Source organism: Shewanella sp. MF08487, from assembly GCF_050848685.1.
Lineage (GTDB): Bacteria > Pseudomonadota > Gammaproteobacteria > Enterobacterales > Shewanellaceae > Shewanella > Shewanella glacialipiscicola.
Window position 1 is genome coordinate 115343 of the sequence record NZ_JBOZPB010000005.1, and the last position, 57671, is coordinate 173013.

Annotated in this window: 51 protein-coding genes and 4 tRNA genes (1 of these 55 cut by a window edge); 22 read left to right on the forward strand and 33 right to left on the reverse strand. The window is 44.2% G+C overall.

From position 1 onward, the window contains the following. Nucleotides 1-19 precede the first annotated feature (19 nt). From ACRN9H_RS05390 to orn, 6 genes are all read right to left on the reverse strand, one after another. On the reverse strand, nucleotides 20-475 hold the full coding sequence (locus ACRN9H_RS05390) for a hypothetical protein (protein ID WP_220774420.1): 456 nt from the start codon (nucleotides 473-475) through the stop codon (nucleotides 20-22). Nucleotides 476-1077: 602 nt separating this feature from the next. After that, nucleotides 1078-1153: transfer RNA gene (locus ACRN9H_RS05395), tRNA-Gly, on the reverse strand. 34 nt (nucleotides 1154-1187) lie between these two features. Continuing rightward, nucleotides 1188-1263: transfer RNA gene (locus tag ACRN9H_RS05400), tRNA-Gly, on the reverse strand. A gap of 42 nt (nucleotides 1264-1305) precedes the next feature. Beyond that, nucleotides 1306-1381 (reverse strand) — tRNA-Gly (locus tag ACRN9H_RS05405). A 42-nt stretch (nucleotides 1382-1423) separates the two neighbouring features. Then, nucleotides 1424-1499: transfer RNA gene (locus tag ACRN9H_RS05410), tRNA-Gly, on the reverse strand. Nucleotides 1500-1703: 204 nt separating this feature from the next. Then, nucleotides 1704-2249, reverse strand: coding sequence for an oligoribonuclease (gene orn, locus ACRN9H_RS05415; protein WP_076498504.1), 546 nt, complete (start codon nucleotides 2247-2249; stop codon nucleotides 1704-1706). 112 nt (nucleotides 2250-2361) lie between these two features. Between orn and rsgA the strand changes: the two genes are divergently transcribed. From rsgA to ACRN9H_RS05435, 4 genes are all read left to right on the forward strand, one after another. Next, nucleotides 2362-3426 carry a small ribosomal subunit biogenesis GTPase RsgA gene (gene rsgA / locus ACRN9H_RS05420; RefSeq protein WP_432312781.1) on the forward strand — a complete coding sequence of 355 codons (1065 nt, stop codon included), beginning with the start codon at nucleotides 2362-2364 and terminating at the stop codon, nucleotides 3424-3426. 62 nt (nucleotides 3427-3488) lie between these two features. Further along, nucleotides 3489-4361, forward strand: a complete 873-nt coding sequence (gene asd, locus ACRN9H_RS05425) for an archaetidylserine decarboxylase (protein ID WP_220774731.1) — start codon at nucleotides 3489-3491, stop codon at nucleotides 4359-4361. A 257-nt stretch (nucleotides 4362-4618) separates the two neighbouring features. Beyond that, the gene (locus ACRN9H_RS05430; protein WP_432312782.1) at nucleotides 4619-7822 is read left to right on the forward strand and encodes a mechanosensitive ion channel domain-containing protein; all 3204 of its coding nucleotides are present in this window, start codon (nucleotides 4619-4621) and stop codon (nucleotides 7820-7822) included. Between the two features lie 14 nt (nucleotides 7823-7836). After that, on the forward strand, nucleotides 7837-8559 hold the full coding sequence (locus ACRN9H_RS05435) for a glycerophosphodiester phosphodiesterase (RefSeq protein ID WP_432312783.1): 723 nt from the start codon (nucleotides 7837-7839) through the stop codon (nucleotides 8557-8559). 11 nt (nucleotides 8560-8570) lie between these two features. Here ACRN9H_RS05435 and ACRN9H_RS05440 read toward each other — a convergent pair whose 3' ends face one another. Continuing rightward, the gene (locus tag ACRN9H_RS05440; RefSeq protein ID WP_432312785.1) at nucleotides 8571-8906 is read right to left on the reverse strand and encodes a DUF3392 domain-containing protein; all 336 of its coding nucleotides are present in this window, start codon (nucleotides 8904-8906) and stop codon (nucleotides 8571-8573) included. Between the two features lie 92 nt (nucleotides 8907-8998). Between ACRN9H_RS05440 and ACRN9H_RS05445 the strand changes: the two genes are divergently transcribed. Further along, a complete protein-coding gene (locus ACRN9H_RS05445) occupies nucleotides 8999-9934 on the forward strand; it encodes a D-2-hydroxyacid dehydrogenase (protein ID WP_432312786.1) in 936 nt (311 codons plus the stop codon). A gap of 105 nt (nucleotides 9935-10039) precedes the next feature. On the opposite strand, the gene ACRN9H_RS05450 is transcribed toward ACRN9H_RS05445, so the two are convergent. Continuing rightward, nucleotides 10040-11614, reverse strand: a complete 1575-nt coding sequence (locus tag ACRN9H_RS05450; protein WP_432312788.1) for a methyl-accepting chemotaxis protein — start codon at nucleotides 11612-11614, stop codon at nucleotides 10040-10042. Between the two features lie 262 nt (nucleotides 11615-11876). On the opposite strand from ACRN9H_RS05450, the gene ACRN9H_RS05455 reads away from it, so the two are divergent. After that, entirely contained in the window at nucleotides 11877-12068 is a 192-nt protein-coding gene (locus tag ACRN9H_RS05455; RefSeq protein WP_076498521.1) for a bacterioferritin-associated ferredoxin, read from the forward strand. Nucleotides 12069-12405: 337 nt separating this feature from the next. On the opposite strand, the gene ACRN9H_RS05460 is transcribed toward ACRN9H_RS05455, so the two are convergent. Both ACRN9H_RS05460 and ACRN9H_RS05465 read right to left on the reverse strand, forming a co-directional pair. Beyond that, on the reverse strand, nucleotides 12406-13062 hold the full coding sequence (locus ACRN9H_RS05460; protein ID WP_432312790.1) for a thiopurine S-methyltransferase: 657 nt from the start codon (nucleotides 13060-13062) through the stop codon (nucleotides 12406-12408). A gap of 101 nt (nucleotides 13063-13163) precedes the next feature. Then, nucleotides 13164-13505 carry a hypothetical protein gene (locus ACRN9H_RS05465; protein ID WP_432312791.1) on the reverse strand — a complete coding sequence of 114 codons (342 nt, stop codon included), beginning with the start codon at nucleotides 13503-13505 and terminating at the stop codon, nucleotides 13164-13166. Between the two features lie 249 nt (nucleotides 13506-13754). Between ACRN9H_RS05465 and ACRN9H_RS05470 the strand changes: the two genes are divergently transcribed. Continuing rightward, entirely contained in the window at nucleotides 13755-15563 is a 1809-nt protein-coding gene (locus ACRN9H_RS05470; RefSeq protein WP_432312793.1) for a protein kinase domain-containing protein, read from the forward strand. Between the two features lie 61 nt (nucleotides 15564-15624). Here the strand turns inward: ACRN9H_RS05470 and ACRN9H_RS05475 are convergent, their stop codons facing one another. The 3 genes from ACRN9H_RS05475 to ACRN9H_RS05485 all read right to left on the reverse strand — a co-directional run bounded on the left by ACRN9H_RS05475 (nucleotide 15625) and on the right by ACRN9H_RS05485 (nucleotide 23436). Beyond that, entirely contained in the window at nucleotides 15625-18027 is a 2403-nt protein-coding gene (locus ACRN9H_RS05475) for a zinc-dependent metalloprotease (protein ID WP_432312794.1), read from the reverse strand. An 84-nt stretch (nucleotides 18028-18111) separates the two neighbouring features. Further along, nucleotides 18112-21828: a response regulator gene (locus ACRN9H_RS05480; RefSeq protein WP_432312795.1), complete on the reverse strand. Its 3717-nt coding sequence runs from the start codon at nucleotides 21826-21828 to the stop codon at nucleotides 18112-18114. A gap of 213 nt (nucleotides 21829-22041) precedes the next feature. After that, complete coding sequence (locus ACRN9H_RS05485; RefSeq protein ID WP_432312797.1) at nucleotides 22042-23436, reverse strand: PhoH family protein; 1395 nt, start codon at nucleotides 23434-23436, stop codon at nucleotides 22042-22044. Between the two features lie 404 nt (nucleotides 23437-23840). On the opposite strand from ACRN9H_RS05485, the gene rapA reads away from it, so the two are divergent. Next, nucleotides 23841-26747 (forward strand): RNA polymerase-associated protein RapA, encoded by a 2907-nt coding sequence (rapA, locus tag ACRN9H_RS05490; protein ID WP_432312799.1) that lies wholly within the window; start codon nucleotides 23841-23843, stop codon nucleotides 26745-26747. Between the two features lie 158 nt (nucleotides 26748-26905). Then, nucleotides 26906-27826: a DUF3530 family protein gene (locus ACRN9H_RS05495; RefSeq protein WP_432312864.1), complete on the forward strand. Its 921-nt coding sequence runs from the start codon at nucleotides 26906-26908 to the stop codon at nucleotides 27824-27826. Between the two features lie 26 nt (nucleotides 27827-27852). Here the strand turns inward: ACRN9H_RS05495 and ACRN9H_RS05500 are convergent, their stop codons facing one another. Further along, on the reverse strand, nucleotides 27853-28659 hold the full coding sequence (locus ACRN9H_RS05500) for a crotonase/enoyl-CoA hydratase family protein (protein ID WP_432312800.1): 807 nt from the start codon (nucleotides 28657-28659) through the stop codon (nucleotides 27853-27855). A 402-nt stretch (nucleotides 28660-29061) separates the two neighbouring features. Here ACRN9H_RS05500 and ACRN9H_RS05505 point away from each other — a divergent pair, with 402 nt between their 5' ends. Together ACRN9H_RS05505 and ACRN9H_RS05510 are read left to right on the forward strand one after the other, a co-directional pair. After that, complete coding sequence (locus ACRN9H_RS05505) at nucleotides 29062-30057, forward strand: response regulator (protein ID WP_220773060.1); 996 nt, start codon at nucleotides 29062-29064, stop codon at nucleotides 30055-30057. A gap of 18 nt (nucleotides 30058-30075) precedes the next feature. Then, a complete protein-coding gene (locus tag ACRN9H_RS05510; protein ID WP_432312801.1) occupies nucleotides 30076-31041 on the forward strand; it encodes a diguanylate cyclase in 966 nt (321 codons plus the stop codon). Between the two features lie 80 nt (nucleotides 31042-31121). Here the strand turns inward: ACRN9H_RS05510 and rraB are convergent, their stop codons facing one another. The 6 genes from rraB to ACRN9H_RS05540 all read right to left on the reverse strand — a co-directional run bounded on the left by rraB (nucleotide 31122) and on the right by ACRN9H_RS05540 (nucleotide 35737). Beyond that, nucleotides 31122-31538 (reverse strand): ribonuclease E inhibitor RraB, encoded by a 417-nt coding sequence (rraB, locus tag ACRN9H_RS05515; protein WP_432312802.1) that lies wholly within the window; start codon nucleotides 31536-31538, stop codon nucleotides 31122-31124. 42 nt (nucleotides 31539-31580) lie between these two features. Next, on the reverse strand, nucleotides 31581-32324 hold the full coding sequence (locus ACRN9H_RS05520) for a 1-acylglycerol-3-phosphate O-acyltransferase (RefSeq protein WP_432312803.1): 744 nt from the start codon (nucleotides 32322-32324) through the stop codon (nucleotides 31581-31583). Between the two features lie 161 nt (nucleotides 32325-32485). Further along, nucleotides 32486-33286: a metal ABC transporter permease gene (locus ACRN9H_RS05525; protein ID WP_432312804.1), complete on the reverse strand. Its 801-nt coding sequence runs from the start codon at nucleotides 33284-33286 to the stop codon at nucleotides 32486-32488. Between the two features lie 4 nt (nucleotides 33287-33290). Then, a complete protein-coding gene (locus ACRN9H_RS05530) occupies nucleotides 33291-34199 on the reverse strand; it encodes a metal ABC transporter solute-binding protein, Zn/Mn family (protein ID WP_432312805.1) in 909 nt (302 codons plus the stop codon). Continuing rightward, the gene (locus tag ACRN9H_RS05535) at nucleotides 34183-35364 is read right to left on the reverse strand and encodes a hypothetical protein (RefSeq protein WP_432312806.1); all 1182 of its coding nucleotides are present in this window, start codon (nucleotides 35362-35364) and stop codon (nucleotides 34183-34185) included. Before ACRN9H_RS05535 ends, ACRN9H_RS05530 begins: the two co-directional genes overlap by 17 nt. Nucleotides 35365-35446: 82 nt before the next feature. Continuing rightward, entirely contained in the window at nucleotides 35447-35737 is a 291-nt protein-coding gene (locus ACRN9H_RS05540) for an ABC-type zinc uptake system zinc chaperone (protein ID WP_432312807.1), read from the reverse strand. A 277-nt stretch (nucleotides 35738-36014) separates the two neighbouring features. On the opposite strand from ACRN9H_RS05540, the gene ACRN9H_RS05545 reads away from it, so the two are divergent. Then, nucleotides 36015-36140: a hypothetical protein gene (locus ACRN9H_RS05545; protein ID WP_263187660.1), complete on the forward strand. Its 126-nt coding sequence runs from the start codon at nucleotides 36015-36017 to the stop codon at nucleotides 36138-36140. A gap of 110 nt (nucleotides 36141-36250) precedes the next feature. Here ACRN9H_RS05545 and ACRN9H_RS05550 read toward each other — a convergent pair whose 3' ends face one another. After that, nucleotides 36251-36580 carry a hypothetical protein gene (locus ACRN9H_RS05550; protein WP_432312808.1) on the reverse strand — a complete coding sequence of 110 codons (330 nt, stop codon included), beginning with the start codon at nucleotides 36578-36580 and terminating at the stop codon, nucleotides 36251-36253. Between the two features lie 181 nt (nucleotides 36581-36761). Next, complete coding sequence (locus ACRN9H_RS05555; protein WP_432312866.1) at nucleotides 36762-37592, reverse strand: MaoC/PaaZ C-terminal domain-containing protein; 831 nt, start codon at nucleotides 37590-37592, stop codon at nucleotides 36762-36764. A gap of 414 nt (nucleotides 37593-38006) precedes the next feature. Between ACRN9H_RS05555 and ACRN9H_RS05560 the strand changes: the two genes are divergently transcribed. After that, complete coding sequence (locus tag ACRN9H_RS05560) at nucleotides 38007-38780, forward strand: methyltransferase domain-containing protein (protein ID WP_220773069.1); 774 nt, start codon at nucleotides 38007-38009, stop codon at nucleotides 38778-38780. Nucleotides 38781-38797: 17 nt separating this feature from the next. Here the strand turns inward: ACRN9H_RS05560 and ACRN9H_RS05565 are convergent, their stop codons facing one another. Then, nucleotides 38798-39700, reverse strand: a complete 903-nt coding sequence (locus ACRN9H_RS05565) for a TraB/GumN family protein (RefSeq protein WP_432312809.1) — start codon at nucleotides 39698-39700, stop codon at nucleotides 38798-38800. Nucleotides 39701-39748: 48 nt separating this feature from the next. On the opposite strand from ACRN9H_RS05565, the gene ACRN9H_RS05570 reads away from it, so the two are divergent. Continuing rightward, nucleotides 39749-40057: a prephenate dehydrogenase gene (locus tag ACRN9H_RS05570; RefSeq protein WP_220773071.1), complete on the forward strand. Its 309-nt coding sequence runs from the start codon at nucleotides 39749-39751 to the stop codon at nucleotides 40055-40057. A 268-nt stretch (nucleotides 40058-40325) separates the two neighbouring features. On the opposite strand, the gene ACRN9H_RS05575 is transcribed toward ACRN9H_RS05570, so the two are convergent. Then, on the reverse strand, nucleotides 40326-40850 hold the full coding sequence (locus ACRN9H_RS05575) for a DUF3016 domain-containing protein (protein ID WP_263187663.1): 525 nt from the start codon (nucleotides 40848-40850) through the stop codon (nucleotides 40326-40328). 275 nt (nucleotides 40851-41125) lie between these two features. Between ACRN9H_RS05575 and ACRN9H_RS05580 the strand changes: the two genes are divergently transcribed. Next, the gene (locus ACRN9H_RS05580) at nucleotides 41126-41434 is read left to right on the forward strand and encodes a hypothetical protein (protein WP_263187664.1); all 309 of its coding nucleotides are present in this window, start codon (nucleotides 41126-41128) and stop codon (nucleotides 41432-41434) included. A gap of 140 nt (nucleotides 41435-41574) precedes the next feature. Then, nucleotides 41575-41904, forward strand: a complete 330-nt coding sequence (locus tag ACRN9H_RS05585) for a hypothetical protein (RefSeq protein WP_432312810.1) — start codon at nucleotides 41575-41577, stop codon at nucleotides 41902-41904. A gap of 13 nt (nucleotides 41905-41917) precedes the next feature. Here the strand turns inward: ACRN9H_RS05585 and ACRN9H_RS05590 are convergent, their stop codons facing one another. After that, nucleotides 41918-42427: a DUF4240 domain-containing protein gene (locus ACRN9H_RS05590; RefSeq protein WP_432312811.1), complete on the reverse strand. Its 510-nt coding sequence runs from the start codon at nucleotides 42425-42427 to the stop codon at nucleotides 41918-41920. A 128-nt stretch (nucleotides 42428-42555) separates the two neighbouring features. On the opposite strand from ACRN9H_RS05590, the gene ACRN9H_RS05595 reads away from it, so the two are divergent. The 4 genes from ACRN9H_RS05595 to ACRN9H_RS05610 all read left to right on the forward strand — a co-directional run bounded on the left by ACRN9H_RS05595 (nucleotide 42556) and on the right by ACRN9H_RS05610 (nucleotide 45221). Continuing rightward, complete coding sequence (locus ACRN9H_RS05595) at nucleotides 42556-42936, forward strand: hypothetical protein (protein WP_432312812.1); 381 nt, start codon at nucleotides 42556-42558, stop codon at nucleotides 42934-42936. Between the two features lie 85 nt (nucleotides 42937-43021). Further along, nucleotides 43022-43819, forward strand: a complete 798-nt coding sequence (locus ACRN9H_RS05600) for a response regulator (RefSeq protein WP_432312813.1) — start codon at nucleotides 43022-43024, stop codon at nucleotides 43817-43819. Nucleotides 43820-43966: 147 nt separating this feature from the next. Next, entirely contained in the window at nucleotides 43967-44239 is a 273-nt protein-coding gene (locus ACRN9H_RS05605; RefSeq protein WP_220773078.1) for an HU family DNA-binding protein, read from the forward strand. A 289-nt stretch (nucleotides 44240-44528) separates the two neighbouring features. Beyond that, a complete protein-coding gene (locus ACRN9H_RS05610) occupies nucleotides 44529-45221 on the forward strand; it encodes a TorF family putative porin (RefSeq protein ID WP_432312814.1) in 693 nt (230 codons plus the stop codon). A gap of 87 nt (nucleotides 45222-45308) precedes the next feature. Here the strand turns inward: ACRN9H_RS05610 and rimK are convergent, their stop codons facing one another. From rimK to ACRN9H_RS05630, 4 genes are all read right to left on the reverse strand, one after another. Continuing rightward, nucleotides 45309-46214 carry a 30S ribosomal protein S6--L-glutamate ligase gene (gene rimK / locus ACRN9H_RS05615; protein ID WP_432312815.1) on the reverse strand — a complete coding sequence of 302 codons (906 nt, stop codon included), beginning with the start codon at nucleotides 46212-46214 and terminating at the stop codon, nucleotides 45309-45311. 160 nt (nucleotides 46215-46374) lie between these two features. Next, the gene (locus ACRN9H_RS05620) at nucleotides 46375-48108 is read right to left on the reverse strand and encodes a putative bifunctional diguanylate cyclase/phosphodiesterase (protein WP_432312816.1); all 1734 of its coding nucleotides are present in this window, start codon (nucleotides 48106-48108) and stop codon (nucleotides 46375-46377) included. Between the two features lie 9 nt (nucleotides 48109-48117). Next, complete coding sequence (locus ACRN9H_RS05625; protein ID WP_432312817.1) at nucleotides 48118-48552, reverse strand: response regulator; 435 nt, start codon at nucleotides 48550-48552, stop codon at nucleotides 48118-48120. After that, nucleotides 48549-50702 carry a CHASE domain-containing sensor histidine kinase gene (locus ACRN9H_RS05630; RefSeq protein ID WP_432312818.1) on the reverse strand — a complete coding sequence of 718 codons (2154 nt, stop codon included), beginning with the start codon at nucleotides 50700-50702 and terminating at the stop codon, nucleotides 48549-48551. The genes ACRN9H_RS05625 and ACRN9H_RS05630 overlap by 4 nt, the downstream gene beginning before the upstream one ends. Nucleotides 50703-51026: 324 nt before the next feature. On the opposite strand from ACRN9H_RS05630, the gene ACRN9H_RS05635 reads away from it, so the two are divergent. Continuing rightward, on the forward strand, nucleotides 51027-51203 hold the full coding sequence (locus ACRN9H_RS05635) for a PA3496 family putative envelope integrity protein (RefSeq protein ID WP_220773085.1): 177 nt from the start codon (nucleotides 51027-51029) through the stop codon (nucleotides 51201-51203). 150 nt (nucleotides 51204-51353) lie between these two features. Here the strand turns inward: ACRN9H_RS05635 and ACRN9H_RS05640 are convergent, their stop codons facing one another. Then, entirely contained in the window at nucleotides 51354-52322 is a 969-nt protein-coding gene (locus tag ACRN9H_RS05640; protein WP_432312819.1) for a PDC sensor domain-containing protein, read from the reverse strand. Nucleotides 52323-52600: 278 nt separating this feature from the next. Between ACRN9H_RS05640 and ACRN9H_RS05645 the strand changes: the two genes are divergently transcribed. Beyond that, entirely contained in the window at nucleotides 52601-53956 is a 1356-nt protein-coding gene (locus ACRN9H_RS05645) for a flavohemoglobin expression-modulating QEGLA motif protein (protein WP_432312820.1), read from the forward strand. An 87-nt stretch (nucleotides 53957-54043) separates the two neighbouring features. On the opposite strand, the gene ACRN9H_RS05650 is transcribed toward ACRN9H_RS05645, so the two are convergent. The 3 genes from ACRN9H_RS05650 to ACRN9H_RS05660 form a co-directional block, all read right to left on the reverse strand. Next, a complete protein-coding gene (locus ACRN9H_RS05650; protein ID WP_220773087.1) occupies nucleotides 54044-55420 on the reverse strand; it encodes an alanine/glycine:cation symporter family protein in 1377 nt (458 codons plus the stop codon). 268 nt (nucleotides 55421-55688) lie between these two features. Then, complete coding sequence (locus ACRN9H_RS05655; protein ID WP_432312821.1) at nucleotides 55689-57131, reverse strand: MBL fold metallo-hydrolase RNA specificity domain-containing protein; 1443 nt, start codon at nucleotides 57129-57131, stop codon at nucleotides 55689-55691. 117 nt (nucleotides 57132-57248) lie between these two features. After that, on the reverse strand, nucleotides 57249-57671 hold the 3' portion of the coding sequence (locus tag ACRN9H_RS05660) for a DUF2927 domain-containing protein (RefSeq protein WP_432312867.1). The gene runs 396 nt beyond the window's last position; the window shows 423 of its 819 coding nt (coding positions 397-819); its start codon lies off the right edge, out of view; it ends in the stop codon at nucleotides 57249-57251.

A 57671-nucleotide genomic window follows, 5' to 3' on the forward strand; every position in this document is an offset into this window, starting at 1 on the left:
TTGGGAAAAGGTGGCAATTTTAGATATCGTCCATCCGAATCGTGCTGTGGACTAAACGCTGTTGCTGAGTTTTTTCCACTCGGATTAAGTTTGCTAACGCATTACGCGCATCTTCGGCTGTAGTTGAATTAACTGTTTTCTCTAACAAACCAATCAAACGATTTTCTAAGTCTAAGTGTAAGTTAAGCACATCGTCTTCATTCATGTTTGCAGGCAACATAGTGTCCTGGCAACGCTTGGTAAAGTCTTCAAAAGTGAAGTCTTTATACCAAGTATCAAGAATACGTGGTGGGGCTTCATCGATATAATCACCTAATTTTTCAGCCATCGTTTTTTGATGAGACTCAAAATAGTCCAACATCATCTTCACTCGAGCCGAATCAGCTTGATTATTAAGTCGGCCATAGAGTTGCGCCATATCTAAGCGGCACTTTGCCACATATTCGAGTAAATCACGTAATTGTTGAATACGCATATAATGCACTCCATTGTCAGGCCAACTACTTGGCGCTATATATTTTATGTCTAAGTTCATTATGTAAGTAAAAGCGTTACGAATATTTGAACAAGGTCATAATTTAGCTTTCGCAAGGCCATCTAATTTAGAAAAAGTTAAATAAACATACAGTAGATCACGCAGCTAAATTATATCAACCTATTTTTAAGAAGAGAGAAAAGCCAAAAGAGATCTCAAGGCACTTAAAAGATTAGCATAAGTCACCATGCTCTACATGGAGGATCTGAGATAGAGGATTTGCAACAGATGACCACTAATCAAGACAGGTATAGATAAGTTAGTTGAGGCAATAACGTGAGAAGTACAGCTAAATGACGTTAATCAACTACGATTGGAATCTATTTTCAGGTTAGCTACTTAAGCATGAGAAAAATATCTCGATATTAAGAGCAGAACTAATGAAGAGTTAACGCATTGAGGAAATAGAACAAAATTGGAGCGACATGATTTTGATCAAGAGCGGTTCGAACCGATGACCTATACCTTGGAAAACAAAGGTATCGCCATATCAAAATTACAACTGAGCTAATGTTAATTGAATAATGGAAGATTTAGGAAATTGGAGCGACATATCGGGTTCGAACCGATGACCTATACCTTGGCAAGGTATCGCTCTACCAACTGAGCTAATGTCGCATTTCACATTTTAAGACTGTGACAGTCTAGAATTTGGAGCGACATATCGGGTTCGAACCGATGACCTATACCTTGGCAAGGTATCGCTCTACCAACTGAGCTAATGTCGCATAATCTGTATTAATGATTTGGTAAATCATTAAATTTTAATTTGGAGCGACATATCGGGTTCGAACCGATGACCTATACCTTGGCAAGGTATCGCTCTACCAACTGAGCTAATGTCGCATAATCTGTATTAATGATTTGGTAAATCACTAAATTTTAATTTGGAGCGACATATCGGGTTCGAACCGATGACCTATACCTTGGCAAGGTATCGCTCTACCAACTGAGCTAATGTCGCATTTCTTTTTCATTAAGAGCTATCGCTCTAGCAACTTCCTTCAACATTCACAAAGGTATTGTCTTACAACTTTTGTGAACTGAGCTAATGTCGCATTCAATCTAAATGAGCAGAACATCTCGTTCGCACCAAAAAGTTGAGGCCGCATTATATGAAAAATTCATGCGGCTGCAACCCCTTCTTGCATATTTATCTACTGATCGGTCAAATTTTAAATACTTTACTGCGATAATACTGCAATTCGGCAATCGACTCTTGGATATCCTGCAGTGCTTGATGAGTGTTTTGCTTCTTAAGGCCCGCCATCGTTTCTGGGCTCCAACGCTTCACAAGCTCTTTAATCGTGCTGACATCTACATTGCGATAGTGGAAATAATCCTCTAGCTCGCGCATGTAACGATTTAAAAAGCGTCTATCTTGGCCAATACTGTTACCACACATTGGAGATGCACCCTTAGGCACATACTGCTCTAAAAAGGCAATAGTCTTTGCGACGGCTTGTGCTTCGGTTTCTTGGCTGGCACGAACGCGATCAATGAGTCCAGATTCACCATGGTGCTTCTGGTTCCAATCATCCATAGCAGCAAGCGCCTCATCCGATTGATGAATGGCAATAACGGGACCTTGGCCAATAATATTGAGTTCTTGATCTGTCACTAAAGTGGCAATTTCAATGATCCTGTCGACGTCGGGCTCTAACCCTGTCATTTCTAAATCAATCCAAATGAGATTATTTACATTTGCCGTCATAAATCAGCCTTATCATGTCAGTTAGCCTAAATTCAGGCTTTTTTATTCAAGAGTGTGTATCATACTGCTTTTTTGCAACACAAAAAATCACCTAATTGACGAAGACGAATCAGTGACTAAAAAGAAACCCCTAAGCCAAGGTCAATTACGCCGTATGCGTGCTAATCACGAGAAGCGACTCACTCGTGATACGGGCGAAAAAAATACGCCGGAGCTACAAGATAGTTCACTGGGACAAGAACAGCCCGGTACGGTAATTTCGCGTTTTGGCCAACATGCCGACATCGAAACCGAAAGCGGTCAAATAGTGCGCTGTAATATTCGCCGTGCCGTTACCAGCTTAGTCACTGGCGATAAAGTGATTGTACGCTTAGCCATTGAAAGCCAAGCCAATAGCGGTATCGCAGGTATTGTTGAAGCGGTTCACCCACGTCGCTCATCACTTACACGACCCGATTTATACGATGGCGTAAAAATCATCGCCTCGAATATTGACCAGATTTTGATTGTGTCGTCAGTGTTACCGAGTTTTACTACCCAGATCATCGATCGTTATCTCGTTGCCGCCGAAGATACCGATATTCCGCCTATCATCATTTTAAATAAAATTGACTTGCTCAATCCCGATGAGGCGCAGGCCATAGATGAAGCACTGCAACGCTATAAAGATATTGGCTATCCGGTATATAAGGTCAGCAGTAAGCTAGGTGATGGTATTGATACCATTAAAGGCATACTTAAAGATAAAGTGAGTGTATTTGCCGGCCAATCGGGTGTAGGTAAGTCATCGATCATCAATGCCTTATTACCCGATGCTGAGCTAGTTATTGGTGATGTATCTGACAATTCAGGTTTAGGTCAACACACCACAACCACAGCCAAACTATTGCATTTACCCAGCGGTGGCGACTTGATTGACTCCCCTGGCGTGCGCGAGTTCGCCCTCTGGCATCTTCCAGCGCAACGTGTCGGTTGGTGTTTTATCGAATTTCGTGAATATCTTGGCGCGTGTAAATTCCGCGATTGCAAACACGGTGACGATCCCGGCTGTGCACTGCAAGCTGCACTGAAGGAAGGTAAAATCAGCGCTGATCGCTTTAATAATTACCACAAAATAATCGCCAGCTTAGATGAACAACGTCATGCTCGCCATTTCCGTACGGCAGCGGATGAATAATAACTGATTGATAAATAACAATGCTCTCAGTAAAGATTGAGCAGTAAGAAAAGGAATTAACATTGGATAACCTCAAAATAGCCTTGCAGTACATGCTGCCAAAACACTTATTATCTCGTTTAGTGGGCAAATTCGCCGCCGCCGAAGCGGGCGCTTTGACCACTGCTGCCATCAAGTGGTTTATCAAACAATATAAAATTGATATGAGCGAAGCGGCGCAAAGTGAACCCGAAGCCTATAAAAGCTTTAATGCCTTTTTTACCCGCGCACTCAAACCAGGGATTCGTCCGTTAGATCTAGACGCCGATATTATGGTGCACCCCGTCGATGGTGCAGTTAGTCAATTAGGCCCAATCAAAGACGGCCGTATTTTTCAAGCAAAAGGCCATCATTATTCATCGTTAACACTGCTTGGCGATCAAGCCGATGATGCAAAGCGCTTTGAAGGCGGTGATTTTGCGACTATTTACCTCGCACCGAAAGATTATCACCGTATTCACATGCCGATTAAAGGCACCTTATCCAAAATGACTTATGTTCCTGGGGAGTTGTTTTCAGTTAATCCGCTTACCGCTAAACACGTTCCTGGCTTATTTGCCCGCAATGAACGGGTGGTAGCGATTTTTGAAACCGAATTAGGACCACTGGCTATGGTATTGGTTGGCGCAACGATTGTCGCCAGTATCGAGACCGTATGGGCAGGAACCATAACACCACCTACAGGTAAACAAGTATTTACCTGGAAATACCCAACTCAAGGCCCTGATGCCATCACCTTAGATAAAGGCGAAGAGATGGGCCGTTTCAAATTAGGCAGCACTGTGGTGATGTTGTTTGCTAAAGACACTATCCAAACTTTTGCAGAAGGTGTTGAAGCCGAAGCGGTAACTCGTATGGGTCAAGCGTTCGCCAATCTTCGAGATACTAAAAAGTAAATTAAGCATGCTTACATTTACGCCAACATTGACGATGAGTTGACTAACATCTAGCCGTACTGCTATTTAGCAGTACGGCTTATTGAGCGGCATTATCAGGCATAGTTGCGACTATACATAGACGTATCCAGAGCTGCGACCACCATATTCAAAACCCACCCATTACACCGACAAAAAAAGAACGCCTGAAACATACCAATCTCAACGCAACTTGGCTAATATGGTACGTCTTTTGCCTCTCAATATTTTTAGCCTATATGCCACGTATTTTATTGTTCGTTATTGTTTTTTTCTCATTTTCGGCTCTCGCCAACTCCCCATTGCAGTTGGACAAACGTCTTGGCATAAACAAGCAAGATCAACAACAAAATCTCACCATTGATGAACAAATAAATGACCTAAAAATTAACATTGAGAAGCTCGCTGCCAGCGCAACCAGCTTCCAACAGGCACAAATCGATTTTGAAAAACATAAAAAAAACACTGATAAAGCGCTAAAAGAAGCTTACAAACCGCTGTCCTTGGAAAAAGGCACCGATCTCAGCCAGCAGGCTTCTATGGCCTATCTTCGCCTCTCTGAGCTTAAAGAAAGCGAATCGAGCTTAGTTCGACAAGTTAACGATTTACTACAACGCCAGAATGAGCTGCCAGCCGTCATCACCAGTGCAAGACAAAATGTGGCTCAGAATAAAAAAGCTGAACTCGCGCCATTAGACACCCCAACCGGTGAATTACAACAAACACAGCGGCTGTTCTTTGAACAAAGCCTAACCACCAATGAAGCTGAGCTAGCCAGTAGCCAGAAGCGCATTGAGCTGACGCAATTACAACTACAACTAGTGCGTCAACAACTGATACAACAAGAAGCTTTCATTGAAACCATCAATAAAGCGATCAATAAACAACGCCAGCAAAACACCGATGCAACCTTGGCCAAAAACATAGTCAATACTGATAAAGTTATCGATCCTATTACCCGCAACATTGCCGATACCAATCAAATTTATGGCCAGAAGCTGCAAACATTAACCTTGCAGATTAATAATGTCGTCGAACAGCAAGAACAAGCTGAAACCCAATATCAATCTCAAGCAAAACAGCTCGCCAATATCCAAGAACAAATTACATGGGTCAAAATGAACTCAGCCTTTGGTGAGCGTTTTTTGCAGATATTACAATCACTGCCTAAACCCCCAAATCATGAAAAGCTTCAGACGCTCATCGCTGATGCCCGTTTAGATAGATACCATTTAGAGCAACAGCAAGCACTCAATGAGCAAGAACTAGAACATCCCGGTTTATACAATGAACAACAAATTAAACTACTACATTCGCAGCAAAGTTTAATTACCCAGTTGATGCAAAGCTATGACCAATACCTGAGTGAATTAGGCAAGTTAAGAGTTAACTATCAGCAATTAAGTCAACAGCACCTCACCCTAAAAAATACCCTTAATGAACATTTATTCTGGGTCCCTAATGCCGCTAGCATTAGTAAGTTATGGCTTACGGATCTCGAGCGCAGCACAGTATGGCTGGTGAGACAGGCACAGTGGGATGAATTGGGTAAAGCGTGGGACGAACAAAATGATTATTGGTATTGGTGGGTTATATTGCTGGTATTATGTTTAGTCGTACAAGATCTTATTACGCCTAAATTCAATAGCTTATTAAATCACTATACCACCTATGTAGGTAACGTAACCCAAGATAAGTTCATTTACACGCTTAAAGCCCTTGCTTGCAGCTTAGGTTACGCATTAATCAAACCTACCCCTGTGATTTTGGCGGGTTTAATTTTTTACCACTCTGATCGCAATTTTGTGCAGGCCGTGGGCATGGGCATACTGGCCATTGGCTTAGTTTACCTTTTATATCGTTTTATCTTTATTCTCACACTCGACAAAGGTGTGCTGGTCGGCCATTTCAAACGTCCATCAAAACTTATCCAAGCGGGGCAGTTTAGATTCAGGCACTTTGTGTTGGTAGCCAGCCCATTGTTAGGCTTGATGGGTTTTACCGAAATACTGGATGCATCATTGATACGTAATAGTATTGGTCGCGGCGCATTTATTATGTTTTGTATTGTTTTATTCTTATTTTACAAAGACACTTTAATTCTCAGTCGTAAAAATACAGCCCCACAAAAAGACGATAAAAATAAAAAGCTTATCCAAAAAATGCTCTGGTTTTTGTTAATCTCAGTTCCCTTACTCAGTGCAGTTCTCGCGTTTAAAGGGTATTACTTTACCGCCTTCCAAATGCTGCTCCAGCTGCAATTATCTATCGTGCTGGGTCTAGGCTTCTTATTGCTATATCAGCTCATTAAACGCTGGATGTTAATTGAACGCCGCCGTATTGCTTTCGATCGCGCCAAAGCGAAACGGGCTGAACGCTTAGCACAAAGGGAAAAAGGCGAAACACACCATCTATCAACCGATGGACTCGATACCTATGAAGAGCCGGTAGTAGATCTCGAAACCATTTCGAGCCAGTCACTTGGACTAGTGCGTTCGCTATTATTATTGGCATTTTTAGCCAGCTTAATTGGCCTATGGACGCAAACCCATACGGCGTTATTTACCTTTCTCGACGGTATTACGTTGTGGACAACTAATACCAGTGTGAATGGCTTAGAACAACAATTACCGATCACCATGAAATCCTTGATGTTTGGGCTTATTGTGGTCGGTTTTTCAATGATGATTGCTACCAATTTACCCGGTTTACTTGAGCTGATGATCCTGCAAAGATTGGACCTATCACCCGGTACGGGGTTTGCGATTACCACAGTAAGCCGTTATCTAGTGGTCTTTTTAGGGCTATTAATCGGCTTCTCTAATCTCGGGATGGAATGGTCTAAACTGCAATGGCTAATTGCCGCACTCTCGCTCGGTTTAGGTTTTGGTTTACAAGAGATTTTTGCCAACTTTATCTCGGGCTTAATCATTTTATTTGAAAAACCAGTACGTATTGGCGATACCGTGACAATTCGTGATTTAACCGGGACTGTGAGTAAAATTCAAATACGGGCAACAACCATCATTGATTGGGATAGAAAAGAAATTATCATCCCAAACAAGGCCTTTATTACGGAACAATTAATTAACTGGTCATTGTCCGATCCGATTACGCGCGTCATTGTTTACGTATCCGTTGCGCGCGACTCTGATCCTGCCAAAGTCGAGGCAACGCTGTATCAAGCAGTGCAAGAATGTGAAGATGCACTGGCAACCCCAGAGCCTGAAGTGTGGTTTGCAGGTTTTGGTAAACATACTCAAGATTATGAAGTCCGTGCTTACGCAAAAGATATGTCATCACGCTGGCCACTTCGCCATGATTTACATAAACGAGTGACTAAAAAACTCAAAGAAAACAATCTTGAGCTCGCCTATCCACAGATGGAAATCTATATTAAAAATAGTCAAAATAGCGAGCCGAAAAGTATTATCAGAAGCTAATAGGATTACACAACATGCTCATTTTTGCTCACCGTGGCGCCAGCGGTTATCAGGCCGAAAATACGTTAGCTGCTATGGAAAAAGCGTTGCAATTAGGCGCGCCAGCGGTTGAGCTCGATGTGCATAATGTCGAAGGTGAGCTGGTGGTGTTTCACGACCGGCGACTCGATAACAAAAGCTCAGGCTCGGGGATTATCCATTTAGTGAGTAAGGATTATCTGGCAGGCATTAATGTAAAAGGTGAACCAATACCCACCCTATGGCAGGTGCTAGAATTAATTGCAGGACGCTGCATAGTCAATATTGAATTAAAAGGCATAAATACCGTCATGCCGTTAATCAATTTATATCCGAAAGCTTTAAAACAACTGGGTTTTACCGAAGAACAGTTACTGATCTCTTCTTTTAATCACCCTTACCTACGCGAGTTTAAACAAGCACTGCCAGAGGCTTTAGTCGCGCCGCTGCTCGCCAGTATTCCACTAGAAGGAGCGGCTGTTGTCAGTCAACTTGATGCCTATTCGTTACATTTAGACGTGAGTTTCATCAACCAAGCGTTAGTTGATGATGCACACCATCGCGGCGCCAAGGTTTATGTTTATACGGTCGATCATGCCGATGATATTCACGCCCTTAAAAAAATGGGCGTCGATGGCGTGTTCAGTAATTATCCCGACCGCGCCATGCGGGTTTTAACTCAAGCGACAACAGTCGATTATCTTGGTTACTTTGAATAAAGTGTGGTTAATTAAGACTGATTATTTCGCTGAGCCCAATAGCCGATAAAAATAAACATCGTCATAATCAACAGAAACATCCAATGGGATGGCATAGCCACTATGTGTCTTGCCACCCAAGGTGTGGCTTTCACGATCAATAGGCCATAGCCAAAGGCATTCACAATAATAAAAACAAATGTTCGCAGCACAAAAGAATGCCCCAACAAATGACGCCTTAAGATACGATTTACATCCGCTGAAAAAACCAAAATAAGACACACCACCATAGCGGTAGCAATATCAAAAGCCCAAGGGCGAAGCATATTACCTAACTGGGCAATAATGGCGACTAATTGATTAAACATAGACTTAACCTAAAAAGATGCAGCGCAATCCATCTGAGTGGCCGCGACAGCGTATTGAAAAATAACAATAACCAAGCATAAAGGGAGACGCCATGGGGCACAAGTTACTCTTGCTAACAAAGGCAAATCAACAGTACCGCGACTTGATTGAGACGCAGAGTCTCCCTGATTTAACGTTACTCGACGATAATCCTGCGAGCATAATTGATGCAGATATTTGGTTAGCCGAACCTAAACTTGCCGCGCCCCTATTGCCCCATGCTAAAAATCTGCAATGGCTACAATCAAGCTTTGCTGGCATAGATGCCCTGATAAGCCCAAGGGGCAGAAAAGACTATCAACTCACCAATATTAAAGGCATTTTCGGCCCGCTGATGAGCGAGTATCTATTCGGCTATTTACTCGCGCATATCCGCGGCCATCGTTTTTATCGCCAGCAACAAGGACAAAAACAGTGGCTGATTCAACCCCAGCAACGCCACTCAAGTTTACAGGGCATGCGATTGCTCTTGCTTGGCACAGGGTCAATAGCCCAGCATTTAGCGAAGACGGCAAAACACTTTGGCATGCATGTTACTGGTATCAATAGCAACGGTAATACCGTAGAAGGTTTTGACATCATAGAAGCTATGTCCAATTTAGGCCAAGTGTTGACACAGGCCGATGTGGTTGCAAATCTACTGCCAAGCACTCCTGCAACGCATAATCTTCTCAATGCTGACATGTTAGCTATGTTAAAAACTGATGCAGTACTGTTTAACGTGGGCCGCGGTGATGCACTCGATCTTGATGTGCTAAACACCCAGCTTATCGCTAATCCTGCCCAACAAGCGATTCTCGATGTATTTGCTCAGGAACCTTTACCCAATAGCCATCCTATTTGGGAACGGGAAAATGCCGTGATCACGCCGCATATTTCGGCGCCAAGCCATCCTGCACAAATCGTCGATATCTTTAGCCAAAACTATCGCCGCTACATCATGGGTGAACCACTGCAGAATCGAGTCGACTTTAGTAAAGGCTATTGAGTTAACGATCAGGAATTGATTCAGAAAGCAGAAATTGAGTTAGAAATCAGTAAAAGAAAAGGCAATAGTCAGACTATTGCCTTTTTTATATTAAATTTTAGGCAGTTAAACCCTAAAGCTACGCTTTAAGAATTGATCGACCAATACCGAGTGAGAATCCATCTCGCGAGTCACTTCGTCATTCAAGCCGACCATTTCACTGCCGAGTTGATGACTAGAATGGGTAAATTGCGACACATTAACCACGCTGCGATTCATCTCATTTGCCACACTCGATTGCTCTTCAACCGCACTGGCAATATGGTGCGTCATATCGGTAATGGTCCAAATGGCCTCACGAATCGTACGTAATGCTGTACCCGCTAAATCCGCCGTTGAAATACATTCGGAAGCGGCAACCACGCCTTGCTGCATGCTGATAACAGCTTTATTCGTCCCCTGCTGCAACAGATTAATCATACTGTGGATTTCTTTGGTGGCATCGTGAGTACGTTGTGCCAGCGCCCGTACTTCGTCGGCAACGACAGCGAAGCCACGACCTTGCTCACCCGCTCGAGCCGCTTCAATTGCCGCATTCAATGCCAGTAAATTCGTCTGACCCGCAATACTCTGAATCACATCGAGCACAGTGCCGATATCTTTACTGTGGGCCTCTAACTCAGTAATGACCTTTGACGTTTGTTGCAGTTGCTCCGCCATCGCTTGAATCGAGCGAATAGTACTCGACACCGTTTTATCACCATTGATAGTTTCAGCGGATGCCATTTGCGTGGTACTCGCCGCATCGGCACAATTGGAGGACATATCGCCTAATGTGGCGGTCATTTCCTGCATCGCTGTAGCAACTTGTTCTATTTCAGATAATTGAGCCTGACTGGTACTCTGGATTTGTTTACCCTTGGCGGCAGATATTTTGGCCTGTTCAGACACGTTATAACAGGAATCCGATGCACGCCCAAGAATCGACTTAAGCTCAGAGGTCTGCATTTGGAGCGCCAAATCAATCGCGCCAAGATCATCAGAGCTTCCACTGTAAATATGCGCCATCAAGGGGTTATCGTAGATATGCTTTGCCTTAGCCACTATCGCGTAATAACGACTCAGCACCAGATTACCGCCCACCAGCAATACTAGGACACTTATCGCTAGGGCAATAAAGCCCATTAAGCCAATTTGCAGAGCAAGGTAAAACATAGGTAGCATGGCAACCAATGCGAGTAACTGCAATTTGACAGGCATGCTCATGGTACGTTTTAACGCACTAACACTGCCCTTTTTGTTCAGCTCTGCATAAGCTGTTTCTGCACGCTTAACCTGCTCGCGGGTGGGTTTAGTGCGCACAGATTGAAACTCGACGACTTTGCCATTAACTGAAATAGGGGAGACATAGGCATCAACCCAATAGTGATCGCCATTGGCACAACGATTTTTCACTATCCCTTTCCAAGGCTCACCTTTTTTGATGCAGCGCCACATATCTTCAAACGCATGGGGAGGCATATCTGGATGACGCACCATGTTGTGAGGCTTGCCTAACATGGCATCGAGTTCAAAACCGGCAACGGTACAAAAGAATTGGTTGACGTAGGTAATATGACTTTGAGTATCCGTGGTCGACAATAAAATCCAATCCGCTGGATAATCATATTCTCGCTGTGTAACTGGTAAATTTGTTCTCATGAAACCTTATGGATCTTTGATTAATTCTTCGTTATTCATCCATGAGTTATCCATCCGTGAGGCATCATCACCCTGACTCTGTATTCCTGAACCTACTTCTAAAACTGCCTAGCAGTGTAATGCTAAAACACATCTAGGATAGACGATAAAAACGTGCGCCCTTTAACAAAAACGTTAATGTATGAAAATCACTCAAAAATCATGATTGCATTTGATAAGCGTTTTCATTTAGAATTAGATCAATTCTTTTGGAGACTACTATATGTACGTTTGTCTTTGCCATGCGATCACAGATACACAAATTAAAAATGCCGTAAGCCAAGGCGATAGCTCGCTTGCTGACGTCAAAAAGCGCTTAGGTGTGGCCGACCAATGTGGTAAGTGTGCCAGAATGGCGGTGCAGATTATCCAGAATCAATTGGAACTTGAGCCTAATTACTACGAAGTCGCCTAAAAATTGTAAATAAAATTGATAGTTAAGGCACTAGCTACCTATGGCCAAAACATACATTAGCGAAAAACAAACGCTTGCACAGACGACATAAGTTACGTTAAAGCTAATCGTAAAGTTATCATCTGCTCCCTCACCCTGATATTCTTATTCGCCTCCCGTATTTTCGCTTCCCAATAGTTCTATATTGCATTCAATCCTAAAGATAAAATGGGACACTGATAGCCGACAAAGACCATAAAACTTAACCTGCTGATACAAAATAATAATCCCCACCAACCTAGATTATCTAGCATAAATTCAATGGGGATATTTCACTGCAGCTATAGGATAAAAGTCATTATTTACGCTTCAACAAATAAGCGGCCTCATTTAGCCAAGGTACTGCTTTTTTCGTAAATCGAGGATTTTCCGCTAACACATCTTGTGATGCTAACACCTCGATATCAAAGTCATCACTCAGATGCTGTTCAACCCAAGTCGGCGATACTGCAAACGGCGGACCATTTAAGGCTGCTTGTGGATAATCTAAGGTTACTAATAAACCTATGCTGCCGCATGGTAATAAATTTGCCAACTGCTTAGCATAATGCACGCGCATGTTTTCTGGCCAAGCAATGAGAGCAGCACGATCATAAAAAGCCGTCACCTCTTGTGTGATAGTTTTAGGCAAAGTGAAAATGTCACCTTGATACACGCTGATCTGCTCAGTTTGATAATGTTGGTGTTCACCAACTGCCGTTTGCGTAAGCTCAAGCTGGTTATCAGTAAAAAACTGCTGCACAGCCAGTTCATTTAGCTCACAGCCAATCACTTGATGCCCTTGCTCGGCTAAAAAGCACATGTCTAGCGACTTGCCACATAAGGGCACAAACACTTGAGCATCCGCCGGCAGCGAGAGTTCCTGCCAATACTGGACAAGGAAAGGATTGATGTCTTGCTGATGAAAACCTATATGTTGCAGATTCCATTTTTCATGCCAAAAACTGGGTTCCATGGTCTATCTCTATTCGCTAAAGTGACCCTTACTTTAATGGCATTTTTAAGTCGATGCAAAGCTCTTTGCGATTCGACCGATGCAACAATGTAAAGACTAAGTTACTGATCTAACGTAGCTTGCACTTTACGCAGCCAAACGCAGTTATCACATTGACATTGACGACGTGATAGATGATGCGGACTTAAAGATGAATCAATAAAATCCACCGCTATTAATAGCTGCTGTTTTAGCTCTGCGACTGATTTTTCATTCACGTCCACTAGCTCATCATTCTGGTTCATCCAGATACATTCCATCCCCTGATGGCAGGTTAAACATTGTTCGTCGCTATCATTAAAAAATACCGCATGCGGACAATGGGTGACTTCCATTGACTGTAAAATTCGCTTACGCGGATAGTCTAATAACTCAATCAACAAGGCTTTATATTGGGTGGGCATACGCCCTCCTTAGCTACACTTTTTCTGTCGGTTAATTAACAAATACTTATCCTGTTCGATATCCAAAGACTACCTATAGTCGTGAAGATTTAACTTGATGTAAGTCAAAGTCAGTGACGAAATGATCGTATAGGTAAGACACGATGAAACCTAAGTCTTAAAGCGATTAAAAATTCTTAACTAAAACTCACCCTTGATTTGATTATCTCCCCCTCTTACTGGTTAAATGAACAAAACAAGGAGCACTATTTGCAAACACCTCAGCTGCAGCATTTTTATATTTCCGAAGAGCAATCCATTTACCTGCTCAAGGCCAATGATGCCCGTAAGCACAAGGCGTGGATCCGTCTGTGTAAACAGCAACTGAGTAAACTCGGTTATGTCGAGATTGAATTAATCGGCAAAGGTGCCTACGGTTTTGTGTTTGCGGGCATCAATCAAGCGGGCGATGCCCATGTTTTTAAGTTTTCACGGATAACGCTACCGCAACATGTTCAAGACCGGCTCGAAGAAGAAGCCTTTATGTTGTCATTGCTAAAGCACCCTAATGTGCCTGGCGCGATTAAATTTGAACGTGTTGGCAAACAGGGCATATTAGTGATGGAGCGTGCTAAGGGGGAGGATCTCGACCAACTATGCCGCAAAATGGGCGCACTACCTACTGCAATGATCATGAATATTGCCCGCCAGCTTGCCGATATTTTGTATTACCTGCGTACGGGTAAACCTTTAGTGCACGGCGATATAAAACCCTCGAATCTGGTTTTCGATATTGAACAGCAGCATTTATCGTTAATCGATTGGGGCTCTGCTGTCTTTGCGCAGCGGGATGAGCATAACAACCCCGTTGAAGACAATGTAATGGCATTAATGTCGAGCGATCAACAGCATACTAATGCGCGCATGGGTGATGTGTACTTTATTGGCGAAGAGCAACTTAACGGTGCACTCTCCAGTCCACGTTTTGACGAGCAAGGTGTTGCCGCGACTCTGTATTCCCTTGCCTCAGGACAAGCCAGCCGTTTTGGCGCGCAGGTGATCTCGCCCACTAGTATTGGTTTACCCATAGAATTAGCCCGCACCTTAGAAGGCATGCTCAGTACAGATCCTGAGCAACGTAATATTGCCGGTGATTACTTTTTAAAAAGCATGCGCCACAGCCACAGATTACATTTACCCACGCTGCCCAAAGCTGATTTACAGGGTGAAATTCCTGTTTGGGTACAATCCCGCGATAAAGATGTTGAAACTGTCAGCTACAGTTCGCGTAAATCCTTTTTAAAGGAACACAACGCCCAAGATCCCATCGCTAAGATGGATGATATTCAGCTCGAGAAATACTACCGTAACTTCCTCGCGGGCATGGGCGATACCGAAAAAGGCTTTATCGCAGCGGTGGGCAGGTTAGCGCAGTATCCCATCGTGGGTGGGCTTGCAATTCATTGGCAAACAACTGGGGTATTTATCGACTCCAATCTTGCGATTTACGATGCGAATCAAAAAGGTGCGTTAATCATCGCGGTCAACAATATGGTGGATCTCGCGCGGGGAATTAAACGTATCGGGGTGTTTAAGGCCTGTTTTTTTAACGCCAAAGACACGTTACACATCGAGCGTACCGATACCAGTGAGCCCTTTAGCGCCAGCGCCGCGCTGCAATTACCCTTTGAAGTGGGCGACGTACCCACTTTAGAAGACAAATCGCGCTTACACTCATACTTCGAAGACGGTAAAGATCCCGATGAAAACCTCGAATTACCCCATGAAATCATGGAAGAATTAGCCCGCATCAACCAAATTCACCACACAGGCTGCATCATTTTTGAGGCACTGCCGAATCACTTAAAAATTCACAGTTACTTGAAGCTGCTCAATCCGCGTAAGCAGGCGGCGTTTCGCGCCAGTCTCGATCGCATCTTGCATCATGTCGGAAAAATCCAAGGTCACGGCGTATCGGGCTTTATGAAACTGCCCTACAAAAACACCCGCCGCTTTACTCATCTAGAGCGTAAAGCCGATCACTTTTATCCGAAAAATCCAAAAGAAATAGGCGCCTAGGGCGCCAATGTCTAAACCATCTTAAGATGCCCCATTCAGCAAATAGCTCAATATTGTCAGCTTAAATCGGCGATCCTGGCGGTAAGATTAATGGATTAGGAATAAGCTTAAACTGAGCATCGGTTAATCCCGCCGCTAACCCCAGTTGCAGCCCATTATAATGCGCCGCAAGACTGACATTGGCACGGTTTGCTCTCGCCTTTAGTTGCTTAATCACAAATTGAATACGGTCGTAAATAACCGCCCTGACCTCAGGTGACGTATTCTTATCGTGTAGCGCAGCAAGGACTTCATCAACCACTACGGCATTGACTCGCATCCACACACCCTCAACCAGACCAAGCTTACCCTCTTGATATAAGGTCGCTGCAAATAACTTATCGAGTAAGGTCGTCACAGATAACTGCTCGTTATCCGCCATGGCTGCTTGGCCAACACGGTTCAAACGCTTAGGCGTCAATAGTAGACTAACGGTATAACGACTAAACACTTCTGCCATGCCTAAAGGATCGGTAACCGTTCCTAAACCAGAATCAAAGGATTCACGCGTAGCATGATAATTTCCCGCCTTTGGCACTAAATTATCTAGCAAAGTTTGCGGTACCGTTAAATTCGCCGCATCTAAGGTTTTAAGCAAAGCATCTAATCCCGCTAGCTGCAACGGCGGTGCAATATAACTCCAGCGGCTCCCCTCACCAATAGATTGGTAGTTATAGTCAGTCCCGCCAATAAACTTAGCAACCGCATCGATTTGATAGCGCGTGAGTAAATAAATCGGTGCAAAGGCATCGGCTAACTCCCCAAGTGGCTCATGGGGCAATAATGCGGCACTAGAGAACCCTGCAATCGCCTTAGTACGAATATTATCGAGTTTAGTCAGTTGGGTTATCGCATCATCACCACTGTCCCACAAACTGGCATAAGCTTGACTGGCATCCTTTTGCCGGGAGTCAGCCTCGCCGATATAACGTAAGCCCCGTTTCGCCACATCGGCTAACAACTCAGTTTGTAGTGTTTGTTGAGCGCGTGCATCACCCGCATCGCTATAACCATAAGCGATAGCAAAATCATCCCAAAGGCCGACGCCAGTGGAGTAAGGTGCTGAAATATCAATATCGTCACCCTTAAGCTGGATTTTAGGATGGGGATAATCCATCACAGAAGCATCTTGATTACTCGAAGCCGCAAAATTATGGTCAAGCCCCAAAGTATGACCAACCTCATGGGCCGCGAGTTGGCGAATGCGCGCGAGAGAAAGTGCTGTTGCCGCTTTATCGGCTGCGATTCTATCCTGCCAGCCAGCTGTTAACCCTTTGGCAATTAAGTAATCCTGACGTACACGCAAGCTGCCGAGCGTCACTTGGCCTTTGATGATTTCACCGGTGCGCGGATCAGTTAACGCCGCGCCATAGGACCAGCCCCGCGTTGCCCTATGCACCCATTGGATCATGTTGTAACGAATATCCTGTGGGTCGGCATCTTTAGGTAATAATTCCACTTTGAAGCCGTTGATAAATCCTGCACGAGTAAAAGCACTCTCCCACCAGCGCGCACCATCGAGCAATGCCGAACGAATAGGTTCAGGCACACCAGGATCGAGATAATAGGTAATAGGTTTAACCACCTCGCTTGGCGCTGGGCCAGGATGCACTTTCTGTAAACGGTGGCGCAGGATAAAACGCTGCACTAAAGGTTGATCAAAATGCGTGGCGTAATCGCGATACTCATCGGATAGATAGCCGCTCATAGGATGATATGCCCGAGCCTGATAACCCGCATCGGGAAGCTCAATAAAAGAATAGCGCATCCGCACGGACATCAACCTGCCATCGGGTGTTACCTGCGCCACTTGCTCCCCAGCAACATCGGCTTTAAAGGTGAGCTGAACATCTACGTCGGCATTTTTTGCAAAGGATTTAATCCCTGTTGGTAAGATGACCGAACGGCCCAAATCAAACTGATAATCCCCCTGCCCAGTTTGTTGTAATACGGAGGATACACCGTGTAAATCGCTGAGCACCAGATCGTTAATCGCAACCAGTACAGACTTCCCCTCAACGACCTTGCCTTGCCATAAAACAGAATCAGCAAAGGCTTCTGCAACGGCTCTTTGCTCGGCAGCATCAAGAGTATTAGCGCGATATTGGCTATTCAGTTGCTTGAGAACAATATAGGGGCCTTGGCGCTCAAACTGCACCATACGAGTTTGCCCAAGTTGACCACGATCAAGGCCAATGTCGTTTGAACCCACACCTTGTGGCAGGCTAGTGACGAGTAAAAAGGGTTGATTTAAGCGATTAACCTCAAGGTATAACTCTCCTTGAGACGGCTCGTAATAGAGATTAACAAACCCTTTAACTTCTTGGCTCTGCTGAATGATTTTAGTGCTAGGCGCAATAGCGGCCAAAGTAACGGCGGGAAATCCTAACAACGCGATGGCTAAGGCTACACTTTGAGGTTTCATCTTTTCTCCTAATACGGCTAGCTGCGTTATTCATGAATATCAATTGGAATAACGCGGGGCCATCACTGGCCCCGAGCAAAAAATTTAACGATTCTGATGCTGATTTTTATGTGTAATCCAGTGATTTAATGTTTCAAATAATTCGTTGAGCACTATCGGCTTGGTTATATGAGCGTTCATCCCCGCAGCTAAACTCTTTTCCCTGTCGCCCGACATGGCATGGGCGGTCATGGCAATAATAGGCAGCTCATCGGTACTAAAACGCTCGCGCAGAGCTCTGGCCGCAGTAAGCCCATCCATCACTGGCATTTGGATATCCATCAATACTGCATCAAACGGACGTGAATCGACAATATCCAATGCAACTTGGCCATTACCAGCCAACACCACTTCATAACCGGCACTTTTGAGAAGCTCTGTCGCAACTTGCTGGTTAATAAAGTTATCCTCCACCAACAGCACTAATCCTGCGTACTCACCTTCTTCTGTCACGGTGACATCTGCGGGCGGCGGCAGATTCAATTTCGGCTCGTCAGTAAAAGCGGCGATGATTTCATCGAACAAGCTTGAGGCTTTAAAAGGTTTTTGCAGTACCGTAAACACCTTGGCATTATCCACTTGATCCTGCAAAGGTTCTGCCGCATAGGCCGTCATCATGATAATGACTGGCCGTTTCGCTAAAAGGCCTTCTGCCAACATAGTATCGATGGCGCTAACCACATCACAGCCATCCATTTCCGGCATCATCCAATCGAGTAAGATTAAATCGATAGGCGCATGCGACAGTTTATCCAAGGCTTCAGCGCCGCTAGTGGCGGTATCGACATCAAAATGTAAATCCCGCATCAAGGTTGAATAAATCTGTAACGCGGTCGGATTATCATCAACCACTAACGTACGTAAATTGTTCAGTTTTTCGGGTACGACGAAAGGCTCGATTGTCGCTTCTTCAGCAATTTCAAAGCTAATGGTAAAGCTGAAGGTACTACCTACCCCAAGCTCACTCTGCACTTGCATTTTGCCGCCCATCATAGAAACCAGATGCTTACTGATAGACAAGCCTAAGCCTGTGCCACCGTATTTACGCGTCGTCGAACCATCGGCTTGGGCAAAAGCATCAAATAACTTTTCTTGCTGATCTTTATCAATCCCAATCCCCGTATCACGTACCCAGAACTTGAGCGTAATACGATGGTCACGCTCGCCCACATCTTCACACCCCAGCTCAACCTCACCCGATTGCGTAAACTTTACCGCATTCGATAAGAGATTAATCAGGATTTGCCCTAAACGCAGAGGGTCACCTTTGAGGATTAACCCCGAGGTGACAGGCGCATAGAGCAGTAACTCAACACCTTGCTCCTGCGCTTTGAGCGCATTAAGATCCAGTGCATGATCGAGCACTTTGTCTAACGGGAATGGCACTAATTCAAGCTCTAATTTACCCGCTTCGATTTTAGAAAAATCGAGAATATCATTGATGATCCGCAGTAACGATTGGGCCGAGAAACCGGCTTTTTCAAGGTAATCCTTCTGCTGTGCTGTTAACGCGGTACGTTGCGCCAACTGCAACATACCGATAATAGCGTTCATAGGCGTGCGGATTTCATGGCTCATATTCGCCAAGAACTCACTCTTATATAGGTTAGCTAATTCAGCGTCTTGCTTGGCTTCCAATAGTGCCACTTCGTTGCTCTTATGGCGGGTAATATCCTTGTGAGTACCCAGCATACGCTTGGGCTGACCATCGCTGGTAAACTCCACCACTCGGCCACGACAAAGTACCCAATGGTAGCTACCGGTTTTTGCTAATAACCGAAACTCGATCTCGTAGGCATCAATAGGATTTTGCAAATACTCGCGCCGATATTCCTCCACTCGAATACGATCGTCAGGATGAGTTAACTGATCAATTGCCGATAATAAGGCCGGAAACTCATTGGTTTGATAACCCAACATAGAATAGTAAGCAGGATTACAAATAATTTGTTCTGAGTCTAAATACCAATCCCACAGGCCATCTTCTACCGCATCCATGGCTAAGTGGTAACGCTCTTCCGATAATCGTAACTGCTCGGCCGCTTCATATTCACGGGTGACATCACGCCATACCGCAATCAACCCCAACAGCTCGCCACGGCGGTTATAGAAAGGTAGCTTTAGTGTGTCCAGTAACAACGGTTTACCAGCGAGTTCTATTTTTTCTTGGTAGCGCAACGGCACACGATCTTTTAATACTTGTTTATCTTCGGCGCGGATACGTATACCCATTTCCGGTGAGGTTAAATCGTCTGACGACAAACCAATCATCTCGCTCTCGGTATAACCTAACATCCGCTCAGCGGCTTTGTTACAACCTAAATAGTTGCCTTCTTTATCTTTAAAGACAATGGCTTCAGGGATCGCATCGAGTAAGGATCTCAACAGTGCATATTCGCGTTCACGCCGTTCAGTGGTGTCTTTTAAGCGTTCAGTTCGCCGTGCCACTAACTTATCAAGCCGCTTATTTTGCTCGGCTAAATGGTGGGTATATTGCTTGTTTTCCTCAAAAATCCGACTCACTAACAAGAACCAAGGCTCCCAGCCGCGAGTGATTTTTTCGGGAGGTTTGCGTGGCTCTTGCGAACAACCTTCAAGGTGCGATAACAAGCGTGATGCTGGACTCACAAAGGAGCGACGAGTCTGCCAATGCACTATGGTGACTAACACAGATAGCGCTATCACCACCAAGATAAACGTCAACTGTAATTTCTCCCAAGAATCTTGGAATAAATCATCTTCATCCTGTAAATACAGTAAACGCCAAGGTGCGTTATGCAGGGCAACCGAGTGGATGTAATAGCCATTACGAATAATGCCGTCGTGGGCATCGAACAATTCAGATTCTGGCAACGAATGCAGTTCAGACGGGATGCGCTGACTAATGTGATAAACCCGATTAATGTCGGAAATATCAAAATCGCTGTGGGATAAAATATTATTCTGTTGGTCGAGTAAAATCACTGTACCCGGCATCTTAAAGTAAACTCGAATTTGCCGCGCTAAGGAGGCCAACGTCATGTCTAAATTGATTGAACCAATAAAGTCATCTTCTAAATAAATGGGCACACCTAGCGTGGTCAGCAACCCTTTGCCGGTGGAGTCAACATAGGCTTCGCTCCAAAAAACGCTGCGCTGCGGGTTCATTGCTGGGGTGGCGTATTGGAACTGCTTCTTGTTGAGGTATTCATCCCTGAAACGTATATCTTCATCAGACCAGGGGAAATAGGACATGATCCTACGTTTAGACAGATAATAAATTGCCGAGGCTTTTGGGGCGGCTTCCTTCGCGACAGGGAACGACAGGGACAACTCAAATAACATCTCGAGTTCTTGATAAAACCCATCACTGCGGCCATCAAGGGAACCGGCACCGGTGATCCGTCCCATGTTAGTAAAAGGTTTACCGCTCTGGGCATAGCGAGGTTCTAAGGTAAAATATTGGCCACTTTCATTGAATTTACCGTATTGGGGTAAGCGTTCTTTACGCACGAGCTCACCTAAACGCAGATGATCTACCGCAACATCACGTAAGCTTTTTACTGCCCGAATACTTGATTCAAGTAACAAATCGATTTGCAGTACATGTCGCTGTACTTGTTCTTCACGCTGCTCCATTTGCTGGGCTTTCTGGCGGTCAAAAAACATCCACGCGGTCAACAAAGACATGACGATAACGCCAATGTACGTATAAAAAACAGCACGGTTGTAATTTTTCTGGATCGGCGATTTTAGTTGGAGATCCGGCTCACTCGATTTCATCCACTACCCTTGATTGCAGCGCTTAATTTAAGCCATCGACGGCAAAAACTATCAGCACCTATAGTAGCAGGAAGGAACGGTCAATCACATAAAATAATTGCCCGATAAAGGCTACTCATACCACTGATAAGTCAATTAAAAATCTGCTCATAATAAACATCAGGCCTCAATATCTGAGGCCTGATTGTTTACTCAAAACAAAACTCACCCGCGCTAGAGATGCTCTTCAGCATATTCGGCTAAGCGTGAACGTACCACACCGTTCAAATACACGTTGGCACTGCCTTCAAAGTCTTTAAAACGCTCAACAATATAAGTTAATCCTGAGGTGACAGCAGTTAAATAGTTAGAGTCAATTTGCGCTAAGTTACCGCAACAAATCAGTTTTGTGCCCTCGCCCATACGGGTGATCATAGTTTTAAGCTGCGAAGCGGTGAGGTTTTGACATTCATCCAGTAACACTATCGAGTTTTGGATTGAGCGCCCACGCATAAAGTTAATCGACTTAAACTGGACGTTGGCTTTTTCCATAATATAATTCATGCTGCCCGTGGGATTGACATCATTCTTGTGCAGCACTTCAAGCGTATCAGTAATAGCGGCCAGCCAAGGCATCATTTTCTCCTCTTCGGTGCCGGGTAAAAAACCGATAGATTCGGCAATTTCAGGTGTGTTACGGGTCACGATCACTTTATCGTAGCGATTACGCTCAACCACCAACTCAAGCGCCGCCGCCATGGCGAGCAAGGTTTTACCGCAACCGGCAGGGCCGGTTAAGATCACCAGATCGATATCGGGATCGAGCAGCGCTTGCAATGCCATACCTTGATAGACGTTTTTAGGCTTAATCCCCCATGCCTCAAGATTGTTTATCCGATCGCGGCCTAGATCTAAAATATGCAGGTGGGTGTCAGTGCGTTCAATCACTCGACCGCAAAAATCTGACTCGGTATCGATAAGGTATTGGTTAATATAAAACTGATCATTTTCAAGATCGGTAAGCGGCACTTCATGCACTGTGTGCCGCCCCTGACGCTCGGTAGAAACCTTATTCAAGTGCTCCCAAAAATTGCCCTCAAACTGGTAAAAACCTTTACTGAGGAAACGAATATCATCAATCAGTTGATCGGTTCGATAATCTTCAACCAATTGAACACCGGCACCTTTGGCTTTAAGGCGCATATTGATATCTTTAGTGACTAAAACAACAATGCGAGGATGATGTAGGTTTTGCAGGTGTAAAACAGTATTGATAATGCGGTTATCGTTACCGTCACCTGGCAAGGCGCCGAGGGTGAAGCTAACAAGGTGGTCGGGGAAGATAGACAGCGAACCGATAGCATCGGCATGGCTTTCACGACTCGGTAAGGGAACCCCATTGATAATCTGCTCTGGGGTGGTTTCACCGCCAAGGGTATCCTCCAATGCCCTGATAGCCACTCGAGCGTCGCGGCTCACATCACTTTTTCTGTCTTTAATCTGGTCTAATTCTTCTAGCACTGTCATCGGAATGACGACATCGTGCTCTTTAAATGAATAGATCGCCAAAGGTTCATGTAGTAACACATTGGTATCCAGTACAAACAACTTTCTGTCGTTTTGTTCCATGGCGCCTCCTGAGTGCTTCAGTAAAGTTTAAACAAACTTTTGAATCTCAATAAAAGTCACACGGCCGCAATAACTGGCTAAACATAAGGTAAAAATAACAATAAGGTTCAATTTGATAGCGGTTATTTAGCGCCCAAAACCTTATATTGATATTGGCACCAAAGTGACTCAATAACAATATAACCACCTTTATTTGCCTGCAGCTCAAGGCAGTGTATCGCCGCAAATATGACGCTAGCATGACAATATCCTCAACTTGCACCACAACTTTGTCGCTTGTACAATTTGTAATCTATCACAGTGGGAATTAGGTTCTAACAAGTGATTGGGCGATTTAAATATCACGAGTATTGGTATAACATACGCGCCCTTTGTTAGAGTCCGCCTAGAAATGAGAATTTAAGATGCCGTTCGCCTTAGGTCAACGTTGGATAAGTGATACCGAGTCAGAGCTTGGTTTAGGAACTGTGGTTCAGGTAGAAGGCCGTATGGTCACAGTATTATTCCCTGCCACGGGTGAGAACCGCATGTTCTCCCGCGCAGAAGCCCCTCTGACACGCGTTATATACAATCCCGGCGATTCGGTTGAAAGCCATGAAGGCTGGAGTCTTGTCGTCAGTGAATTGACTGAAAAAGACGGGATAGTGCTCTATCACGGTATTCACAGTGAAACTGGCGAGCAAGTTACTCTGCGTGAAACTCTGCTGAACCACAATATTCGTTTCAATAAACCTCAAGATCGTTTATTTGCTGGCCAAATTGATCGCCTCGACCGTTTTGGTGTGCGTTATCAGTGCCAAATGTTGCGCCACAAATTGGCCTCATCGGATTTACTTGGCCTGCAAGGTCCACGCGTTGGACTTATTCCGCATCAAATGTGGATTGCCCATGAAGTCGGTCGTCGCTATGCGCCGCGGGTACTGTTAGCCGATGAAGTGGGTTTAGGTAAAACCATTGAAGCGGGTCTGATTATTCACCAACAACTGCTGACAGGTCGCGCCGAACGCATCCTGATTATCGTGCCCGATACTCTGCGCCATCAGTGGTTAGTGGAAATGCTACGCCGCTTTAATCTGCGCTTTTCGGTATTCGATGAAGACCGTTGTGTGGAAGCCTATGCCGATCATGACAATCCTTTCTACACCGAACAGCTCATCATTTGTTCGCTGGAATTACTGCGTAAGAAAAAACGCCTCGACCAAGCCCTCGATGCCGATTGGGATCTTTTAGTCGTTGATGAAGCGCATCACTTAGAGTGGACCGAAGAAGCACCAAGCCGCGCTTATCAAGTGGTTGAAGCACTAAGCGAAGTGATCCCAGGCGTTTTACTGTTAACCGCGACGCCGGATCAACTTGGCCATGAGAGCCACTTTGCTCGTTTACGTCTGCTCGATCCAGATCGTTTCTACGATTACGATGCCTTCTTAACCGAAGAAGATAGCTATAAAGACGTGGCAATTGCCGCCGAAGCATTGGCTGGCAACGCTAAATTATCCGACGCCGCCATCAATAGCTTGACCGAATTACTCGCCGAAAAAGACATCAATCCAAGTATTCGCTTGATCCAAGCAGACGGTATTGATGCCGAATTACAACAGGCTGCCCGCAGCGAATTACTGCAACAATTACTCGACCGTCACGGTACTGGCCGCGTGTTATACCGCAACAGCCGCGCCTCGGTAAAAGGTTTCCCACAGCGTTTATTTAACGCTTATCCCCATGCCATGCCAGATCAATATCAAACTGCCGCACGCGTCAGTGGCATGATGGGCGGACATAAATCTTTAGAGGCCAAAGCGGCGCAAGCCCTAAGCCCTGAAAAACTGTACCAAGAATTCGAAGATAATAGCGCCAGTTGGTGGAAGTTCGATCCACGTGTGGATTGGTTAATCGAGTTCTTAAAATCCCACCGCAGCAAAAAAGTGCTGATCATCGCTAGCCAAGCAGAAACGGCGCTGAGCTTAGAAGAAGCATTGCGTACCCGCGAAGGGATTCAAGCAACGGTATTCCACGAAGGCATGTCGATTATTGAGCGCGATAAAGCCGGTGCTTACTTTGCCCAAGAGGAAGGCGGCGCACAGGCGCTGATTTGCTCTGAAATTGGCTCAGAAGGACGTAACTTCCAGTTTGCCAGCCACTTAGTGCTGTTCGACCTGCCGCTAAACCCTGATCTATTAGAACAACGTATCGGTCGTTTAGATCGTATCGGCCAGAAAAATGATATCCAAATTCATTTGCCTTACCTTGAAGATACAGCCCAAGAACGTTTGATGCAGTGGTATCACCAAGGGCTTAATGCCTTCGAACGCACCTGTCCGAGTGGCCATGTGCTTTACCGTGAATTTGCTGAAGAGCTATTAAATGTTCTGATAGGCAATGACAGTGACGAGCTAACAAACCTGCTCAATCATACTCAGAGCCGTTATAAAGAACTTAAACACGCAATGGAGCAAGGCCGCGACAAGCTGCTTGAAATCAACTCACACGGCGGCGATAAGGCACAGGCTATCGTCAACCGTCTTGCCCAAAACGATGGTGACACCCATTTAATCGGTTCCGTTATCCGTCTGTGGGATATTATCGGTGTCGATCAAGAAGATAATGGTGAAAACTCGATCATTTTGCGCCCGAGTGAGCACATGATGTTCCCGACATATCCCGGCCTACCTGAAGATGGTATGACAGTAACATTTGATCGCGACACCGCTTTGTCCCGCGATGATATCGCGTTGATAACCCAAGAGCATCCATTGGTGCAAACTGGGCTCGACTTGATCACGGGTTCAGAAACGGGTACCACCAGCGTAGCCATTTTGAAGAATAAAGCCCTGCCAGCAGGCACCTTGTTCTTAGAACTCATCTACATGGCCGATGCTTCTGCACCTAAATCGAGCCAGTTGTACCGTTATTTGCCACCGACCCCAATCCGCGTGTTGATGGATAAAAATGGTAACGACCTGTCAGCTAAAGTGGATTACGCCAGTTTTGATAAACAACTGAGCGCGGTCAATCGTCATATCGGCGGCAAGTTAGTCACCGCCTCTCAGCCTATTTTGCACCCACTGTTTGCTAAGGGTGAGGAATATGCTCAAGTAGTTGTGAATGAAATGGTTGTTCAAGCGAGAGAAAAAATGACTCAGCAACTGAGCGCAGAGCTCGACCGTTTAGAGTCACTCAAAGCCGTGAACCCTAATATTCGTGAGGAGGAATTGGAATACCTGCGCAATCAGATGCAAGAGTTAAACACTTATCTGGATGCCAGCCAGTTACAACTCGATGCTATCCGTATGGTGCTCGTCAGCCACGTATAAGCCCTAGCTTGTAAGTTGCAATAATTTGCCCAGCCTCAGTGCTGGGCTTTTTTGTGGGATAAATCAGCTTCATAAGGAAAATTAACCCTAGGGGAAGCGTTCAGGTTATACTCAAAGACGGGTGAATTTATGAGACTACACAGGTGGTTATCAATTCTATGGTGCGTATCCGCTGCTTTATCTTTAGCTGTATTGTTGGCATCACGGCTCTGCCGTCCTTTAGTGCTGATACCACTACGCCTGCGGTCAATACTGTAGAAAAAGAGAATCCTCCCACACCTACGCCAACGCCAAAAAAAACCAATTACAACTACTTACCCACCAGCGAAATCAAACAAATTACTATCGATAATAAACAATACGATTTATTAGTTCGCCCGTGGGAAGGGAAAAAGAAACTCGGCACGGCCATTATCCTGCCCGCCACCAACGGTACGGCAGACTCCCCTGGACTGATGGCTTTCGTGCGGCGCAATATTAACCCTGCTGGTTGGGCAAGCTTAGGTGTAACGCCGCCCACTGAGCCGCCAACTGCCAATTTTGCTACTGATGCCACAGAAGTCACCTCAGCTGGCGCGGCTCAGCTCAGCGCTCCTTCTAACAAAGCGAGTCTTAAAGTTAAGCCTGAAGATAACAATAAACATCAGCAAGAGCAGGAAGACTTCCTCGTCAAAAGTATGTCGCAATTAGATGCCATTGGGGCAGATTATGCGGGGAAACGCATTTTGATCACCGCAGATCAAAGCGCTGGGTTACTGATTAGCCTATTAAGCCAAAAGAAAATTGCCAATCCTGATGTGTTGATCGTCATCAATCCCTATCGTGAAGATGAACAACGTAATCAAGCACTACCCGAGTTATTAGCCAAACTTACAATGCCGATTTTAGATATTCAATCACCAGATGGACACCCTGCCTCATTAGAAACAGCTAACCATCGTAAAACATTGGCGGTGACGCTAGAAAGCCCCAATTATCGACAAACCACGTTAGCTCTTAATTTAGACAACGAAAGCGCTTGGCAAAACTGCCTTAATACGATTAAAGGCTTTGCCGCCCGCATGAGCGGCGCGCAGTAAATATCGGCGACATCAACAAAACGGTTTTACCAACCTGACTGGCGATCCTGATAAGGTTTTTGCGGATCTTTAAGCTGGCGCGTGGCCGCTATTTTACTATTTTTGCCTAACAACAACCGAATTTGGCTAATTGACTCTCGGCAAAGTAGGCTCCGAATAGAAGCCGTCCAACTGCGGTTAATACTGAGTTTAATGGCTGCGGCGGCGTCAGGAGAGGTCTGCATCAGTTGCACAGCCAATTGCTGCGCGCTCGCCATAGGCGTTTTGCTCACTTGCGTTACCAGCCCTAATGTTAGCGCTTCATGGCTTTCGAGCACTTTGGCCGTAAGACTCAATAGCATGGCTTGATCCTTAGGCAGAATTTGCCGTAAGGCGACCAGCCCTGCCATATCCGGCACGAGCCCCCATTTAGCTTCCATGATAGATAGCTTGCTATCTGTACTTGCTATACGTACATCAGCCCCTAAAGCGATTTGCATACCGCCGCCATAACAGCAGCCCTCAAGTACTGCGATAACAGGCACAGGTAGGGCTTGCCAACCTAATGACACCCGCTGTGCCAAGTTCGCATTCCCCGGTAAGCCCTTAAACAGTAACTTAACCGCCTGCATGGGTGACGACATTACGCTTTTGACATCGAGCCCTGAGCTAAAATTACTACCCGCCCCGGAGAGGATCACCGCTCGAACCCCACGATTGGATTTGATCTGTTTAATCGCGCCGTCGAGCTCGCTAAACATGACATAGTTAATCGCATTCATTTTTTCGGGACGATTCAACAACACATAGGCGATACCATCATCGACGTTAACTTGCACACTTTGGCTACTCATAAAATATTCCGTTACTGGTCAGTCCAGAATAAATGTTAACACATTTGAAATAGTTCACTAAAAGATATAACATGAGCCAGTTTTTTGGCTTAAGTCAAAATTCTGTTAACTTAACAAATAGCTTAAAAGCAAATTATGCTAGGCTATCGCAACCCAGTACGATCATCCGCCGATATTTTCTCATTGAATGCCTATGATCTTGTTAAAATTAATATTTAGCAGAATTTAATTTAGTAAACTATTAAGCAATATGCCGCTAATAAAATAAAGTTAATCAATAATATCTATAAGTTACCTATAGAAAATATCAACCAGACTTGCCCGAAGAATACAATTCGTCAGTCAGACCCGAACAATAAGTGTTATCTTCAATAAATGGGCAACTAAGGATCACTAGTCAGCATGTCAATACCTGTACTCATCTGTGACGATTCCGCCATGGCACGCAAACAAATGGCCCGCACACTCCCTAAAGAATGGGATGTGGAAATTACCTATGCGGCCAATGGTGCCGAAGGCCTTGATGCCATTCGAGCCGGAAAAGGCGAAGTGGTATTCCTCGATCTCAACATGCCAGTGATGGACGGTTATGAAGTATTACAAATCGTGCAACAACAGGATCTACCCGCATTAATTATTGTGGTCTCTGGTGACATTCAAATAAAAGCCCACGAGCGAGTGAAAGCCTTGGGGGCATTAGATTTTATCCAAAAACCCGTTAGTGCTGATGCCGTTAGCAATATTTTACAAGATTACGGTATCTTAACTCTGACACAAAAAGACATCGCCGACGAAGTCCCGATGATGAAAGTGGATTTACGCGACGCCTGCCAAGAAATCGCGAACGTCGCCATGGGGCGCGCTGCCGATCTGTTAGCTAAGTTACTCGACGTATTCGTATTATTACCCATCCCGAATGTTAACGTACTTGAAGTGAGTGAACTCACTATGGCGCTCAAGTCGACGGAAGAAAGTACAACCGTATCAGCGTTGTGCCAAGGGTTTATCGGTGCGGGAATTGCGGGTGAAGCACTGTTGTTATTCCATGACTCTAGCTTTAAAGACATGGCAAAACTGATGGGGCTCGCTAATCCTGAAGATCAGAATACCGAAATAGAAGTGCTGATTGATACCGGAAACGTACTGATCGGCGCCTTCCTCAGTGGTATTTCTGAACAACTCGATATGAAATTCAGCCAAAATCACCCTATTGTGCTGGGTCGTCAATGCACGGTAAATGAGCTGATCCACGATAATTCCGAAAAATGGCATCGCACTTTAGCAATGGAGATTAATTACCGCATTGAAGATCATAATATTCAATGCGATTTGCTGCTGCTCTTTACCGAAGACTCCATTCCCACACTGAGCTATAAACTCGGCTATTTACTCGATTAATCAGTTGGATTTTACTTTATGTCAAATGACCAAAGCGCAATGAACGAACTACACTGGCTTATCGATATGGTGCAAACCATAGAGGTTGGCTTAGTGGTATTAGATCGCCATTACAATATCCAACTGTGGAATGGTTTTATGGAGAATCACAGTGGTGTTTCCCCTAATTCGATCAAAGGTCAAAACCTATTTACCCGCTTTCCCGATCTACCAGAAACCTGGTTAAAGCAGAAAATGGAATCGGTTTTCATGCTTAAAAATCGTGCGTTTATCAGTTGGGAACAACGTCCATACGTTTTTAAATTTAAAAACTATCGTCCGATTACTGGTCGTGCCGATTTCATGTATCAAAATGTGACTTTGCTACCGCTAGCCTCACTCACAGGGCAAATTACCCATATCAGCGTGATTATTTATGACGTGACTGACATCGCTATTAATAAGCTACAACTAAAAGCCGCTAACGAGCAGCTCCAGCGTCTAAGTCAAACCGATGGTCTCACTCAGTTATATAACCGCCGCCATTGGCAAGAATGTTTAGATCATGAATACGATTTACATGCCCGTTATTCAGATATCACCAGTTTAGTTTTGCTAGATATTGATAACTTCAAGCATATCAACGACAGCTATGGACATTTAGTTGGCGACAAAGTGATTCAGCATATTGCACACTTACTCAGCCAGTCATTACGTGAGACCGACTGTGCTGGACGTTATGGTGGAGAAGAGTTCGCCGTCATATTACCCAAAACCAGCGGTACTGATGCTATAAAGTTTGCCGAGCGACTCAGGGAGAAAATTGCCTCATCAGTCATCGTATATGAAAACCTTAAAATCACGATAACCGTCAGTTTAGGCGTGAGTGAAATAGGCCCTCATATTACCAGTAGCTCTAACTGGATCTCATGCGCCGACAAAGCACTCTACGAAGCAAAGGAAAAGGGTCGAAACTACAGTGTTTTATACACTTCAAACAAATAACCCATAAATATACCTAATAAAAATGCCCATCAATGATGGGCATTTTTATTTACAATCTGCGGCTAATACACGATAGAAAATCAACGGGGGAAACCATCATCCTCTTCTTCTTCGTCATCTTCATAGTCTTCGTCATCCATATCATCACCGACGTAATAAGTGCCCCAACCGTCGTAATCGACTTTCTGTTTTATCGCTAATTGCAATAATTGTTCAGAGGCTTTATCGAGTAATGCGATATCCAGTTTATGATGCGCAACCGCATCAAAACAGAAGATAATAGAACCGTCTTCTAAATCCATTTCTTCGGCGTCATTCACCTCAAAGCCTAATTTGAATGCATCCACTGCGGCTTTTTCAAGGCGATCAAAATTGGTCGAAGAAAAATGATGCTCAATAACGTATTCTGCATCTGGATCAGAACCATCATCAAACAAGGATTGTACTATGTCACGATTCTCGGCAAGTTGAGCTTTTAACTGACTTTCAATAGACATGGATTTGTCTCCGTTAAGGTAACGCTGGCGCTAATGGGGCTATTATACGTCATCACTCGTAAGAGTTTTACCCATAAGTGCAGCCGCCTCTTGATTTATCTCAGCAAATTTTGCCGACATGCTGGCATGGATTTGCGCAGAAAAGTTTTTCACATCCGCTTTATCGATATCTGCGGTAGGCACTGGTGCCATCATATCGATAATCACCACACCATTATTCCAACGATTTAATTTAATATGGCTCTGACATGAGGCCACCACTGGCACCACTGGTACTCCAGCAGCAATCGCAGTATGAAAAGCGCCCGCTTTAAAAGGTAACAGACCACGACCACGCGAACGTGTACCTTCAGGGAAAATCCATACCGATAAATTCTTCTGTTTAATTTTTTCAACCGTCTTCGCCATCGTATCAAAGGCACTGTGACGGTTTTTGCGGTCAATAAGAATATTACCTGACAGCCAATAGATTTGGCCGAATAAGGGCATCCACAATAAACTTTTTTTACCTAGACTCACCGTACCTGTAGGCACCGCTGTCGTGTGAGTAAAAAGATCGAAATTATTCTGATGATTTGCTAAAAAAATATAAGGACCATCCTGCACATCTTTATGTCGACGTACTATGACTTTGATCCCAAGGATCGGTGCAACCGATGAGAAAATCTTGGCGAACATATGTACATTGTCGCGATGGCGAGGTCTTAATACACACACTAAGCCACCAAAAATAAACGCAAGCAACAAGGATACCGCCAACAACAATGATCTGACGATTAAAAGCACAATTAACTCCGACGATAAAAGTGGCGACAGTATAGCCACCATGGCTTTGGGACTCAATATATTGTTTACATCTGTAAGCTGACTTGCTAACAAGCACGCAAAAAAGCCCATCGATATACTAAAAATCCAGTGCATCGATGGGCTTTTATATCAATATTTCTCTAAGTGTGGTGCTTTGGCTGAATGTCAGATTCAGTTGCCAGGGGCCCGACTTGACTTAATACTAAACGAAATACTAAGGCGCTCACGGCCAACGTAGCAACAATTGCCGCACCGCTAGGCAGATCTAAGGTCGCAGACAGGACTAACCCAAAAATATAGCCTAGCAAGCCCACTAGGTAAGCGTAAAATAACCGACCTTTACCGCGGTACTTGTTTAGCGCTAAAGCGGGTAATATCAAGGTACTGAACACCAGATAAACGCCCACTAATTCAACCGACAAAGTAATAACCAGCGCAAATAGCAAATAAAACCCCGCACCATCCAACATTTTGGGGCGCAGGTATATCGCCAATAGCACCAGTAAATACACCACTGCTGGTAAAATCAGCTGTGACCAACTCACCCACAGGATCTGGCCTGACATCAATTGCTTTAACAGCTCGGCGCCATGTGGGTCATTCGCCAGTAGCAACATAGCCGCTACCGCAGACAACACATAAAAGCAGCCGATCATGGCCTCTAGCTCACCCGCCATCCGCTTAGATAACCAAGCAATAAACCCTGCACCTGCGAGGGCAAACAGCGCTGGCATCCACACATTAGCAAACGGCATGTCTTCTAATCTATGGTCCATGTGAGCAACAATTGCGCCTAAGGCGGCAACCTGCGCTATCGCTAAATCGATAAAGATGATGCCACGCTTAAGTACTTGCCTGCCAAGTACAATATGCGTCGACAACACTAAAATCCCCGCCGCCAGTGCAGGCAACAGAATCGACATCAGTTCCAGATCAAGCATAGGCTTATTTCACTCCATTTAAGAGGAAAATCACGCTGTCATAGAGGCCAAATAGATCTTGGCTACTATCATTGCCCCCCACCGACATAGGCAGTATCACTACGGGTAAATTAGCCTTTTCACCGAGCCATTTTGCACCGCGCTCATCTTGATAAGAGGCGACGACTACCGCCAGAATATCCCCTTGCTCGGCAAGCGCCAGCAGACTCGCTAAGTGGCCGCTAGTAGGCGCTAAACCCGGTTTCGGCTCTAAATCTGCCACTTGATCAATACCAATCCAATTGAATAGGTATTTGAAACTAGAGTGATAAGCGATCACTTTTTTACCTTGTAATCCCTTGGCTTGATCTTCCCAAAGCGGCACTGCGACTTGCCAGCGAGTGGTAAAATCAGCCAATGCTTTTTGATAATCTACTGCGCTCGCAGGGTCAACCTGAGTTAACTTAGCGCTCAGTGCCGTAGCGACTTTTAACAGGCGTGTCGGGTCAAAATGAAGATGTGGATTACCTTGGGCGTGCACATCGCCCATGCTGCGATCGACACTAGTCAATTTATCTAAGGTCTCGATTTGATCGGCGGCGAAAAACAAACCTTGATCGGTCGAGCGCACTTTTGAGTTTGCCGACTTCATCTGCAACATTGGCAACCAACCCACTTCTAAATCCGCACCAGCGCACACGACAAGATCCGCCTGACGCATCTTGGCAATCAAACTCGGACGCGCCTGCACTTGGTGAGGATCCTGAAATGCGGTGGTTGCCGAATAAATGCTGGCCGTAGGCGCAAGCTCCTTCGTTAACGCAGCATATTCAGGTTCACAGGCAAACACATTCAGTTCAGCGTGAGCCAAACCGGTATAAGTGATAGATAAGGCCACTGCGGCCACTTTAGCTAAATTAGAATTGATGCGCACCGTGAGCCCCCAGAGACATAATATATTGAATGGTAAAGATGTTATCGTCTTCTATGCCATCGAAATTAGTACCATTTTGATGAGTATACTGAAAACGAACCGTTGAAAAATGGCTAGAATGCCAAGCCAAACTCACTTCTGACTCCTTCAATTTTTGCTCATGAAAATGATCGTCATGCAGCTCTTGCGTATCAGCTTCACCGTAACGCACGCCCGCTGACCAGCTAGGCGTGAATTGGTACACACTGCTCAAATACCAACCTTGATGGTAATCTTTGCTCGGTGCATCCTCAGGATGTAAATCGGTCGGGGTAAAATCACTTACGCGGAAATACTCACCGCTCACACTTAGATTTTGATATTTGTAGTTGCCGTTAGGTGCCCACTTATATACAAAATCAGCGCCATAAGTATTTTGCCCCGTGTAAGATGCGGCGTGGCTATGGTCATGACCCTCAACAGCTTCATGCTCGTCCTCGGTTTCATGCTCTTCATGGGGAGTTACTTGGCCATTCTCGTTTCGTAAGTAACTCAAGCCCGCTTGCCATGAGCTATTATCGCCTATGTCACCACCCACTTTTGAATACAAGGTGTACACACCGACATTTTTAAATTCACGCTCACCATGCTCATCGGCGGCTCGTAAACTATCGCCCTTAAAGGCTTCAACACCCATGGTCCAATACAAATCCGTTGGCGCGACATAGTTCAAACGTACACCATCATCAAAATAATGGCCGCCTAAAAATGCGCGATAAGCAATAGGACGATCGGTGAAGGAATCGGTGTGTAAATGTTGGTTATTGAGGTAACCAATGTCCGATAAAAAACGACCACCACGAATAGAGAATCCCGCAGGCATCGCCATGGTTTGAATGAAGGCTTCCTCAAGATTCAGCTCTGTATCACCGTCATGCATTTCAACTACGGCAGTGACTTTACCGTAAAACATATCGTCGATATTGGCGCTTAAGGCCAGTTCAGTTTCACCCAAACCAAAACCATCTGGACTTTCGGCTAATGGGCGTTCACCTGTTTGATAGTAACCATTTAATACGGCACTGATAGAAGGGTTAGTAAGGCTCGAATCTTCAGCAAATAAGCTCGGCGAAACTAACGCACACGCCAAAGCCACCAAAGAAACTCGGGTATTTAACACAGTCATGATATCTCCAAAATACAACTAGCACTCGACGACTAATATAAAGTCATCAAGAAATACAATAAGTTAAAATATTTAAATTGATTTAGAGAGCGTAGGGAGGCGCACGACTGCGGTAAACACTGACGTGTTTAGAAATAGAAGGAGGTAAAATAAACTCGACCACATCGAAATGCTGTATAACTAAATTTAGCGTCAGTGATTGGGTCGGTATAATCTTGTTCAGTTGATGCTGATGGAAGCACAACGTACAGTGGGTCTTAGCCCCATCATCGAGATGGGTCACACTATGGGCTGAGGCGGCAAAAGATAGCATTATCAATACGGCAGAAAGCCATATCGAAATCGTGCGTCTTATGTGACTTTTAAGTCTCACCAGTCGTCCCCATAGTTAAAAAGTGGCATAAGTCTATGTCAGGGCGATAGCAAGTTGCAATAAGGTAATCACCTTGCAAAGAGTTACAGGATATGTGCAGCCCTCAATCTTCGCCATAAATGCAAGCTAAGCCCCGACTGAAACCCTAGCAAAAGCGTGTATTTAAGATTAACTTAAGTGAGCATAACTATAGTGTATTTAGTTTTTATGTCGGCGAGCATAACGAAAAAGTTGAGCTCGATATGGCGCCACTTCTATCCAGCAAAAGGCAACGTTCATGCTAACATTTTTACGTAACAACTTAGGGCTTATCTTAGGGATTGTCATCTTCAGCGTGGTGATTTTTGGCGGGATTTATTACGTTGAGCATTCATTAGCAGGCCAAGAACAAGTCGTGCAGTAAGTCACTACCTAATGCGCTAAATACTGACTCCTGCAGCGCCACTGACATCATATTGAGTGCCCTTCAAGGCGCTCAATAGCGGCAATTTTTACAAAATTAACGTCTGAAAACTAACGATACTTCTGCCTTTGATCACTATCATCAACTTGCTCTGGCGCTTCTTTAGTGACGAGCTGGTCCATAAAATGGCTTATAAATAACAGCATCAACGAAAAAATCATCACTGGGATCATAATATTGCGCATAGAAGCATCGAAGTAACTGTAGATCGCCGTAAAAACACTTAAATAAAATCCTAATAGCTTCAGTTTACCAAATACAGGGTTACGACCTAACCAAGCCATGCAATAGGGACAACGCGCTTCTGCATCAAATCCACTGCCCCTTTGCTGGCTGATATCACTGACTTTGATGTATTGATGGCAATGGGAACACAACATGAAACACAATTCCTAAATAACGATGCACAAGTTTAACCGTTTCCTATTTGAATGCGCCCTAAAATAGGGATTATCGTCATAAAAAACAGACATATCATTGATTACGGCTAAGACGAAAAACTCAATAATAAAGCGCCCTAAGGCGCAGTAACTCTGTGAGTATTGCTTAGACAAGTGTAATTTAAAACTGCACATCACCACTTAAATGTGGTCGACGGCCTTTGCTGTCGCGCAATTCAAAAATCATCTTATCGGCAGTTTGTTCATAGCCAAAGCCAACATCGGCAGGCATTAACAACGGCAGTTTAAAGGTCACATCGACAGTAAATGGACGATCACCAATACTTGGCATTAACTCCGCCAAACAACGTGCTTTAGACCACATGCCATGGGCGAGAACTCGATCAAAACCAAAACGTTTTGAGAGTACTGGATGCAAATGGATTAAGTTATAGTCACCAGATGCCTTAGCATAACGACGGCCTAAATCTTCACTCAAACGCCAACTCTGTGGTGTTTCCCATGCCATATCAATGGCTTTAGGTGGACGAACACGGCGCCCAGCAACATCAATACGATATAAGTAGGTTGATAGCGATTCCCAAACGAGTTCTTCCCCGACAAATACCTTAGAGACAAACTCAAACTCTAGGCCTGAGTCAGTTTCACGACTCGTTGTAAGAGCACATTCAAAGGAAAATATTTCGTCAACCGTAACGGGACGATATACCTGAATACGATTCTTTAAGTGGATCATGCCAAGCAGTGGAAAAGTGATGCCATCGTGGGTAAAAATCACCGCGTGTAGGCGAAATGCCATCACGTAAAGATAGGTTGGCGGCAGGACTTTACCATCAAACTTAAAACCACAAACCTGCGCGTATTGACTGACTTTAGCTTCAGACACACTCACACGTGACGTCGTGACCCTAATGTAGGGTAGCGGTTGCTGATCCCAACCCGGCTTACGGCCAAAGAAAATTTTGCGATAAAGAGAAAACAGCGACGGCATCGCGTTCAATTCAACACAATATGCATTATTCAAGTCTGAGTACCTTTTAATTAACTATCCCTTAGCACAAAATATATAGCCATGAATCACCCCGCACAGACGAATAATAACGGCTCAATCAAGCGGGTAACGAATGTGAAATAGGCAAAGCTGCGTCTTAGTAAGGGCGGGTGCTGACTCTCCGAATGGACAGTGATTAAGTCAGGTTTGTTCAAAACGAGGCGATTATAACCCAGAGGACAGAGTTCTGTGTATCTCTAAGTTTTGTGACAAAAACTACTTAATTTAAAATCAATGACTTAAAAATCAGTGCCGCTTATTAATTCCACTGTTTTAGGTAATAATATCTCCAGAGTGCTAAAAATTGATGTCTGTGCCACACTATCGCTCCACTCTCTTTAGCCTAGTTATCACGTGCAAGATAAGAATTTTGATAAGCTCGCGCAAAAATTTGCGAAAAACATTTATGGCACCCCAAAAGGTGAAATTCGTGCCGCTGTACTATGGCGCGATCTCGTACCAGCACTAGCAAAACTGGGAAATAGAAAACTCAGGGTATTAGATGCGGGCGGCGGTTTTGGCTACTTTAGCCAAAAATTAGCTCGCCTCGGCCATGAGGTTATACTGTGCGACATATCTGCTGAAATGCTCGCACAAGCACAAGAGCAGATAGAGGCATCGCCAACGCCATTAGCTATACAGCTTATCCACGCCCCTATCCAAGCACTGTCAGTCGATAACCACGGCTATTTCGATATCATATTGTGCCATGCCGTTGTCGAATGGTTAACCGATGCCAAACCCACTATGGCGGGGTTACTCACTATGCTAAAACCCGGCGGATTATTCTCTTTAATGTTTTATAACAAGGAGGCCATGCGCTTTCATGCTTTAGTGTCAGGTAACTTCGATTACGTCGCTGCAGATTTAAAAGTGAAGAAAAAAGTCAAACTTACGCCAACTCATCCACTTTATATTCAAGAAGTTAAAGACTGGTTTAGCGACTGGCACATGTCACTTATCAGCCAGTCGGGCGTGCGCGTGATCCACGACTATTTAAAAAAGAGTCAACCTGCTGATTTCGATTACCAAAAACTACTGCAAATGGAGCTCGAATACTCACAACGCGAGCCCTATATTTCACTCGGGCGATATGTGCACTTTTTAGGGCAAAGCCCAGCAGTTTAAGGCTATTGCCTTAATGGTTAGCCACACGCCTCTTTCCAGCAGGCGCTAACTTTAGCGCCTGCTTGTTTTAGCCGTTGCACCACACTTTTATCGCCCACCACATGACCCGCGCCAACCACCACAAATAAAGGTACAGCCACTTCACCCGAGCCCATTAATTTTATAATACCGTCTGCCATGACATGATTGCGCTGCCAAAGGATTTTTTCTAGCATTTGAGTATCGCCCTCTCCGCCCATCTGCTCTTGCATTATACTATCAAGCTCGGTTTCATTACCTGAGCGCCAAGCCGTAATTAACGATAAAAGGTCTGCATCCGAGGCGCTAATGGCTTCGCGCACCATAGACCACTGCTCTTGACTATCAAAAGACGCTAATAACTGAAATTGCGACTCTGCCGTTTCTAACTGATACACAGGCAAAGCCGCATGGCGGGCCATCAACTGCATATCGACACCATAATCGGTGCTGTAACCTAATGTGTTATAACGCATTAGGTTAACTTGCGTGGCTTGTAACCAGGGTGCAAAGGATTGAATCGACTGACAAAAATTGGCCGTAGCCGCGCAATAACGTGACATGATCTGTACCGTTTGTTTATCTCGACTCTGCCAATCTAAACCCTTAGTTTTATCGGCACGGCCATATTGTTGCAGCAAGGCTGTGCTATCAGCTTTATTAATATCGACTTCAACGACTAGGCCACGAGCTTTGCCTAATGCGGTTTCAATTTGAGCAGGTAAAGGATAAAAATCGGCACGGCCAATATGAATCGAACCCAGTAAATAGGCTGTCTTACCTTGCCATTGCACTTGGTAAAACGGCGGCTTATCGGTTTCAGCACTGACTACTTTGGTACTGAAGCTCACAAAAGCTAACAAACAGATTGATACTATTAATCGCCATTGGCTTGTTGCCATATCCTTTGCCCCTTATAATTCCTGCAAATTTTGCCATGAGACGCTGTTATGCCACACACTAAGGTTATAGAGCAACTGAAAGAGAATCTTCAAATCGCCTATCGCCAAGCTATAGACGCTGACGCTAAGTTAGATGAGCTAAAAAAATCTGGCCATGGAAACTTCACCAGTATATTTACGGCAGAACAAGGTTTTATCGCATCCAGCAATCGCTTTTTACCCTATGTACAAGAGTTGGTCGATGATTTAACTCGCATGGAAGAATACGAGGCGCTGGACACTAAAGAACTTGAAACCTATGTGCGCCAGCTCGGCGCATTGCTGCAAATGCTGCAAGCCTTTAAGAAACAAAGCTAAACACAGCTAAATGGCTGAAGTTTACCGATGAATTTCAGCCCTTTATTATCTTGTATTACCGCACAATATCCTCTCTCAAGCGACCATCAATCCGTTGCTCCAACCGCGATTCAATATATTAGAGAATAATAACAACGGCTTTGAAGCTTATAAGTGGAAGGTAAAAAAATAGGCTAAATCCGTAAATTACGAATTCAGCCTATTAGAGAGTCAGTAAATTATTAATCTGGGGCCTTAAGTGCTTAAACTTTAGTGACCGACTGAGTGATTAAAGTTGTGGGGCAATCGTTTTCTTTAACCATTCAGTGAGCATCTTAGTTTCGTAAACAAAAGGTTTATCCGTTGACGAATGGATCCCACCTAAAAAGCCCATATCTGATAATTTCTCATCGCCTACGATAATCACTTTGTCATTTTCTAAAATTTGATAAGAAAAAGTCATACGCGGTGGATAGATATCTTTAATAACGCGTAAATCATCAGTGGTAGCACCAAAAGTAGGGCGCATATCACCCGCAAGATCAACATCAGTCATCGTCATTTCAAGCTTTTGATTAGGCTTTAAAATCTTTGATGCCTCTTTGTTGACGTTTTTGGTTAAGGTTTCAAATAAACGCTTCTCATAGCGGGATTGGATCTCACCGGATGATTTTATATCGCGAAACTCTTTAGGGTTTTGCCAAATAATTTTAACCATACCATCTTCAGTAACTGGGTTCACTGGCGCCTCTTCGGCCGCCCAAGCTGCGCTACAACTCAACACACTTGCGAGTATAAGGGACTGAATTTTCATATTTGCCTCCAAGGCCTCAATAATTTTCTGTGAACTACAGTACAAAATCTAACCTGAACTCGAGCTTAATGCAAAAGTGATATTAATGCCGCAAAATCAGCATAAGACTCTGTATATATAGGTAAATATTGTGTATCGGCGTTATTTTACACGTATCGTTTTGTATCGAGATGTGATAGGTAAGCATATAGTTGCTAATTTGTAATCATTTTTAGCGCATAAGCTAAAGAAAAACGTTATCCTTCCGCTATTGTTCACATAGCTTGTTTAATAACATGAAATTCCCAGTGGTACCTGTGTTCATCCTTATCCTATTTAGCTGTGTCGTTAGTGCGATTTGGTTTATCTCTCCAGCAGACAAAGATACAGGTCCTAAGACTTGGTCGGCCTTTATTTATAATCATGGCTATAACTCTGGAAAGTATAAAAAAACTGATAACTTTGATAGCTATGACGCCTGCAGCGATTTTGCACGCGAGCAATCCGCCTTCTACGACGATGCACCTTGGGAATGTGGTTCTATGTGCCAGTTTGAAAGTCGCAAGCAAGGATTTCAATGCGAAGAAATGAAGAATGAACACTAACTAACCATTCAGCATCGGTTCAATATTTATACAATAAGCTAAGCCCCTCACAGTACAACTCAACTCGTTTTCTTTACCGTCTAGGGATGCACGATTTAGAACTAACGAATTAAACGTAATTGTTAATTTGGAGCTCACCTATGAACGTAAAAATAGCGAACGTAACAGCAACTCATTCATTCAACTCATTGTCACGTAAACTGGCTTTACTGGCGCTACTGACAATGGGAACTAGCCTAAGCTTTTCAAGCTCTGCAGCACTATTGACCATGGACCAACAACAAGCAGTTAACGCTCATTTTAGCAAATTGGCTCAAGTACAAAATACCGCCGAAACTCAAATGACTGAACAACTCAAGCAAGATTTTAATCAACAACTTACGCTGCAAGAGCACAAACTGATGCAAAGTATCTGCCCTAAATACGGCATGACCTTCGATGTCAGCACGAATGCCTGCTTACGCTCATAGTTTATTTCGCTGATTAGAAAGGAAAACGCGCACTGAGTTCAGGATATTGCAACTTTAAATCCTTGGGCTTAGTGCTAAATTTTTTCCCCAAGGGTGTCGCTTTACCTGATGGCATAAAGGGTAACTCATCACCGGTTCTATCTTCGTACAATTGCCCCGCAATAAGATCATACTCATCGACAAAGGGGTACGCATACGCATCTTTTTCAGGCCAAATGACTAAACGCGCTAAGGTGTCAGGCTGATTCACTACACCATCGTAGATTTCTTTGCCAAGTGAAATTAAAAAACATCTGAACTCAGCAAAGGCATATTCAGAATCACACCCCGTAATAATATAAGCCGCGCCCCAAACCGACCATAAATAGCTACGGCGCATCTGCTGACCAAAGATTTTATCAAAGGCTTTTAACTCTACATTACTTAGCTCGGCGAGGTTCTGTTTTAATGCTTGAGTCAAAGACTCCTGTGATTGCGCCGCTTCTGTTCGCGTGACTAAACCCCAAAACTCAATTTCTGTCATACACTTCACCTATTTAGAGCCCTTCTAAAAAAGTCATATTCTACACGATATTACGGTTATGCTGGACTCAGATAAGCGCATTTCTTACACTTGCTCATCTTCTTAGTTACTGGCCTGCAGATCGATCCATGCCTAAACGTCTTATGTTACTTATCGCTTTATATTGCCTCTGTTGCATTGCTGCACTTTTGCGGGCGGTGATGACGCAATCCTTTGATCTATTTACCCTAGGCGTTTTCCCTGTGCTGATAGGTATATTAATGCGCACACCTTGGTCGAGCTTAATGCTGAAGATTTATATTGGCATGCAAACCTTAGGCTTTTGCGCTTTGGCGACAACAGCCCTTATTGCCTATCGTATTACCCCAGAAGATGTCAGAGTGGTTATTTCAGGCCACAATATTCCCATATTGCCACTGACTGTGAGCATGATTGTGATTTTACTCATACAATATTGGGCAGCGTTTTCTAAGGTAACGAGTCAATATTTGACCCGCCAAACGCAGTGATGGACATTTGTGGCTAAGCTGTTATTAATAGCATCATGCCCCTAAAAATACCCGCGGTTCTTAACTCGGTAACATGAAGTAAACTATGAGCCATTTATTGCCCAGCGAACTTTCTATTCTTTTGGTTGAACCTTCAGAGACACAACGTCGGATTATTATTCAACGTTTACAACAAGAAGGCATTCTCAGCATTCAAACCGCAGAAAATATCGAAGCAGCGAAAGAGATTATTACTCGTCATAAACCCGACCTCATCGCCAGCGCCATGCATTTTGATGACGGCACAGCCATAGACCTCTTGGACTATTTAAGAGCCAACCCCGAATGTAAAGATATTCAGTTTATGTTGGTCTCTAGCGAGTGTCGCCGTGAACAACTTGAAATATTCCGTCAATCGGGCGTGGTGGCAATTCTTCCTAAGCCTTTTAGTGCAGAGCATTTAGGTACAGCTTTGAATGCGACGATTGATCTGCTTAGCCACGATGAACTCGATCTCAGCAACTTTGACGTGCAGGATGTACGTGTATTAGTTGTTGATGATAGCCGTATGGCAAGAAACGTGATTAAACGCACTATTACTAACTTAGGGATGAAACTCATTACCGAAGCTGAAGATGGTGCTCAGGCCATTGAGTTGATGAAGCACAATATGTTCGACTTAGTGATCACCGACTACAATATGCCCAGTGTAGATGGCCTTGCTCTGACTCAATTTATCCGCAATGAAAGCTTACAACCGCATATTCCTATCTTAATGGTCTCATCTGAAGCCAACGACACTCATCTGAGTAATGTATCCCAAGCTGGTGTTAATGCCTTATGCGATAAGCCATTTGAACCCAAGTTAGTTAAAAAATTGCTCTATCAACTGTTAGAAGAATAAAACCTAAGTCACGAACTGAGTAAATATTCTGCGCTTTACGAATATCCTACAGCACGCTAAACGCAAAAGGCTTTCCAAGCGTTAAACCTTATGGCATGTTAGGCACGCTAATTTCAAATAAATCTACGGAAAGAAGAGACAATAAAAATGAACAAAACTGAACTTATTGCCAAAATTGCAGAAAATGCCGATTTAACGAAAGTTGAAGCCGCACGTGCATTGAAGTCTTTTGAAGCAGCAATTACTGAATCAATGAAAAATGGTGACAAAATCTCCATCGTAGGCTTTGGTTCTTTTGAAACAGCGACTCGTGCTGCTCGCACTGGCCGTAACCCACAAACAGGTAAAGAAATTCAAATCGCTGCAGCGACTGTACCTAAGTTTAAAGCGGGTAAAACCCTACGAGAGAGCGTAAATTAAGTTAGCAATATCAAAACAACGCCTCCATAGTGAGGCGTTTTTTTTACCTTATCCCCATAAAGTCTTGAGCGTTTTTCGCACAATAAAAGTGCACCTCTGCCTCATAAACTGACAAGCAAACATATTCTCCCCACCAATAATTATCTAATCTATTGTTTTATATGAAATTGTAATGATGGCATGTGATTCGCAAATCCCTTCTTAGAAATAACCAAGATGCACTAATGACCGCTGTTTACTTAGGTGTGCCACTAGTGAATCGATAAATAAGTCAATCGAGGGGATGAGCATGAAGAAATCACAGTACAGCGTTTTGGCTTTATCGACGGCAATGTTACTGGCTGGCAATGCCTTTGCAGCCGTATCAGGCAACATTGGTGGTACTTCTAATTACCTGTGGCGCGGTGCAACCCAAACCAAAGATGCGGTCGCAATCCAAGGGGGGATTGACTATAGCCATGATGCTGGATTTTATGCGGGCACTTGGGCATCAAATGTGGATTTTGGCGACGATACTAGCTACGAGCTGGATCTCTACGCCGGTTATGGCGGCAGTATTACCGACGATATCAGCTACGACTTTGGCTACCTCTACTACGCCTATCCAGACGCTCCTGGCAGCATTGATTTTGGTGAACTTCATGCTGCAGTAACGTGGAAGTGGCTTGAACTCGGTTACTCCCATGTCATCAATGCCGGTGACGATGTCGCAGCAGCGCCTTTAGATAATAAAGATCTCAGCTATCTTGCGGCAACTCTCTCAGTGCCTCTCACTGAAAAGCTGAGCTTATCGGTGCACTATGGTTACTCGAGCGGCGATGTTGTTCAATCTTGGTTTGGCGAAGATAACTATGCCGACTATAACGTCACACTCAGCGCAGACACCAGCATGGGCACAGTGTCGTTTATGTTGTCAGATACCGATCTTAGCGATGATGATGCCAAACTGGTACTCGGCTATTCCTACAGTTTTGATCTTTAGGCTTAAGTAACCTGAACTCGGGATAAGCTCCCTGCATAAATAAAAACGCCACCTTAAGCGGTGGCGTTATTTTATAACCATCACCGATTAGGCGATGATTGGTCTATTCGTTTTACGGGCAGCGACCATTTTTTCGATATATTCAACAATCGGCTCGGTGACCGAAATCCCCGTCGTTTGCTCAATACCTTCGATACCCGGTGCCGAATTAACTTCTAAAATCAAAGGACCACGGTTAGAGCGTAAAATATCGACCCCAGCAACAACTAAGCCCATTGCCTTCACTGCGGCAATCGCCATCTTACGCTCTGTCGCGGTGATTTTAACCATCTCTCCACAACCACCTAAATGCAGATTAGAGCGAAAATCGCCCTCTGCTCCTTGGCGCTTCATCGAAGCAACGACTTTATCACCCACGACGAAACAGCGAATATCACTGCCATTGGATTCTTTAATGTATTCTTGCACTAAGATATTCGCTTTAAGCCCTAAGAATGCCTCTATCACACTCTCTGCAGCCGTTTTCGTCTCAGCTAATACCACGCCAATCCCTTGAGTGCCTTCCAGCAGCTTAATCACTAATGGAGCGCCGCCCACCATATTGATGAGATCGGGGATATCATTAGGTTTATTAGCAAAACCCGTCACTGGCATGCCAATGCCTTTACGAGAAAGTAATTGCAGCGCCCGCAGTTTATCCCGAGAACGCGCGATTGAAATAGAATCGTTCGCGGCGTACACGCCCATCATTTCGAATTGACGTACCACAGCGCAACCATAAAAAGTCACGCTGGCATGAATACGCGGAATAATGGCATCAAACCCAACGAGTTCAGTACCTTCATAATGAATACTCGGTTTAATGGAGTTGATATTCATATAGCAGTTCAGTGTATTGATCACGACCGCCTCATGTCCGCGTTTTTGACATGCTTCCACTAATCGTTGTGTTGAATATAACTGCGGAAATTGAGATAAAATGCCTATTTTCATGGCTGAGTGACCAACGTAAGTGTGTGTGGATAAATCGTTCTGTAGTATCAAATACGCCACAACAGAAAAGGGGGCGATATTTGTCTATATCTGAGTGTAAAGCAAGAAAATACTGCTAACCAGATGAAATCAATATGCTATTACAATACTGCGAGGTAACTTACATTCGCACCAGTGTGGGGGTTAATAAAGGTAAAATATATTTCGCCTCAAATATCGATGCATCGAGCGGTGGCGAAAATAAATAACCCTGTAATACAGTGCAATGGCGAGAAGTGCAAAACTCAGCTTGTTGCATAGTCTCAACGCCTTCGGCAACCGATATCACATTAAAACCATGGGCGAAATTAAATAACGCCGCAAGCAAACGGGTATCTTTTTCATCGTTATCATAGCAAGCGATAAAACTTTTATCGATTTTCAGTACACTAATCGGAAATAGCTTGATGTGCTCTAAAGATGAAAAGCCAGTACCAAAATCATCCAAGGCAAAACGCACCCCTAACTGAGCAATTTTATCGAGCTCTTTTGCGTGTTCATGGGGATCTTCAATAAGGCAATTTTCAGTAATTTCGAGCTCTAATGCACAGGGAGGTAACCCTGTAGTCTGCAGCGCGTGCACTATGTTATCAAACAGACGCCCATTATCAATTTGAGACGCCGAGAGATTAACGGCGATGGTAAATGTGAGTCCTGTCGGCAGCAATTGCGTTAGCCAACGCTGCGCCTGAGCACAGGCTTGCTCAAGTACCCAATTCCCAATTTCAGCCATTAAACCTATCTCTACAGCTATGGGTAAAAATTGATCTGGAGCAATAATGCCATCTGTAGGATGTTGCCAACGGATCAGGGCTTCCATACCCACAAGTTGGTGTGTTTTTGCATTGACTTGAACTTGATAGAATACCTTAAACTCATTGCGCTTTAAGGCCATACGCAAACTTGACTCGATATGATTACGATATCGCACTTCTTTATCTAACGCTTCTGAGTAAAACTGGATTTGATTGCGCCCCATTTTTTTAGCGCGATACATTGCAATATCAGCACACTTCATCAGTTCCTCACTGTTTGAAGCCGCCTCATTATAAAAAGCCACACCAATACTGGCACCTATAAATACATCATTATCGCCAAGACAGAAGGTTTCCTCGAAGGCTTTCAATAAGCGATTTGCCACGACCATCGGGAAGTATTGATGGTCGTTATCAGTGACTAACACGACAAATTCATCGCCGCCTAAACGGGCAATAATATCGCCATCACGTAATAAATCGTTTAATCGTGATGCCACTTGGACTAAAAGCACATCTCCAACTTGATGACCTAATGTGTCATTAATCGCTTTAAAATCATCTAGATCTAAAAGAATTACGGCTAAAAAATCATTGCTGCGTTTTACTCTAGCAATAGCACGATTTAGACATAGTTCAAAACCGTAACGATTAACAAGCTTGGTGAGGGAGTCGTGTTCTGCGAGCTCTTTCAACTTTTGGTGACTATTACGTAATGCTAACGCCATCGAAGATCGTTGTTTCGCGTAGCGGATAGCGCGGGTCAATATCCGTGAGTTAACTTCATCTTTAAGTAAAAAGTCTTGTGCACCCAACTCAATACAACGCTGCGCCAGTTTCTCATCTTCATAACGACTTAGCATAACAACAACAGTCTGATCTTGGGTCATCGCATTGAGCTTGATCAACACCTCTAATCCATTCGCATCTGGCAATAAATAATCCAATAAAATACCGTCAAAATGACGCTCTAACGCTAAGCTCAAACCATCGAATGCACAATTTGCTTCGACTACATTAAACGTCAACTTTGATTGTCTGAGTGCTCTGATAATCGCCGTTCTATCGACTTCATCATCATCGATTAGTAGTAAATCCATATACTCACCCTATGCAGATGGAAGCTCAACGATACGCCAGTAGCCTTCGAGCATATTAAAAATGTGGTTAAAGCCGTCTTTCATATTGGTTTTAACCATATAGCCAGCGACATGATGACTATATGCCTTCATCCTATCCTCATCGGTACTCGACGTCGTCAGCATAAAAACAACCGCCGAAGTGAGCGCTGGATCAGCACGTATCTGCTCAAGAAACTCAAAACCATTCATTCTGGGCATGTTCAGATCCAGTAAAATAAGGTAAGGACCTTTAATCCCATCAACATTCGTAAGAATAGATAATGCCTCAATTCCATCTCGAGCCCGTACGATAGGGTTAAGTAGCCGTAACTGCTGCATTGCGCGCTGCACAGCCATATAATCCACATCATCATCATCAACCAGTAAAATAGTGACCTGCTGATATTGATTGACTGCACTCATAGTGCCTCCTTACGGCTAATCTGCTTTGGCCAACTAAATCGAAAACAACAGCCGCGACCTTCCGATTGAAGTTGGATCTTACCGCCTATACTCTCAAGCGTTTTTTTCACCAGCGATAAGCCAAGACCACTGCCTTCTACCTCATCCCTTGGTTTAAGCGTTTGAAACATTTGAAAGACTTTATCGTGATAAGAGCTTGATATCCCTGGTCCATCATCACTCACACTAAACCAATAATATTCGCCAATTGATTCGCATGAGACAGTTATCACCCCAGTTTCTCTGTCATGGTGTTTAATCGCATTACTAATTAAGTTTCGTAGCACTAACTCTAGCAATACTCCCATAGAATGGAACTGTGGAAACTCCCCCTGTAAGACTAATTCGAAGCCTTTGGGTGGTGCAACCAAAGCAAACATATCTTCAATTAGCTGCCGACTATTGACTTCAACCGTTTCATTATCGACACGCCCAATACGTGAAAACATCAAAAGTCCATCGAGTAACAATACCATTCGATGAATACGGCTTTGAATAAGCCTAAGATACTTATGGATATCCTCACTGGTATTATCGGCTAAATCTTCCGACAACCACGAAGTTAATTGCTCTATCCCCCTCAGTGGTGATTTCAAATCATGGGAGGCGATATAAGCAAATCGATCTAATTCTTGATTAATACGTTCCAGTTCTTGCGTATGCTCAGCTCGCTGAATTTCAATACGTTTACGTTCAGACACATTATTAATCGTCGCAAGAATAGAAATACCCTGACTAAAATGGATAGGTGTCAGCCCTACTTCAATGGCGAGCCGACTGCCATCCTTACAGCAGCCAAATAGGTCATCACGCATCGACATATTTTTAGCTATCGGTTGCACTAAGTAGTGGCTCATGTGCTGTTGATGGCTATTCCGGAGCGATTCGGGCAATAACATATTGATTGAGCGACCGAGCAACTCGTCTCTGGCATAGCCAAATAAACGTTCGGCGTGAGTATTGACTAAAGTAATACATCCGGTTTTATCGGCCATCAGCAGCGCACTGGGGGAGGCTTCAATCACTAATCTAAAGCGTTTCTCATTAGCGATTAACTCAGAGGTCAACTGAGACTCTTTATACCGATTACGTGCCATTACGATCACAGAGTAAAACAACGCTAAAATAAAGGCACTGCCGATAAATTGTAACCAGAGGCCTTGGGACTCTTCTGATTGCGAAATAAAACGTGATTGGGATGAAATATCTAAACGCCAAACTTGCCCACCGATAGTTTCATTATGTGAGTGATAAAACACATCCTGCTGCTGGGGCAATGCCTTGCTGCTAGCAAACATTAAACTATCGGCACTGGCTTGTGCATTTTCATAAATGGCAAGTTTAAGGCCAGAGAAACGGTCGCCCATAATCCCTTGCATTAGATCTTCCATCCTAAATGCCGCGTAAACGAGCCCGCTAACGTGTTGTTTGCGTTCAGCCTCAGTGCTTGCTGAACCTTGATAAAGTGCTAAATACATTAAAAAACCCGCTTGGGTATTATCTAGCGAATCTTGCACTAAAGTGACTTTACCCGAGACCGTTGGCTGCCCTGTCACAATCGCGCGATCTATTGCTTTACGCCTATTTGCCTCAGAGCACATGTCATAACCTAGCGCCCTTTGATTCAACCAATCAAAGGGCTCTAGATATAAGATCACACAATACTGATCCCGTAGCCCTTCTGGATACACCTGGTAATCTTTATAGTCTTCGGCCTGAATACGTTTAACTTGGGTGCTCAATGTGTCAGGTTTAAGCAATAATGCATAACCAAACCCTTGAAATCCTGGGTAATAATCAGACAATTTGGCATTAACAACATAGATTTGCCATTCTTTGCGAGTCACATCACTCGATGATAACAACAGGCCAACCCCACCGCGCAGTACTTGCTCATAAGCCAGCATTCTGCGGTTTACCGCTTCCGTTAGCTCTTGAACACTGTTCTCGAAACGCTCTTCTCCCCTATCTCTAAGATATTGCTCGAGCACATACCAAGAAATTACCATGAAAAATATCGCCGAAACTATCATCAGCCAGCTAGAACTCAGTACGCTAGAGTAAATATTGTTAGATTCATCAGGAGATTTAGAAAACACATCCTTGTCCATGTGAGCCAATTCCTTAGCGATATATCAATAGTTAGCACTGCTACCAGTGTTGTAGTAATTGTCGCTAAATTCAAGTTTATCCTACTATTTAACTCAGGATTAACCCAAATGCTGCTATGTCACTGATGTGCTCTCAATCACAAAGTAAGTAAGAACTAAATTAACCAAATATCGAATCTTTTTCTTGGACTTGCCCTAAACCACAGTGAATTGAATCATTCCGCTCACGGGAAGAAAATTTTACCCATAGTTGTAAAATTTTTTGCTTTTCTGCCACACTCTTTTTAGATAGAAAGTCGTTAGGAATAACCAGAGGAATTCGTTATGGCTCATATTACTGAAGTCGTGCCCAACGATACTGAACTTGAGGCAATGACCAACCCAAAAAACGGCAAAGCTGCTGAAGCAATGCAGCATAGACGTGAGGTCAAAAGACGTTTAGAGGATTACCTCGAACGAGCAGAGTTAAAACGTGCATTAGGAGATGACGATTTTTTCTAGCCTTGTATTTTCTGACTAACTGCCCTGATTGAGTGGACAGCCACTATTATGCCCACTCATTTAATTTACCTATCCTGAAATGCAGGATTATGGTCGATTAAATCGACTAAACCTGCATATCTAGCCCGATAAAACACTAAGCTTTTAACGTTAATGTGTTTTTTTACTCTTTTTGTAGGCTTGAGTTTTAATCAACAGCCATTCAGCCTTTGCGCCCAAATATACATATGCACCTAACCCCACTAACAAACCGACTACCGCTAACATCATCCAGATTGCAGGCTCAATATATTGTTTCTCACCCAGTGACGCCTTAAACATAGTCAATAAAGCCTCAATCGAAATGGCAATGAGGATGGTAGAAACAAACCGCGTAATGGTCCGCCTTGTTGAGCTGTGGCGAAAAATATCTTTATGCATTAGGACTTCTTCTTCAAGAATCGTTTTCCCGAGATCAAAAATCGCGAGAGCCAGCGTCATAAAAATAATGATCCCAAAAGGTTGCAGCGGATCTTGACCGATTATATCAACCGTAAATAAGCCGTAGATATCCCGTAATGCGGTCCAAATCAATACAGCCACCAGCACAAACAGCCCTGCTACTATCACCCCATAAACCGCTTTAAACGCCGGAGTCACACGCCTTCTGGCACTATCTCCCATCATAAATTCAATCAAACGGGTCAAGTCCACATCTATCACTAAAAAACCCAATTTTTGTTCCTGTTGATAAACCGCCAAGGAGGCTGAAAGGCATAAGTTACCGCTGGCATTAGATAAATAAGGCCGTGTGATGTTTACGCTATCGGACTCATCACGATTGATAAAATAAGGCCTTTGGCTGCGATCGCGATTACTACCTAGCGGAATTAACTCAATTTGGCGGTCTACCACAGCGATATTTTGGCTGATTTGCAACCCTTTACTATCGAGTAAATACATCAGTTCAACAAAGGGATAGCTCTTTGCTATTCCTTTCATCGTTTTAATATTCACCTGAGGTTGTTCAAATAACTCGGCATCGGCCATCCCCGTTAGAATCGATTCCATCAGCTCATGTACTGTGGCTTCATATTCGTGATACCGCTCGATCACGCTCAAATAGCTCATCGCTGCCATTATTCACTCCAGTAAGCCAATTCCAGAATTAAAACAAAGCAGTTTTAATGCCATACAAACAAAACCATATAAAACAAAATGTTAATTATTATAATTAACGGTTGATGGCACTAACATAGTAATAGCTGCACCAAAATGATTCGCAAAACCGATAATACTCCACCCAACTAATCGAGATATTTCCTAATCATACCTGCTAATCAATATGAATAAATAAGCTTTAACGCTATGATTGCCGACATCTCTCTTAGCTGAAACTACCTGCAGGATATACGGGAATGTCTGAGTCGTTAGCCCAATACCAACAAGATTTGCGCCGTTTTTCTGATGAATTGATTCGTATCCAAACCCCCATAAAAATCTTAGATGCCATTAAATGGCCACGGGAAATGGAGGAACGTTTTCTCTCCAATAAAGGCACTGTATTACCGGCTATCAAACAAGACTTCTATCAAAACATTGCCTTACCTTTTGACCCAGTAAAAACGCAAGCTGAGCTGGTCTCCTTAAAACAAGATATCCATAGACGCATGGGTAAACGCGATAAGCTCGGCAAAATATTAGTCGCAAACGTCGACCAATATCGTCTTGTAGTGGATATGCTCGGTAATAGAGGCACGCCAACATTTGGCAAACTTAGCCAAGAATTATATGGTAGTGCGAGCCACAGATTACACGGCGATCGCCACACACTGCGCCAGCTAGGTGATAAGCTCAGTTATATTTTCTCGCTGCCAGCGGCGAGACACATGAATAAACACCACCCTAAAATCATCAGTGCACCAGAAGCCGTTAACGTGCTCAGCCAACGCTTAGAGAAATACTTCCATAGCGATGATATGTGCGTGCGCCTCAGTGACGGTATCGTTTCTGATGCCGCCGTCGGTGGCGATACCGTTAAACTCAATAGCAGAGCCATGTTCAGCGAGTCGGATCTGAATGTATACGAGGTTCATGAAGGCTGGGTACATGTTGGCACAACACTCAATGGCCGAGCCCAGCCCCATGCCACTTGGTTGAGTGTGGGCTCTCCCCGCGTCGCAGCGACTCAAGAAGGTCTCGCGGTTTTACTTGAGATGCTGACACTCAGCTCAAATCCTGGTCGAGCTCGTCGAATTAGCGATCGAGTCGCGGCTGTCGATATGGCAGAAAATGGCGCTGACTTTATTGAAGTGTTCAATTATTTCAGAGAATTAAACTTAAGCGCAACCGATAGTTACCGTGTTACGCAAAGGGTCTTTCGCGGTGGCATGGTGGAAGGAGGCAGCTTTTTTACTAAGGATATTTCCTATGTGCGTGGCTATGTGGAAAACATTAACTTTATCCGTAGCGCTATCACCTCAGGCCTTCCAGAGCTCATCCCTATGTTATTCTTAGGTAAATTGGCTATCGAAGACATTCCAGTGCTATACCAAGCCTGCCAAGAGGGGATTTTAACGCCACCTAAATATTTACCGCCTATGTTTGATAACTTCAGCGGTCTGTACGCTTGGTTTGGTTTTGCCTCAGGATTAGCTGGAATTGATTTGAAAGGCGTACAACGCCACTTTACTCGTCTATTTAAAGGCGTGCCGAATGTCGTTCCAGCCTTTGAACCACACGATGATACTGAGTTCGACAACAACTCAGATTAATACACAAATACTCTTGATATAAATGAAAAAAGCTCACAACTATGTGAGCTTTTTTTATTCTAACGTGACTCAACTTTATTTATCAGATTAAGATTGGGCCTTTGCTGCTTCATCGGCGCGCTTTTTAATGAAGTATTCCCGCGTTAAACCAAAGACCACAGGGCTTAACAATGCCAAAGCGATTAAGTTAGGAATCGCCATCATGGCGTTTAAGGTATCAGCTAGTAACCACACAAAGTCTAGCGAACTGACAGCTCCTAAAGGTACGGCAATGGTCCACAGTAATCTAAAGGGCTTTACCGCTTTGATACCAAAGAGATATTGCACGCATTTCTCACTGTAAAAACTCCAACCGATAATAGTCGTGAAGGCAAAGAGAGACAGTGCGATGGCAACGATATAATTGCCCATAGGCAAGGCTTGGGAGAAAGCGTATGAAGTTAGCGCAGCACCATTTTCGCCAGAGGTCCAAGAGCCAGAAACCACAATCGCCAAACCTGTAATAGAACAAACGACTATGGTATCAATAAAGGTACCGAGCATAGCCACTAACCCCTGCGCCACTGGATTATTTGTTTGCGCGGCGGCATGCGCTATCGGCGCACTGCCCAAACCCGCTTCGTTCGAAAACACCCCACGGGCCACACCAAAACGGATCGCAGCCCATACCGCTGCGCCCGCAAAGCCACCTTGGGCAGCCACGGGATTAAAAGCACTGTGAATAATTAAGGCAAATGCATCAGGTATATCTTGAATATGTACGATTAATACACCTAAGCCCGCGGTAATATAAAAAATCGTCATAAATGGCACTAACTTACCAGCAACTTCAGCGATACGCTTAATGCCTCCCATCAACACTGCGCCCACGAGCAGCATCATTACCACGCCAGACACCCATGCCGGAACTCCAAAATTACTGCTTAATGCCGCCGCAACTGAGTTGGCCTGTACCGTATTGCCAATACCAAATCCGGCAAGAGAGCCAAAAATCGCAAACAGTGTGCCTAACCAAGCCCACTTCTTGCCGAGACCATTTTTAATGTAATACATAGGGCCGCCGACATGGTTCCCCTGAGCATCGACCTCACGGAATTTAACTGCCAGCACAGCCTCAGAATATTTAGTCGCCATCCCCACCAACGCGGTGCACCACATCCAGAATAAGGCACCTGGGCCACCGACAAATATAGCAGTAGCAACCCCTGCAATGTTACCCGTACCAATAGTGGCAGAAAGCGATGTCATCAACGCATTAAACGGGCTCACGTCCCCTTTTACTGTTTTATCTTTATCGGGAAGACGCCCAGACCAAAGTAACTTAAAGCCTGTGCCTAATTTCAGAATGGGCATTAATCTCAGCCCGAGGGAAAGAAACAAACCCACGCCTAAGATCATCACCAACATAGGTGTGCCCCAGACAAAGCCATTAACTAGGCCAACAAATTCCGTAATTGCTTCCATTCAAACCTCATAATGACTTGTTATTGTTATTATTTAACTGGCTATACCGCATTAGATACGCAGTCTAATATCATTTATCAAAATATAATCTAACAGCCTAAAATCAAATTACAACGAATTATTAACAATCGGAATTATAAATATCGAGATACTTTATGCCATAAGAATTTTAAAGCAGCGTTGCGATTACGCGGTGAGATATTATTTACAGCACAAATAAAAAAGCCCTACCGTATCCGGTAAGGCGTTGTCGATAAGACTGATAAACTTAGGCGGGTTTCCACACTAACTTAGGTAGTTCAGTTAAATCTAGTTTATCGCCATGAGTGGCAATCGCAGTCGCTTGCGGTTTTGTCTTCGGATCTTGATTAATGACCTCGACTAATCCACGCTGCGCCTCGGGTTCTCCGTGGACTAAAATCAGCGGTGGTTGGCCTTCAAAATGTCGATACCAGCGTAACAATTCTGCTTGATCCGCGTGGGCAGATAATCCACCTACGGTATGTAACTTAGCGGCCACTGTAATACTGTTGCCGTGGATGGTTAGCTCCTTCGCACCGTCTACTAAAGTCCGTCCCGGTGTTCCAATAGCTTGATAACCACAGATAATCACATCGCACTCTGGGCGCCACAGATTGTGCTCTAAGTGGCTACGAATACGCCCACCGTTACACATGCCGCTGCCCGCGATAATAATTAATCCTTTGTGTATGTCATTCAATGCCATCGACTCTTCGGTCGTCTGGATAAACTCGATATTCGACAGCAAGGGATGTTGCCCAGGATGCTGACGAGTAAAACGTTTAAAGTCCTCATCCATCAGCGGATAATTATTAACATAAACCCGAGTCGCCTCAATGGCCATAGGGCTATCTAAGCAAATTTTCCAACGCCCCAAATCCCATTCTTTTGCATATAAATGAAAAAGATATAATAACTCCTGCGCTCGTCCAACTGAAAAAGCCGGTAGCAAGATATTGCCTTGGCTTTCGTTAACTGTCTTAGCGAAAATGCCTTTTAGCTCAGCTAAGGTCTCAGTCCAACTGCGATGAAAACGGTTGCCGTAGGTGCTTTCCATTAAGACTAAATCCGCCGTATCCACTAAAGTCGGATTACGTAAAATCGGCATGCCTGCACGACCAAGATCGCCACTGAAGACCACTTTCTTCTGTGACTTGCCTTCGCCTAACCACAGCTCAACTAAAGCTGAACCTAAAATGTGCCCTGCATCCGAGAGACAAATATCCACATGCGGGATAACCCGAGTCACTTCGCCATACTCCAATGGTACAAATTGTTTTATGGCTTGTTCGGCATCTTCAACTGTGAACAAAGGATCTAAAGGATCAAGATCATGCTTAGCGCGCTTTTTATTGACCCTTTCAGTATCACGGGTCTGTAGCATGGCGGCATCTTTGAGCATGATGGCACACAGTTCAGCGGTAGCTTTATGGGTATAAATGGGGCCATCAAAACCCGATTTAACTAAAAGGGGTAAACGCCCTGAATGATCGATATGGGCGTGGCTGAGTACCACGGCAGATATAGACTCAGGATTAAAAGCGAAGGGTTCATGGTTACGCAGTTCGTCCGCTTTACCGCCTTGGATCAAACCACAATCAAGCAATAAGTGTTCATGGTCGACCGAAAGTAAATGACACGAGCCCGTCACTTCCTCTGTCGCCCCTAAAAACTGCAATGTCATTCGCATGGTGTCACTCCGACTTATTTACCTTGTATAAAGATAGACTATGCCCTTATTCCTAAAACAAAAAGGATTAATTGGCCGCGTGAAGACAATGACAACTTTAGCAGTAACGCTCAAGCATCAATAACCTAGCAAAGGGTATAACTGACCTTGGCGCACTATTTTATCGGCATTCGCAATCGTGCCATCGCCTTGCCATTGCTTCAGTAAATGTTGCACTGGGGACTCGATCTCAGCAGCAGTCATTCCCGCGCGAATACTCGAGTTATAGAGTAGTTTAAGCAGAATTAAATCGAGCCCAGTGAGTAAATCTTGCGGGGTTTTATCGTTAAAGATAGAGGGGAACACTTTTTCGGAATCATTAGGCAATCCGAGCACTTGGGTTATTTCTTCAACCACGCAAGCCACTAACTTACCGTGCATTTGCGCTTGATCAACGGGAATAATGACCCATGCACGTTCAATCTCACTCTTTGAGTTAAGGGCGAACTTACCCATACAAACAGAGCCATGAATATTTTGCACCGAGTTGACTCCCATCAA

Coding starts and splice junctions, on each gene's coding strand:
- ACRN9H_RS05445 (WP_432312786.1), top strand. CDS start 8,999: ATGGGGCACAAGTTACTCTTGCTAACAAAGGCAAATCAACAGTACCGC.
- ACRN9H_RS05575 (WP_263187663.1), bottom strand. CDS start 40,850: ATGAAAATTCAGTCCCTTATACTCGCAAGTGTGTTGAGTTGTAGCGCA.
- rapA (WP_432312799.1), top strand. CDS start 23,841: ATGCCGTTCGCCTTAGGTCAACGTTGGATAAGTGATACCGAGTCAGAG.
- ACRN9H_RS05640 (WP_432312819.1), bottom strand. CDS start 52,322: ATGGCAGCGATGAGCTATTTGAGCGTGATCGAGCGGTATCACGAATAT.
- ACRN9H_RS05555 (WP_432312866.1), bottom strand. CDS start 37,592: ATGCCGTCGCTGTTTTCTCTTTATCGCAAAATTTTCTTTGGCCGTAAG.
- ACRN9H_RS05390 (WP_220774420.1), bottom strand. CDS start 475: ATGCGTATTCAACAATTACGTGATTTACTCGAATATGTGGCAAAGTGC.
- orn (WP_076498504.1), bottom strand. CDS start 2,249: ATGACGGCAAATGTAAATAATCTCATTTGGATTGATTTAGAAATGACA.
- rimK (WP_432312815.1), bottom strand. CDS start 46,214: ATGAAAATAGGCATTTTATCTCAATTTCCGCAGTTATATTCAACACAA.
- ACRN9H_RS05565 (WP_432312809.1), bottom strand. CDS start 39,700: ATGGCAACAAGCCAATGGCGATTAATAGTATCAATCTGTTTGTTAGCT.
- ACRN9H_RS05440 (WP_432312785.1), bottom strand. CDS start 8,906: ATGTTTAATCAATTAGTCGCCATTATTGCCCAGTTAGGTAATATGCTT.
- ACRN9H_RS05545 (WP_263187660.1), top strand. CDS start 36,015: ATGCTAACATTTTTACGTAACAACTTAGGGCTTATCTTAGGGATTGTC.
- ACRN9H_RS05450 (WP_432312788.1), bottom strand. CDS start 11,614: ATGAGAACAAATTTACCAGTTACACAGCGAGAATATGATTATCCAGCG.
- ACRN9H_RS05495 (WP_432312864.1), top strand. CDS start 26,906: ATGGTGCGTATCCGCTGCTTTATCTTTAGCTGTATTGTTGGCATCACG.
- ACRN9H_RS05485 (WP_432312797.1), bottom strand. CDS start 23,436: ATGGAACAAAACGACAGAAAGTTGTTTGTACTGGATACCAATGTGTTA.
- ACRN9H_RS05475 (WP_432312794.1), bottom strand. CDS start 18,027: ATGAAACCTCAAAGTGTAGCCTTAGCCATCGCGTTGTTAGGATTTCCC.
- ACRN9H_RS05610 (WP_432312814.1), top strand. CDS start 44,529: ATGAAGAAATCACAGTACAGCGTTTTGGCTTTATCGACGGCAATGTTA.
- ACRN9H_RS05630 (WP_432312818.1), bottom strand. CDS start 50,702: ATGGACAAGGATGTGTTTTCTAAATCTCCTGATGAATCTAACAATATT.
- ACRN9H_RS05430 (WP_432312782.1), top strand. CDS start 4,619: ATGCCACGTATTTTATTGTTCGTTATTGTTTTTTTCTCATTTTCGGCT.
- ACRN9H_RS05590 (WP_432312811.1), bottom strand. CDS start 42,427: ATGACAGAAATTGAGTTTTGGGGTTTAGTCACGCGAACAGAAGCGGCG.
- ACRN9H_RS05645 (WP_432312820.1), top strand. CDS start 52,601: ATGTCTGAGTCGTTAGCCCAATACCAACAAGATTTGCGCCGTTTTTCT.
- ACRN9H_RS05500 (WP_432312800.1), bottom strand. CDS start 28,659: ATGAGTAGCCAAAGTGTGCAAGTTAACGTCGATGATGGTATCGCCTAT.
- ACRN9H_RS05585 (WP_432312810.1), top strand. CDS start 41,575: ATGAACGTAAAAATAGCGAACGTAACAGCAACTCATTCATTCAACTCA.
- ACRN9H_RS05525 (WP_432312804.1), bottom strand. CDS start 33,286: ATGCTTGATCTGGAACTGATGTCGATTCTGTTGCCTGCACTGGCGGCG.
- ACRN9H_RS05650 (WP_220773087.1), bottom strand. CDS start 55,420: ATGGAAGCAATTACGGAATTTGTTGGCCTAGTTAATGGCTTTGTCTGG.
- ACRN9H_RS05505 (WP_220773060.1), top strand. CDS start 29,062: ATGTCAATACCTGTACTCATCTGTGACGATTCCGCCATGGCACGCAAA.
- ACRN9H_RS05550 (WP_432312808.1), bottom strand. CDS start 36,580: ATGTTGTGTTCCCATTGCCATCAATACATCAAAGTCAGTGATATCAGC.
- ACRN9H_RS05460 (WP_432312790.1), bottom strand. CDS start 13,062: ATGGAACCCAGTTTTTGGCATGAAAAATGGAATCTGCAACATATAGGT.
- ACRN9H_RS05655 (WP_432312821.1), bottom strand. CDS start 57,131: ATGCGAATGACATTGCAGTTTTTAGGGGCGACAGAGGAAGTGACGGGC.
- ACRN9H_RS05480 (WP_432312795.1), bottom strand. CDS start 21,828: ATGAAATCGAGTGAGCCGGATCTCCAACTAAAATCGCCGATCCAGAAA.
- ACRN9H_RS05435 (WP_432312783.1), top strand. CDS start 7,837: ATGCTCATTTTTGCTCACCGTGGCGCCAGCGGTTATCAGGCCGAAAAT.
- ACRN9H_RS05465 (WP_432312791.1), bottom strand. CDS start 13,505: ATGCCCACCCAATATAAAGCCTTGTTGATTGAGTTATTAGACTATCCG.
- ACRN9H_RS05510 (WP_432312801.1), top strand. CDS start 30,076: ATGTCAAATGACCAAAGCGCAATGAACGAACTACACTGGCTTATCGAT.
- ACRN9H_RS05580 (WP_263187664.1), top strand. CDS start 41,126: ATGAAATTCCCAGTGGTACCTGTGTTCATCCTTATCCTATTTAGCTGT.
- ACRN9H_RS05635 (WP_220773085.1), top strand. CDS start 51,027: ATGGCTCATATTACTGAAGTCGTGCCCAACGATACTGAACTTGAGGCA.
- ACRN9H_RS05595 (WP_432312812.1), top strand. CDS start 42,556: ATGCCTAAACGTCTTATGTTACTTATCGCTTTATATTGCCTCTGTTGC.
- ACRN9H_RS05455 (WP_076498521.1), top strand. CDS start 11,877: ATGTACGTTTGTCTTTGCCATGCGATCACAGATACACAAATTAAAAAT.
- ACRN9H_RS05535 (WP_432312806.1), bottom strand. CDS start 35,364: ATGACTGTGTTAAATACCCGAGTTTCTTTGGTGGCTTTGGCGTGTGCG.
- ACRN9H_RS05625 (WP_432312817.1), bottom strand. CDS start 48,552: ATGAGTGCAGTCAATCAATATCAGCAGGTCACTATTTTACTGGTTGAT.
- ACRN9H_RS05600 (WP_432312813.1), top strand. CDS start 43,022: ATGAGCCATTTATTGCCCAGCGAACTTTCTATTCTTTTGGTTGAACCT.
- rraB (WP_432312802.1), bottom strand. CDS start 31,538: ATGTCTATTGAAAGTCAGTTAAAAGCTCAACTTGCCGAGAATCGTGAC.
- ACRN9H_RS05570 (WP_220773071.1), top strand. CDS start 39,749: ATGCCACACACTAAGGTTATAGAGCAACTGAAAGAGAATCTTCAAATC.
- ACRN9H_RS05620 (WP_432312816.1), bottom strand. CDS start 48,108: ATGGATTTACTACTAATCGATGATGATGAAGTCGATAGAACGGCGATT.
- ACRN9H_RS05605 (WP_220773078.1), top strand. CDS start 43,967: ATGAACAAAACTGAACTTATTGCCAAAATTGCAGAAAATGCCGATTTA.